General features: G+C 63.2%; 50 protein-coding genes and 1 pseudogene. 25 read left to right on the forward strand and 26 right to left on the reverse strand.

Translation table 11 applies throughout. From position 1 onward, the window contains the following. The 4 genes and pseudogenes from JHD59_RS13800 to JHD59_RS13815 all read right to left on the reverse strand — a co-directional run. Positions 1-360: pseudogene (locus tag JHD59_RS13800) on the reverse strand (Tim44 domain-containing protein); the annotation flags it as partial. A 52-nt stretch (positions 361-412) separates the two neighbouring features. Then, the gene (gene tsaA / locus JHD59_RS13805; protein ID WP_199154666.1) at positions 413-1111 is read right to left on the reverse strand and encodes a tRNA (N6-threonylcarbamoyladenosine(37)-N6)-methyltransferase TrmO; all 699 of its coding nucleotides are present in this window, start codon (positions 1109-1111) and stop codon (positions 413-415) included. A gap of 53 nt (positions 1112-1164) precedes the next feature. Next, positions 1165-1473 carry a hypothetical protein gene (locus JHD59_RS13810; protein ID WP_199154667.1) on the reverse strand — a complete coding sequence of 103 codons (309 nt, stop codon included), beginning with the start codon at positions 1471-1473 and terminating at the stop codon, positions 1165-1167. Positions 1474-1620: 147 nt separating this feature from the next. Then, the gene (locus tag JHD59_RS13815) at positions 1621-2370 is read right to left on the reverse strand and encodes a GNAT family N-acetyltransferase (RefSeq protein WP_199154668.1); all 750 of its coding nucleotides are present in this window, start codon (positions 2368-2370) and stop codon (positions 1621-1623) included. Positions 2371-2561: 191 nt separating this feature from the next. Between JHD59_RS13815 and mnmG the strand changes: the two genes are divergently transcribed. The 14 genes from mnmG to glmU all read left to right on the forward strand — a co-directional run bounded on the left by mnmG (position 2562) and on the right by glmU (position 15373). Then, on the forward strand, positions 2562-4460 hold the full coding sequence (gene mnmG, locus JHD59_RS13820; RefSeq protein WP_199154669.1) for a tRNA uridine-5-carboxymethylaminomethyl(34) synthesis enzyme MnmG: 1899 nt from the start codon (positions 2562-2564) through the stop codon (positions 4458-4460). Beyond that, positions 4457-5086 (forward strand): 16S rRNA (guanine(527)-N(7))-methyltransferase RsmG, encoded by a 630-nt coding sequence (gene rsmG, locus JHD59_RS13825; RefSeq protein WP_043620377.1) that lies wholly within the window; start codon positions 4457-4459, stop codon positions 5084-5086. Before mnmG ends, rsmG begins: the two co-directional genes overlap by 4 nt. Beyond that, on the forward strand, positions 5083-5874 hold the full coding sequence (locus JHD59_RS13830; protein WP_103321292.1) for a ParA family protein: 792 nt from the start codon (positions 5083-5085) through the stop codon (positions 5872-5874). Before rsmG ends, JHD59_RS13830 begins: the two co-directional genes overlap by 4 nt. Before the next feature lie 4 nt (positions 5875-5878). Then, a complete protein-coding gene (locus JHD59_RS13835; protein ID WP_199154670.1) occupies positions 5879-6736 on the forward strand; it encodes a ParB/RepB/Spo0J family partition protein in 858 nt (285 codons plus the stop codon). Positions 6737-6827: 91 nt separating this feature from the next. Beyond that, positions 6828-7190, forward strand: coding sequence for an ATP synthase subunit I (locus JHD59_RS13840; RefSeq protein WP_103321290.1), 363 nt, complete (start codon positions 6828-6830; stop codon positions 7188-7190). A 10-nt stretch (positions 7191-7200) separates the two neighbouring features. Continuing rightward, positions 7201-8013 carry a F0F1 ATP synthase subunit A gene (gene atpB, locus JHD59_RS13845; protein ID WP_103321289.1) on the forward strand — a complete coding sequence of 271 codons (813 nt, stop codon included), beginning with the start codon at positions 7201-7203 and terminating at the stop codon, positions 8011-8013. Positions 8014-8078: 65 nt separating this feature from the next. After that, entirely contained in the window at positions 8079-8366 is a 288-nt protein-coding gene (gene atpE / locus JHD59_RS13850) for a F0F1 ATP synthase subunit C (protein WP_021474885.1), read from the forward strand. Between the two features lie 58 nt (positions 8367-8424). After that, complete coding sequence (locus JHD59_RS13855) at positions 8425-8895, forward strand: F0F1 ATP synthase subunit B (protein WP_043620360.1); 471 nt, start codon at positions 8425-8427, stop codon at positions 8893-8895. 7 nt (positions 8896-8902) lie between these two features. Beyond that, positions 8903-9439 carry a F0F1 ATP synthase subunit delta gene (locus tag JHD59_RS13860; RefSeq protein WP_103321288.1) on the forward strand — a complete coding sequence of 179 codons (537 nt, stop codon included), beginning with the start codon at positions 8903-8905 and terminating at the stop codon, positions 9437-9439. A gap of 8 nt (positions 9440-9447) precedes the next feature. Next, the gene (gene atpA / locus JHD59_RS13865) at positions 9448-10992 is read left to right on the forward strand and encodes a F0F1 ATP synthase subunit alpha (protein WP_043620354.1); all 1545 of its coding nucleotides are present in this window, start codon (positions 9448-9450) and stop codon (positions 10990-10992) included. Positions 10993-11031: 39 nt separating this feature from the next. Next, complete coding sequence (gene atpG / locus JHD59_RS13870; protein WP_103321287.1) at positions 11032-11898, forward strand: F0F1 ATP synthase subunit gamma; 867 nt, start codon at positions 11032-11034, stop codon at positions 11896-11898. 41 nt (positions 11899-11939) lie between these two features. Continuing rightward, on the forward strand, positions 11940-13337 hold the full coding sequence (gene atpD / locus JHD59_RS13875; protein ID WP_103321286.1) for a F0F1 ATP synthase subunit beta: 1398 nt from the start codon (positions 11940-11942) through the stop codon (positions 13335-13337). Between the two features lie 11 nt (positions 13338-13348). Continuing rightward, positions 13349-13771, forward strand: coding sequence for a F0F1 ATP synthase subunit epsilon (locus JHD59_RS13880; protein WP_043620348.1), 423 nt, complete (start codon positions 13349-13351; stop codon positions 13769-13771). 237 nt (positions 13772-14008) lie between these two features. Next, positions 14009-15373 (forward strand): bifunctional UDP-N-acetylglucosamine diphosphorylase/glucosamine-1-phosphate N-acetyltransferase GlmU, encoded by a 1365-nt coding sequence (glmU, locus tag JHD59_RS13885; protein ID WP_199154671.1) that lies wholly within the window; start codon positions 14009-14011, stop codon positions 15371-15373. Between the two features lie 45 nt (positions 15374-15418). Here the strand turns inward: glmU and JHD59_RS13890 are convergent, their stop codons facing one another. Next, on the reverse strand, positions 15419-16288 hold the full coding sequence (locus JHD59_RS13890; RefSeq protein ID WP_199154672.1) for a DMT family transporter: 870 nt from the start codon (positions 16286-16288) through the stop codon (positions 15419-15421). Continuing rightward, positions 16285-17310, reverse strand: a complete 1026-nt coding sequence (gntB, locus tag JHD59_RS13895; RefSeq protein ID WP_199154673.1) for a guanitoxin biosynthesis L-arginine gamma (S) hydroxylase — start codon at positions 17308-17310, stop codon at positions 16285-16287. The genes JHD59_RS13890 and gntB overlap by 4 nt, the downstream gene beginning before the upstream one ends. 337 nt (positions 17311-17647) lie before the next feature. Between gntB and JHD59_RS13900 the strand changes: the two genes are divergently transcribed. Then, the gene (locus tag JHD59_RS13900) at positions 17648-18439 is read left to right on the forward strand and encodes a DeoR/GlpR family DNA-binding transcription regulator (protein WP_103321283.1); all 792 of its coding nucleotides are present in this window, start codon (positions 17648-17650) and stop codon (positions 18437-18439) included. Next, a complete protein-coding gene (gene glmS, locus JHD59_RS13905; protein WP_199154674.1) occupies positions 18440-20269 on the forward strand; it encodes a glutamine--fructose-6-phosphate transaminase (isomerizing) in 1830 nt (609 codons plus the stop codon). Positions 20270-20386: 117 nt separating this feature from the next. Here the strand turns inward: glmS and JHD59_RS13910 are convergent, their stop codons facing one another. Further along, positions 20387-20812: a hypothetical protein gene (locus JHD59_RS13910; RefSeq protein WP_199154675.1), complete on the reverse strand. Its 426-nt coding sequence runs from the start codon at positions 20810-20812 to the stop codon at positions 20387-20389. A 542-nt stretch (positions 20813-21354) separates the two neighbouring features. Between JHD59_RS13910 and JHD59_RS13915 the strand changes: the two genes are divergently transcribed. Next, on the forward strand, positions 21355-22062 hold the full coding sequence (locus JHD59_RS13915) for a pirin family protein (protein WP_103321279.1): 708 nt from the start codon (positions 21355-21357) through the stop codon (positions 22060-22062). 19 nt (positions 22063-22081) lie between these two features. Further along, positions 22082-22465 (forward strand): OsmC family protein, encoded by a 384-nt coding sequence (locus JHD59_RS13920; protein ID WP_199154676.1) that lies wholly within the window; start codon positions 22082-22084, stop codon positions 22463-22465. Positions 22466-22471: 6 nt separating this feature from the next. Here JHD59_RS13920 and JHD59_RS13925 read toward each other — a convergent pair whose 3' ends face one another. The 5 genes from JHD59_RS13925 to JHD59_RS13945 all read right to left on the reverse strand — a co-directional run bounded on the left by JHD59_RS13925 (position 22472) and on the right by JHD59_RS13945 (position 27418). After that, positions 22472-23386: a LysR family transcriptional regulator gene (locus JHD59_RS13925; RefSeq protein ID WP_103321277.1), complete on the reverse strand. Its 915-nt coding sequence runs from the start codon at positions 23384-23386 to the stop codon at positions 22472-22474. 142 nt (positions 23387-23528) lie between these two features. Then, complete coding sequence (locus JHD59_RS13930; protein ID WP_199154677.1) at positions 23529-24218, reverse strand: ABC transporter substrate-binding protein; 690 nt, start codon at positions 24216-24218, stop codon at positions 23529-23531. A 154-nt stretch (positions 24219-24372) separates the two neighbouring features. Next, positions 24373-25566: a patatin-like phospholipase family protein gene (locus tag JHD59_RS13935; protein ID WP_199154678.1), complete on the reverse strand. Its 1194-nt coding sequence runs from the start codon at positions 25564-25566 to the stop codon at positions 24373-24375. Positions 25567-25575: 9 nt separating this feature from the next. Then, on the reverse strand, positions 25576-26358 hold the full coding sequence (locus JHD59_RS13940) for a 3-hydroxybutyrate dehydrogenase (RefSeq protein WP_199154679.1): 783 nt from the start codon (positions 26356-26358) through the stop codon (positions 25576-25578). Between the two features lie 187 nt (positions 26359-26545). Continuing rightward, entirely contained in the window at positions 26546-27418 is an 873-nt protein-coding gene (locus JHD59_RS13945) for a LysR substrate-binding domain-containing protein (RefSeq protein ID WP_103321273.1), read from the reverse strand. 224 nt (positions 27419-27642) lie between these two features. Between JHD59_RS13945 and JHD59_RS13950 the strand changes: the two genes are divergently transcribed. The 3 genes from JHD59_RS13950 (at position 27643) to JHD59_RS13960 (ending at position 30099) form a co-directional block, all read left to right on the forward strand. Continuing rightward, entirely contained in the window at positions 27643-28836 is a 1194-nt protein-coding gene (locus JHD59_RS13950; RefSeq protein ID WP_199154680.1) for an MFS transporter, read from the forward strand. 51 nt (positions 28837-28887) lie between these two features. After that, positions 28888-29691, forward strand: coding sequence for a 2,5-didehydrogluconate reductase DkgB (gene dkgB / locus JHD59_RS13955; protein WP_199154681.1), 804 nt, complete (start codon positions 28888-28890; stop codon positions 29689-29691). Between the two features lie 66 nt (positions 29692-29757). Next, a complete protein-coding gene (locus JHD59_RS13960) occupies positions 29758-30099 on the forward strand; it encodes an FKBP-type peptidyl-prolyl cis-trans isomerase (protein WP_043624571.1) in 342 nt (113 codons plus the stop codon). Between the two features lie 60 nt (positions 30100-30159). Here the strand turns inward: JHD59_RS13960 and JHD59_RS13965 are convergent, their stop codons facing one another. The 4 genes from JHD59_RS13965 to JHD59_RS13980 form a co-directional block, all read right to left on the reverse strand. Beyond that, entirely contained in the window at positions 30160-31794 is a 1635-nt protein-coding gene (locus JHD59_RS13965; RefSeq protein WP_199154682.1) for a hypothetical protein, read from the reverse strand. 207 nt (positions 31795-32001) lie between these two features. Beyond that, positions 32002-33546, reverse strand: a complete 1545-nt coding sequence (locus JHD59_RS13970) for a DHA2 family efflux MFS transporter permease subunit (protein WP_199154683.1) — start codon at positions 33544-33546, stop codon at positions 32002-32004. Positions 33547-33553: 7 nt separating this feature from the next. Then, positions 33554-34696 (reverse strand): HlyD family secretion protein, encoded by a 1143-nt coding sequence (locus JHD59_RS13975; RefSeq protein WP_304491748.1) that lies wholly within the window; start codon positions 34694-34696, stop codon positions 33554-33556. A gap of 34 nt (positions 34697-34730) precedes the next feature. Further along, complete coding sequence (locus tag JHD59_RS13980; RefSeq protein ID WP_199154684.1) at positions 34731-36176, reverse strand: efflux transporter outer membrane subunit; 1446 nt, start codon at positions 36174-36176, stop codon at positions 34731-34733. A gap of 112 nt (positions 36177-36288) precedes the next feature. Between JHD59_RS13980 and JHD59_RS13985 the strand changes: the two genes are divergently transcribed. After that, positions 36289-36897, forward strand: a complete 609-nt coding sequence (locus tag JHD59_RS13985) for a TetR/AcrR family transcriptional regulator (RefSeq protein ID WP_199154685.1) — start codon at positions 36289-36291, stop codon at positions 36895-36897. A 31-nt stretch (positions 36898-36928) separates the two neighbouring features. On the opposite strand, the gene JHD59_RS13990 is transcribed toward JHD59_RS13985, so the two are convergent. The 10 genes from JHD59_RS13990 to JHD59_RS14035 all read right to left on the reverse strand — a co-directional run bounded on the left by JHD59_RS13990 (position 36929) and on the right by JHD59_RS14035 (position 44138). Further along, positions 36929-37108, reverse strand: coding sequence for a TIGR02450 family Trp-rich protein (locus JHD59_RS13990; RefSeq protein WP_199154686.1), 180 nt, complete (start codon positions 37106-37108; stop codon positions 36929-36931). Then, positions 37095-37631 carry a lipocalin family protein gene (locus JHD59_RS13995; protein WP_199154687.1) on the reverse strand — a complete coding sequence of 179 codons (537 nt, stop codon included), beginning with the start codon at positions 37629-37631 and terminating at the stop codon, positions 37095-37097. Before JHD59_RS13995 ends, JHD59_RS13990 begins: the two co-directional genes overlap by 14 nt. 61 nt (positions 37632-37692) lie before the next feature. Next, positions 37693-38985 carry a DASH family cryptochrome gene (locus JHD59_RS14000; protein WP_199154688.1) on the reverse strand — a complete coding sequence of 431 codons (1293 nt, stop codon included), beginning with the start codon at positions 38983-38985 and terminating at the stop codon, positions 37693-37695. Next, positions 38982-39140 carry a DUF2256 domain-containing protein gene (locus JHD59_RS23330; RefSeq protein WP_103321263.1) on the reverse strand — a complete coding sequence of 53 codons (159 nt, stop codon included), beginning with the start codon at positions 39138-39140 and terminating at the stop codon, positions 38982-38984. The genes JHD59_RS14000 and JHD59_RS23330 overlap by 4 nt, the downstream gene beginning before the upstream one ends. Beyond that, positions 39137-39574 (reverse strand): nuclear transport factor 2 family protein, encoded by a 438-nt coding sequence (locus tag JHD59_RS14010; RefSeq protein ID WP_103321262.1) that lies wholly within the window; start codon positions 39572-39574, stop codon positions 39137-39139. Before JHD59_RS14010 ends, JHD59_RS23330 begins: the two co-directional genes overlap by 4 nt. Beyond that, positions 39574-40350, reverse strand: a complete 777-nt coding sequence (locus JHD59_RS14015) for an SDR family NAD(P)-dependent oxidoreductase (RefSeq protein WP_199154689.1) — start codon at positions 40348-40350, stop codon at positions 39574-39576. Before JHD59_RS14015 ends, JHD59_RS14010 begins: the two co-directional genes overlap by 1 nt. Further along, positions 40347-40880: a DUF3833 domain-containing protein gene (locus tag JHD59_RS14020; protein WP_199154690.1), complete on the reverse strand. Its 534-nt coding sequence runs from the start codon at positions 40878-40880 to the stop codon at positions 40347-40349. Before JHD59_RS14020 ends, JHD59_RS14015 begins: the two co-directional genes overlap by 4 nt. A gap of 3 nt (positions 40881-40883) precedes the next feature. Next, the gene (locus JHD59_RS14025) at positions 40884-42086 is read right to left on the reverse strand and encodes a cyclopropane-fatty-acyl-phospholipid synthase family protein (protein WP_199154691.1); all 1203 of its coding nucleotides are present in this window, start codon (positions 42084-42086) and stop codon (positions 40884-40886) included. Continuing rightward, on the reverse strand, positions 42083-42859 hold the full coding sequence (locus JHD59_RS14030; RefSeq protein WP_199154692.1) for a DUF1365 domain-containing protein: 777 nt from the start codon (positions 42857-42859) through the stop codon (positions 42083-42085). Before JHD59_RS14030 ends, JHD59_RS14025 begins: the two co-directional genes overlap by 4 nt. A 1-nt stretch (position 42860) precedes the next feature. Beyond that, positions 42861-44138: an FAD-dependent oxidoreductase gene (locus tag JHD59_RS14035; RefSeq protein WP_199154693.1), complete on the reverse strand. Its 1278-nt coding sequence runs from the start codon at positions 44136-44138 to the stop codon at positions 42861-42863. Positions 44139-44258: 120 nt separating this feature from the next. On the opposite strand from JHD59_RS14035, the gene JHD59_RS14040 reads away from it, so the two are divergent. The 3 genes from JHD59_RS14040 to JHD59_RS14050 form a co-directional block, all read left to right on the forward strand. Continuing rightward, positions 44259-44879, forward strand: coding sequence for a TetR/AcrR family transcriptional regulator (locus JHD59_RS14040; protein ID WP_199154694.1), 621 nt, complete (start codon positions 44259-44261; stop codon positions 44877-44879). Positions 44880-44932: 53 nt separating this feature from the next. Next, positions 44933-45439: a DinB family protein gene (locus tag JHD59_RS14045; RefSeq protein ID WP_199154695.1), complete on the forward strand. Its 507-nt coding sequence runs from the start codon at positions 44933-44935 to the stop codon at positions 45437-45439. Between the two features lie 213 nt (positions 45440-45652). Next, a partial coding sequence (locus JHD59_RS14050) for a methyl-accepting chemotaxis protein (RefSeq protein ID WP_199154696.1) occupies positions 45653-47440 on the forward strand: 1788 nt, incomplete at its 3' end.

Genomic DNA, 47440 nt, shown 5'->3' on the forward strand with positions numbered 1-47440 from the left:
CGGCGCGGCGTTGCCTGCCGCGTCCTGAGGCGCCGCTTGCTGATTGGCGTGCTGCTTGTCGCTGCCGGCGGAGCCCAGCATGTAGCCGGCGGCCGCGCCTGCCGCGCCTGCGGCCAGCGCGGTGCCGATGCCCGGGCCGCTCTTCTGCGGTTGAGCCTGTGCCGGGGCGGCAGCCGGAGCCGGCACGCCGGCGGACTGCGGCGCCTGGGCCGGCGTGCTCGGTTGATAGGTACGGGTGGGCGTGGAGCGCTGCATGCCTGCGCTCTTGCCCTTGCCCAGGCGCGCGGCCTCGGCAAACGGTGTAGCCAACACGGAAACCATGGTGAAGGCGAGTACGATCGTCTTCGCGCGAGTGGTCATTTTCTTTGTCCTGAGTGGTTTAGTTGCCCGAGTAAGACCGGGAAGATGCGATTTAGTTTTGGTTTTCTTGCAGAATTTCAAGCACCGTCGCCTTGTTGGCAACGATGCCGAAGCGGACATTGTAGCAATACAGCATCACGCCGTAGACGCGTTGCGGATCGTCCTGATAGGCCGGGCGCGGATCTTGGGCCAGCACTTGCTCCACCAGCGTCGCGAAGCCGGGCGGCGGCTCAAGCTCGGTCAATTGGCGCAGGGCGGCGTCGCTCCATTCTACCTGCAGCAGCGGCGGCGGGCCGTCGACAAAGCCGCCTGCCGCATCGGGGCGCGACTCGACGAAGGGAATGTACGGCTTGATGTCCAGCACCGGCGTGCCGTCCAGCAGGTCGGCCCCGGCCAGTTGCAGCGACGCGCCGCCTTCCGTCGAGACCGAAACCAGCTCCACCAGCGACAGCCCCAAGGGATTGGGGCGGTGGGTGGAGCGGCTGGCGAACACGCCCACCTTGGCGTTGCCGCCCAGCCGCGGCGGCCGCACCAGCGGCTGCCAGCCGCGTTCCAGCGTCTGGTGGAACACGAAGCTGATCCAGACATGGGAGAAGGCTTCCAGCCCGCGCACGCAGTCTGGATGGTTGTAAGGCGGCAGCAGCTGCAGTGTGACGCCGGCAGCCGTCGCCAGCGAGGGCTGGCGCGGGATGCCGAATTTTTCCCGATACGGCGAGTGGATCACGCCTATCGGTTCGAAAAGGTAAGCCATGGCGGGATTGTAGCATTGCGGGTTTGAGCGCTGTGCTGAATGCAGCGCATGCCTTAGCTGATGGCCAGGAGGAGCCTGACACCGATGTAAAGCGCGCCGAAGCCAATTGTTAGGATGGTTGCAATATGGACCCGAAAGCGAAAAGGGTGGTCCGCTCTCGATATGGCGGTTTTGAACCTCGCGCTGTGGAACACGCCTTCGCGAGTGGTGCGCGCGGCACCGTAAAACATCGTGCAGGCGATGGCCAGCATCAAAATGATAAGCGCATGCAAATGGAGTGCCCGGCTCCATATTTGGACGAGGCCGATCAAGGACAGGGCCAGGGTGGCCAGCAAGATCATGTCCGCGCGTGGCTTGCGCATGTTCTGGCTTTCGATTTTGAGGAAGTCGTTAATCTACCACGAGATCTATGCCGGTGATTAATAGCGCGACTTGCGTATCCGTTCTGCGGCGACCGCAAGGTAAACGGCTGCGTGGTGGGGCGCAGCCGTTTTGCTTGGCGGTGGTCATTAGCCGACAAAATGCTTGTTGTAGCGCGCATTCAGCCGGCTCATTGGCAGCAGCATGAAGAAGTCGGCGCAGTTGAAGTCCGGGTCCCAGGCCGGTTCGCCGCAGACATGGGCGCCGGCGCGCAGATAGCCCTTGATCAGCGGCGGCAGCGGCACCGGGGCGCTGTCGTCGACAACGCGGTCCAGCTGCAGCGGCAGGTGGGGGAAGACGCGCCATTCCGGCGGCGACAGGTACTGGCCTTCCAGCTGGCGATAGAGGCTGACCGCCTGATGGCCGCCGTCGGTCAGCGACACGCTGGCGCAGCCGGCCAGATAGGCGCCGTTCTGGCTGGCGACGTAATCGGCCAGGCCGGACCACAAGAGGGCGATCACCGCGCCGGAGCGGAAGTCGCGGTGCACGCAGGAGCGGCCCACTTCGATCAGGTTGTCGCGCAGGTGGGACAGGCGGGAGAGATCGAATTCATGTTCGGAATACAGGCTGGGCGCGCGGCGGGCCGCGGTAGGGGAGAGCATGCGGTAGGTGCCCACCACCATGCCGGTATTGTGGTCCTCTACGATCAGGTGGTCGCACAGCTCGTCGTATTCGTCGCAGTCTATGCCCAGATCGCGGGAGGCCAGTTCGGCGCCCATTTCGCCGGCAAACACTTCGAAGCGCAGTTTCTGCGCGCGGCGAATATCTTCGGCGCTCTGCGCCAGGCGGACCGCCAGTCGCGGTTTGCTTCTGCTTGCAAGTTGTTCATTTAGCAGCATGTTTTGCCCCTCGTCGTGATGAGCTTATGCTAGGTGTCGAGTTTGACAATGCGATGTCCAAAACATGACCTTGTGGTGACTGTGGCTTGACGATATGGTGACGGCCGCGGGTTTATTGAAATCAAGGACTTATCAGTCAAACGGATTTGGCGTAAAATAGGCCGTTTTTCCGCTTGATTTGCTCTTTCGCCATGATTTATCCGACAAGCTACGACGTGATAGTGGTGGGCGGCGGTCACGCCGGCACCGAGGCCGCGCTGGCCGCAGCGCGCATGGGCTGCAATACGCTCCTTCTGACGCACAACATCGAGACCCTGGGGCAGATGTCGTGCAATCCGTCGATCGGCGGCATCGGCAAGGGCCATCTGGTGAAAGAGGTGGACGCGCTGGGCGGCGCCATGGCGCTGGCCACCGACATCGGCGGCATCCAGTTCCGCACGCTGAACGCGTCCAAAGGCCCGGCGGTGCGCGCCACGCGCGCGCAGGCCGACCGCATCCTGTACAAGGCCGCCATCCGCGAGATGCTGGAAAACCAGCCCAATCTGACGCTGTTCCAGCAGCCGGTGGATGATCTGCTGATCGAAGGCGACCGCGTCGCCGGCGCCATCACCGCCATCGGCATCACTTTCCGCGCCAAGACCGTGGTGCTGACCGCCGGCACCTTCCTGTCCGGCAAAATTCACGTCGGCATGGAAAATTACACCGGCGGCCGCGCCGGCGACCAGGCCGCCAGCACGCTGGGCGCGCGTCTGCGCGAGCTGGACCTGCCGGTGGGCCGGCTCAAAACCGGCACGCCGCCGCGCATCGACGGCCGCAGCGTGGATTTCAGCGTGATGGAAGAGCAGCCGGGCGACACGCCTGAGCCGGTGTTCTCCTACCGCGGCAAGCGCGAGATGCATCCCAAGCAGCTGCCGTGCTGGATCACCCACACCAACGAGCGCACGCACGACATCATCCGCGGCGGCTTTGACCGCAGCCCGATGTTCACCGGGGTGATCGAAGGCGTGGGCCCGCGCTACTGCCCGTCCATCGAAGACAAGATCAACCGCTTCGCCGACAAAGACAGCCATCAGGTGTTCCTGGAACCGGAAGGCCTGACCACGCACGAGTTCTACCCCAACGGGATTTCCACCAGCCTGCCGTTCGACATCCAGCTGGCGGCCGTGCGCTCGATCCGCGGCATGGAAAACGCCCACATCCTGCGTCCCGGCTACGCCATCGAATACGACTACTTCGACCCGCGCGGCCTGAAGGCCTCGCTGGAGACCAAGGCCATCCACGGCCTGTTCTTCGCCGGGCAGATCAACGGCACCACCGGCTATGAAGAAGCCGCCGCCCAGGGCTTGCTGGCGGGGCTGAACGCTGGCCTGTTCGCCCGCGAGCAGGACGCCTGGTGCCCGCGCCGCGACGAGGCCTATCTGGGCGTGCTGGTGGACGATCTGATCACCAAGGGCGTGTCCGAGCCGTACCGCATGTTCACCAGCCGCGCCGAGTTCCGCCTCCAATTGCGGGAAGACAACGCCGACCTGCGCCTGACCGAAATGGGCCGCAAGCTGGGCGTGGTGGGCGACGCGCAGTGGGATGCCTTCTGCAGGAAGCGCGATGCGGTGGAGGCCGAGAAGGCGCGCCTCGCCGCCACCTGGGTGCATCCGGCCAAGCTGCAGGACCCGGCCGCCTTGGAAAAGGTGCTGGGCAAGCAGATCGAACGCGAATACACGCTGCAGGACCTGCTGAAGCGCCCGAATGTGCCGTACCGCGAGCTGATGACGGTGCCGGAAGCCGCCGCCGGCGCGCCGGAACTGGCCGACGAGGTTGCCGAGCAGGTGGAAATTCAGGTCAAATACCAGGGATACATCAATCGCCAGAACGAAGAGCTGGCGCGCCGCGATAATCTGGAAGACATCCGTCTGCCGGGCGACATCGATTATGGCCTGGTCAAGGGCCTGTCCAAGGAAGTGCAGCAGAAGCTGAACCAGCAGCGTCCGGAGACGCTGGGCCAGGCTTCGCGCATCCAGGGCATCACCCCGGCCGCCATCGCCCTGCTGATGGTGCACCTGAAGCGTGGCTTCACCGACGCGAAGACCGCATGACACAACATATTGCCGAATTGAAACAAGGGCTGGCGCAACTGGCGCTGGAGCTGACCGAACCGCAACTGGACCTGCTGGAGCGCTACCTGGCGCTGCTGGTCAAGTGGAACCAGACTTACAATCTCACCGCCATCCGCCAGGAAGAGCGCATGGTCAGCTATCATCTGTTGGACAGCCTGAGCCTGGTGCCGCATCTGCAAGGCGGCAGCCGCATGCTGGACGTGGGCTCCGGCGGCGGCATGCCGGGCATCCCCACCGCCATCGCGCGGCCTGACCTGCAAGTGGTGCTGCTGGATTCGAATCACAAGAAAACCACCTTCCTGCGCCAGGTGGTGCTGGAGCTGGGCCTGCCGAATGTGCAGGTGATGACTGACCGGGTGGAGGCGTACCAGCCGGAGCAAAAGTTCGATCGCATCACCAGCCGCGCGTTCTCGGAGCTGTCCGAGTTCGTCAAGCTGACCCGCCACTTGATGGCCGAAGGCGGCCAGTATGTGGCGATGAAGGGCGTGTATCCGTATGAGGAAATCGCCTTGCTGCCGCAAGGCGTGGCGGTTTCGGAGGTGCTGCCGGTAACGGTGCCGGGGCTGGACGCCGAACGCCATCTGGTGAGGATGGTGCTGCAATGAATCCACGCGTGATCGCGGTGGCCAACCAGAAGGGCGGGGTGGGCAAGACCACCACCGTCGTCAATCTGGCGGCCGGTTTGGCCGAGCTGGGCCGGCGGGTGCTGATCGTCGATCTGGACCCGCAGGGCAATGCCACGATGGGCAGCGGCATCGCCAAGCAGTCGCTGGAGAAATCCGGCTACGACGTGCTGCTGGGCGAGGCGACTGTCGAGGAGGCGCGGCAGGACGCCAAGGCCGGTGGTTTCCATGTGTTGCCGGCCAATCGCAATCTCGGCGGCGCCGAACTGGAGCTGGTCAACGAACTGGCCCGCGAAGCGCGGCTGAAGAACGCGTTGGCCGAGGTGGCCGGCCAGTACGATTACGTGCTGATCGACTGCCCGCCGTCGCTGAACCTGCTGACGCTGAACGGCCTGGTGGCCGCCGACAGCGTGCTGATCCCCATGGTTTGCGAGTACTACGCGCTGGAAGGCTTGTCCGATCTGGTGGCCACCCTGCGCAAGGTTCGCACCGCGGTCAATCCCAGGATCGAGATCATGGGTTTGCTGCGCACCATGTTCGACGCCCGCAACAACTTGTCGCAGCAGGTATCGGAACAGCTGGCGCGCCACTTCGGCGACAAGGTGTTCCAGACCGTCATCCCGCGCAATGTGCGCCTGGCCGAGGCGCCCAGCCACGGCCTGCCGGGTTTGTCGTATGACCGCAACTCCCGCGGCGCGCAGGCCTATCTGGCGCTGTCGCAGGAACTGGTTGAACGACTCGAACCCGCCACCGCAACTCCCACCGTCTGACACTATGGCCAAACTCAAAGGATTGGGGCGCGGACTCGACGCGCTCCTGTCCACCGTTGATGCGGTGGACGACAGACTTTCCACGCTTCCGATAGACAGCATCCGCCCCGGCAAGTACCAGCCCCGCAGTTTCATGGATGAAGCGGCGCTGGACGAGCTGGCGGCCTCCATTCGCGTGCAGGGCATCATCCAGCCGCTGATCGTGCGCGAGCTGGGCCTGGGCGACTACGAACTGATCGCCGGCGAGCGCCGCTGGCGCGCCTCGCGCAAGGCCGGCCTGGCCGAAGTGCCGGTGGTGATCAAGAGCGTGCCGGACGAGGCCGCGCTGGCGATGGCGCTGATCGAGAACATCCAGCGCCAGGAACTGGACCCGATCGAAGAGGCGCAGGGCATCAAGCGGCTGATCGACGAGTTCGGCCTGACCCACGAAGCTGCGGCCGACGCCGTTGGCCGCTCGCGCAGCGCGGTGTCGAATCTGCTGCGCCTGTTGGTGCTGCCGCAGCCGCTGCAGCAGATGATGCACGAGGGCAAGCTGGAGATGGGCCACGCCCGCGCGCTGTTGTCCCTGCCCACGGTTTCCCAGCTGGAACTGGCGAACGAGGTGGTGCGCAAGGGCATGTCGGTGCGCGAGGTGGAGCGCCGGGTGCAGCAGCGTGTTGCGCAAAAAGAGACAGTTTCTCCGCAGCAAAAGCACGCCGATCCAGACGTTTCCAGGCTGGAGGAGCAGGTTTCGGACGCCATCGGCGCCCGGGTCAGCATTCGTCATGCCAACGGCGGCAACGGCAAGCTGATCATAGAATATGCCAGCCTGGACGAACTCGATTCGCTATTGGCCAAGCTGCAAAAAAATCCTCAAAAATGAGCTTGTTGCAGCGCAAAAAACACTATTGCGCAAAGTTGACGCAACGCAAATGCGAAGCCTATAATCCAGCGGTTTTTTTGCACTGGCGATCATGGTCTATCAGGAAGTGAAGCGGGTGCTGCGACTACAAGCCAGCCTGGTCGGTCTGGCTGTAGTCGTTTCGCTACTCCTCAGTGGCGGCAATGTGGCCGTCGCCGTGTCCGCGGTGTTGGGCGGACTGGCGGTGCTCGGGCCGGCGCTGGTTTATGCCAGGATTGCTTATGCCAAACGTCATGTGCCGCCCGCGGCCTTGATCAAAGCGCATTTCCTGGCCGAGGCGGTGAAGTTTTGCCTGACCGTACTGATAAGTGCTGCGGTTTTGGCCAGTTTCAAGGATTTGTCCGTGGCCGGTTTTCTCGGTGGGTTCATTGCCGCCACCTCCGGCTACGGTTTCGGGCTTCTAATCAAAAATTGAGAAAAGAGCGATGGCAAGCAACGCAACCGATTACATCAAGCACCACCTTACCTTCTGGAACTCGGATCCGTCAGCCGGCTTCTGGAGCCTGCACGTTGACACCTTCTCCATCTCGCTGCTGCTGGGCTTCCTGTTCGTAGGCGTGTTCGCCATGGTGGCGCGCCGCGCCAGCATCGAAGCGCCGGGCCGTCTGCAGCTATTCGTCGAAATGATCATCGAGCTGGTGCAAACCCAGGTCAAGGAAGTGTTTCATGGCCAGAGCAAGGTTATCGCCCCGCTGGCGCTGACCATTTTCTGCTGGGTGTTCCTGATGAACTTCATGGACTTGTTCCCGGTGGATCTGTTCCCGATGGCCGCGCAGTGGATCGGTTACACCTTCTTCGGCCTGGAGCCGCATCATGTGTATTTCCGCGTGGTGCCGTCCGCTGACGTGAACGCCACTTTCGCCATGTCGCTGTCCGTGATGATCCTGATCATCGGCTTCTCCATCAAGGCCAAGGGTCTGGGCGGCTGGGGCAAGGAACTCTTGACCGCGCCGTTCCATAGTTCCAACCCAATCGGCGCCATCATCCTGGCTCCGCTGAACTTCGTGTTCCAGCTGGTGGAACTGGCGGCCAAGCCGATTTCGCTGTCTCTTCGTTTGTTCGGCAACCTGTACGCCGGCGAACTGATCTTCATCCTGATCGCGCTGCTGCCCTGGGGCCTGCAGTGGGTGCTGGGCGCGCCGTGGGCGATTTTCCACATCCTGATCATCACCCTGCAGGCTTTCGTGTTCATGATGCTGACCATCGTGTACCTGAGCCTGGCAGTGGAAGCGCACTGATTTACCTGTAGATTCACCATACTTTTTTACCAACCATCCTTGCTTTAAGTCTTAGGAGATACACAATGGAAGCACTCGTTTCTCAGATCCAGTCGATGACCGCTATCGCTGCAGCCCTGATCATTGGTCTGGGCGCTCTGGGCACCGCTATCGGTTTCGCCATTCTGGGTGGCAAGTTCCTCGAGTCCTCCGCTCGTCAGCCGGAAATGATCCCGGTTCTGCAAACCAAGCTGTTCATCATCGCCGGTCTGCTTGACGCGATCTCCATGATTGGTGTTGGTGTTGCCATGCTGTTCACCTTCAACAACCCGTTCCTGTCCGCTGCCCTGGCTATCGTTAAGGCTGCTCACTAATCCGTTTTCTACGGATCGGTAAACGGTTGTTGTAGTCATACTCTGGAGGAAAACAAGCGTGGAATTCAACGTAACACTACTGGGCCAGGCGATCACGTTCGCCATCCTGGTATGGTTCACCATGAAGTTTGTTTGGCCTCCGCTTACCAACATGATGGATGAGCGGGCCAAGCGTATCGCTGATGGCTTGGCCGCTGCGGAACGTGGCAAGCAGGATCTGGAAGCGGCTGAAAAGCGCGTAGCGGACGAAATCCGCAAGGCGAAGCAGCAGGCTACCGAGATCGTGGTTGCCGCCGAAAAGCGTGCCAGCCAGATCGTGGATGAAGCCAAAGACGCGGCACGCACTGAAAGTGCGCGCATCGTGGCTGACGCCAAGGCTGAAATCGACCAGGAAGTGCTGCGCGTGAAGGAAACTTTGCGCACTCAAGTAGCCGACCTGGCCGTTGCCGGCGCCGAGAAGATCCTGCGCAAGGAGATCGACGCCGCTAAGCACGCCGACCTGCTTGCCTCCATCAAAGCGGAGTTTTAATTAACTCATGGCAGAACTCATTACCGTCGCAAGGCCCTACGCCGAAGCGGTATACAGCCTCGCCACGGAACAGGGCACCCTCGGCCAATGGTCGGAAGCGCTGTCGTGGCTGGCTGCCATGGTGAATAACCCGGATCTGGTGCAAGTCATTACCAATCCGAAACATACCGCACAAGAGGTTGAGGCGCTGATGCTGGATGTGCTCGGCGGCCGTGGCAACGAAGACGTAAAACGCTTCATCGCCGCGCTGATCGAGAACGCCCGTTTGACGCTGCTGCCGGAAATCGCCGCGCAGTTTGAACTGCTGAAGGCGCAATCGGAAGACATCGTGGACGCCCTGGTGGAGTCCGCTTTTGTCATGTCCGATGACCAGAAAGCCGAACTGACCCGCACGCTTTCCAAGAAGTACGGCAAAACCGTGCGTCTTGATGTGCGTGAGAACGCCGACCTGATTGGCGGCGTTCGCGTGTCGGTGGGCGACGATGTCATCGACGCTTCCGTGCGCGGCAAACTGCAAGCCATGGCAGCAAGCCTCAAGAATTAGGAGAGATCATGCAGTTGAACCCCTCTGAAATCAGCGATCTGATCAAGGCCAAGATCCAGAATCTGGCTGAAGGCGCTGAAGTTCGCACCAAGGGCACGGTTATCTCCGTGACCGACGGTATCGTCCGCATCCACGGCCTGGCCGATGTGATGCAGGGCGAAATGCTCGAATTCCCGGGCAACACCTTTGGCCTCGCCATGAACCTGGAGCGCGACTCTGTCGGCGCTGTGGTGCTGGGCGAGTACGAGCACATCTCCGAAGGCGACGAAGTCAAGTGCACCGGTCGCATTCTGGAAGTGCCGGTTGGCCCGGAGCTGGTTGGCCGCGTGGTGAACGCGCTGGGTCAGCCGATCGACGGCAAGGGCCCGATCAACGCCAAGCTGTCCTCCCCGATCGAAAAGATCGCCCCGGGCGTAATCGCCCGTAAGTCGGTATCGCAACCGATGCAAACCGGCCTGAAGTCCATCGACTCCATGGTTCCGGTTGGCCGCGGCCAGCGTGAGCTGATCATTGGCGACCGTCAGACCGGCAAGACCGCCGTGGCGCTGGACGCCATCATCAACCAGAAGGGCAATGGCGTCATCTGCATCTACGTAGCCGTAGGTCAGAAGGCTTCCTCGATTGCCAACGTGGTGCGCAAGCTGGAAGAGCACGGCGCGATGGGTCACACCATCATCGTGGCCGCCACCGCTTCCGAAGCCGCCGCGCTGCAATTCATCGCCCCGTACGCTGGTTGCACCATGGGCGAATACTTCCGCGACATCGGCGAAGATGCCCTGATAGTATACGACGACCTGTCCAAGCAAGCCGTCGCTTACCGTCAGATCTCGCTGCTGCTGCGCCGTCCGCCGGGCCGCGAAGCTTACCCGGGCGACGTATTCTATCTGCACTCCCGTCTGTTGGAGCGCGCTGCGCGCATCAACGAAGAGGAAGTGGAAAAGCTGACTGGCGGCGCCGTAAAGGGCAAGACCGGTTCGCTGACCGCTCTGCCTATCATCGAAACCCAGGCCGGCGACGTTTCCGCGTTCGTGCCGACCAACGTGATTTCGATTACCGACGGCCAGATCTTCCTGGAAACCGACTTGTTCAACGCAGGTATCCGTCCGGCCATTAACGCCGGTATCTCGGTATCGCGCGTGGGCGGCGCCGCTCAGACCAAGGTTATCAAGAAGCTCGGCGGCGGTATCCGTCTGGCGCTGGCTCAGTACCGCGAGCTGGCTGCGTTCGCGCAGTTCGCTTCCGATCTGGACGAAGCCACCCGCAAGCAGCTGTCCCACGGTGAAGTCGTGACCGAACTGATGAAGCAGAAGCAGTTCGCCACCCTGTCCACCGCGGAAATGGCGCTGACCCTGTGGGCCGTGAACAAGGGCAGCTACGAAGACGTTCCGGTGAAGAAGGCTCTGGCTTTCGAAGCCGAATTCCTGGCCTACGTGCGTGCCAACCACGCCGAAGTGCTGCAGGCTGTGAACGCTTCCGGTGATCTGTCTGCCGACAACGAGAAGGTACTGGCCAAGGCGATGGAATCGTTCAAGGCTGGCTACAGCTTCAACTGAGCCTTCGACTCACGTCGTAGCTAGAGAAAGGTTCAGGATATGGCAGTCGGTAAAGAGATTCTCACCAAGATCCGCAGCGTGCAAAACACGCAGAAGATCACCCGCGCTATGCAGATGGTGTCGACCTCGAAGATGCGCAAGACGCAAGAGCGTATGCGCGCTGCCCGTCCTTACGCCGAGAAGGTGCGCACGGTTATGGCGCACCTCGCTCAGGCGAACGCGGAACTTGGTCACCCGCTGCTTGCCCGTCGCGAGACGATCAAGCGCGCCGGCATCATCCTGGTTTCCTCCGACAAGGGCCTGTGCGGCGGCCTGAACGTGAACACGTTCAAGCGCTTCTTCGGCAAGGTCAAGGAACTGCAGGATCAGGGCGTCGAAGTCGACGTCTGCTGCCTGGGCCAAAAAGGCCTGGCGGCTGCCCAGCGCGCCCGTCTCAAGGTGGTGGCCAGCGCGATCCATCTCGGCGACGTGCCGAAGATGGAAAAACTGATTGGCCCGCTTACAGTTCTGTTCAGGCAGTACGCCGAAGGCGAACTGGACGCGGTCTACATCGTTTACTCCAGCTTCGTGAACACCATGAAGCAGGAGCCGGCACTTGAACAGCTGCTTCCGCTGACGCCGCACCATATGGTGGTGGAGCATTCGCACTCGTGGGATTACCTGTACGAGCCGGATGCGCCGACGCTGATGGAATTCTTGGTGCGTCGTTACCTGGAGTCGGTGGTGTATCAGGCTCTGGCCGAGAACATGGCTTCCGAGCAGGCCGCGCGGATGGTGGCGATGAAAGCCGCCACCGACAACGCGGGCAACACCATCAAGCAGCTGCGCCTGGTATACAACAAGGCGCGTCAGGCGGCGATTACGACCGAGCTGTCGGAAATCGTGGCAGGTGCCGCGGCGGTGTAACCGTCAACGGAACTGTAAAAGTTTATTTTTAGGAAGCGATAATGAGCCAAGGCAAAATCGTACAAATCATTGGCGCGGTGATCGACGTGGAATTTCCGCGCGACGCCATGCCGAAGGTTTATGATGCCCTGAAGCTGGTAGACGCCGACCTGACGCTCGAAGTTCAGCAACAGCTGGGCGACGGCGTGGTCCGTACCATTGCTATGGGTAGCTCCGACGGTCTGAAGCGTGGCATGCTGGTTGCCAGCACCGGCGCACCGATCTCGGTGCCGGTGGGCACCGCCACCCTCGGCCGCATCATGGACGTGTTGGGCAACCCGGTGGATGAAGCCGGTCCGGTTGCCACCGACAAGCGTCGTGCCATTCACCAGTCGGCTCCGAAGTTTGACGAGCTGTCTGCCGCCACCGACCTGCTGGAAACCGGCATCAAGGTGATCGACCTGCTGTGCCCGTTCGCCAAGGGCGGCAAGGTGGGTCTGTTCGGCGGCGCCGGTGTGGGCAAGACCGTGAACATGATGGAACTGATCAACAACATCGCCAAGGCGCACTCCGGTCTGTCCGTGTTCGCCGGCGTGGGTGAGCGCACTCGTGAAGGTAACGACTTCTATCACGAGATGAAGGACTCCAACGTGCTGGACAAGGTGGCGATGGTGTACGGTCAGATGAACGAGCCGCCGGGCAACCGTCTGCGCGTGGCTCTGACCGGCCTGACCATGGCCGAGCACTTCCGCGACGAGAAGGACGAAAACGGCAAGGGCCGCGACGTTCTGCTGTTCGTGGACAACATCTACCGCTACACCCTGGCCGGTACCGAAGTGTCCGCTCTGCTGGGCCGTATGCCGTCCGCGGTGGGTTACCAGCCGACGCTGGCCGAGGAAATGGGCCGTCTGCAAGAACGTATTACTTCGACCAAGGATGGTTCCATTACCTCCATCCAGGCCGTATACGTCCCTGCGGATGACTTGACCGACCCGTCCCCGGCGACCACCTTCGCCCACTTGGACGCTACCGTGGTACTGTCGCGCGACATCGCCTCGCTGGGTATCTACCCGGCCGTGGACCCGCTCGACTCCACTTCGCGTCAGCTGGACCCGCTGGTGGTTGGCGACGAGCACTACTCCGTTGCCCGCGGCGTGCAGTCCACTCTGCAGCGCTACAAGGAACTGCGCGACATCATCGCGATTTTGGGTATGGACGAACTGTCCGAGGAAGACAAACTGGTCGTGGCTCGCGCCCGTAAGATCCAGCGCTTCCTGTCCCAGCCGTTCCACGTGGCAGAAGTGTTTACCGGTTCCCCGGGCAAATACGTTCCGCTGCGCGAAACCATCAAGGGCTTCAAGGCCATTCTCGCTGGCGAATACGACCACCTGCCGGAACAAGCGTTCTACATGGTGGGTTCGATCGAAGAAGCTGCCGAGAAAGCCAAGACCCTTAACTAAGGAGAGGGCGGATGTCCAAGATGCGTGTGGAAGTGGTTAGCACCGAGCAACTCATCTTCTCCGGCGAGGCGGAATTCGTCGTCGCGCCGGCAACGGAAGGCGAGATCGGCGTCTACCCGCAACACGTGCCGCTCCTGACCCGTATCAAGCCCGGCGTGCTTCGTTTGAAGGTGCCGGGCAGCAAGGAAGAAGTACTGGTGGCGGTGTCCGGCGGCATGATGGAAGTGCAGCCGACCCTGATCACCGTGCTTGCCGATACGGCGATTCGCGGCGAGGATCTCGATGAGGCCCGCGCCAATGAGGCGAAACGCGCTGCCGAGGATGCCCTCAAGCACGCGACCGACGACATGAGCACGGCCAAGGCCCACGCCGCCCTGGCGGTGGCCATTGCCGAGCTCAAGACGCTGGATTACCTCAAGAAGCGCGCTCACTGATTGCGTGATATGTAATCGTGTATAGTGCTAGGCTGCCACGCAAGTGGCAGCCTTTTTCATTTTTGCCGATCTGTAAAACGGTTTTTTAGCCACGAAATCCACAAAAAACACGAAATGGCAGTGCTCGGAGCATTGCGTTACGCTGGCCAGCGCGACGCGCGGCTCGGACGAATCGGCTGCGGCAAGCGTTGGTCTTCGTGTGTTTTCGTGGCCTGATATGGTTTTAGGATTTTTGATATGGATAGTTTGAGTATCGTCATCCTTGCCGCGGGCAAGGGCAAGCGCATGTATTCCTGCATGCCCAAAGTGCTGCACCCGATAGGCGGCGAACCGATGCTGGCGCGCGTGATTCGCACCGCGCGCGGCTTGAATCCTTCCCGCCTGGTGGTGGTGTACGGCCACGGCGGCGACCAGGTGCGCGCCCACATTAGCGATGCCGACCTGGTCTGGGCTGAGCAGGCCGAGCAACTGGGCACCGGCCATGCGCTGAAAATGGCGCTGCCGCACTTGCCGGCAGACGGCAAGACCCTGGTGCTATACGGCGATGTGCCCTTGACCAAGGCATCGACGCTGCAAAAGCTGGTGGATGCCGCAGGCCAAGGCATGGCGGTGCTGACCGACGTGCTGGCCGACGCCACCGGCTATGGCCGCATGCTGCGCGGCGCCGACGGCAAGCTGAAGGCCATCGTCGAACACAAGGATTGCACGCCGGAACAGCTGGCCATCCGCGAGATCAACACCGGCATGATGGTGCTGCCGAATGCGCAACTGGCCGGCTGGCTTAGTGCGCTGAAAAACGGCAACGCCCAGGGCGAATACTATCTGACCGATGTGCTGGAGCTGGCGGTGAAGGCCGGCGTGGCGGTGGAAAGCGCCAGCGTGGACGCCAGCTGGGAGGCGTCCGGTGTCAACAACAAGCTGCAATTGGCCGAACTGGAACGCATTCTGCAGGCCAACCAGGCGCGCGCGTTGCTGGAAGCCGGCGTGACGCTGGCCGACCCGGCGCGCATCGATATCCGCGGCGAACTCAAGCATGGCATGGACGTCAGCATCGACGTTGGCTGCGTATTCGAAGGCGCGGTGGAGCTGGGCGATAACGTTGAAATCGGCGCGCACTGCGTGCTGAAGAATGTGCGCATCGCCGCAGGCACCAAGATCGCGCCGTTCTCGCACCTGGAAGACGCCGTGGTCGGCGAGGCATGCAAGATCGGCCCGTATGCCCGCCTGCGTCCGGGGGCCGACCTGGCCGCTCATGTTCACATCGGCAACTTTGTCGAAGTGAAGAAGAGCAAGATCGGCGAAGGCTCCAAGGTCAATCACCTGACTTATATCGGCGACGCCGAGATCGGCCGCAAGGTCAATGTCGGCGCCGGGTCCGTCACCTGCAACTACGACGGCGTCAACAAGTTCAAGACCATCATCGGCGACAACGTCTTCGTCGGCTCCGGCACACTGATGGTGGCGCCGGTGGTGCTGGAGAAGGACTCGACCATAGGCGCCGGTTCCGTGATCAGCAAGAACACGCCGGCCGGAGAGCTGACCGTGGCGCGCGCGCGCCAGGTGACGGTGCCGGGCTGGAAGCGTCCGGAAAAGAAGGGTTGAGGGTGAATCAGGCGGCTAGGCGACAGCCCGGCCGCCTGATGATGGCTATGAAGCCAGCGCTACCGATTTTTCTTTTTTAAAGATATCGAAGTTGGCGCAAGCGATGCCGAAGAGAATGATCGCTGAGCCCAGTAGATTTTTTTCCGCAGGTAGTTCGCCTAGTATCAAGAACGACAGGGCAAGCACAAAGATAGGCTCGCACAACTCGCAGATCTGGACGCGAGTTGGCGTGGTGAGTTCCACGGCTTTGGTTGTGCAATAAAATCCCAAGATGGATGGCAGAGCGGCCAGCGCCAGCAGCAATGCTAGGGCATGCCAGGTCGGAATTTTAAAACCCGTCACCGCAGCGGGTACAATCAGATAAACTGCGCCTGCAGTCAATAGCGCGCGCGTCACAACCAAGCCGCTTCCTAGTTTTTTAGCTTTTGCCACGACGGAAAAAGCGCCATACCCCACCCCGGCCAGCGCGGCCAGCAAAACCCCAATCATTGAGGCCGGCTTCTCTATGTTTAAGAGTAGCGCCATCCCACCCAGGCAGAGCAGTAATCCAAGCGATTTTCCTAAGCTGGCGGTTTCTCTTTTGGTGATAAGGTCGCATGCAAACGCTGTGACCGTGGCGGATGCCATCATCGCAAAAACGACATTGGATGCTTTTTCATGTTGATACGCAGAGGTCTCGAAGAAGAATAGGCAAAAAATTCCAAGGAAAGCGCAAGCCAGCACGACGGGAAGCTTTAATGGCGTTTTTTGACGAACAAATATCCACAACAAGAGAGCGCCCAGAGCGGATTTGTATAGGGCAATCAAGGCGGGTGCTAATTCTGGCAGAAGAGATTTGCTAATAATAGCAATGCTGGAGTTGAGCAGCGCTGCTGTCAGAGCAAAAAGAATGCCTTTGTTGGATGTGTGGGTCATTGTGTAATGCCTAAGAAGTTGCGAGATTGCCAAAGCGGCTTTGCTGCCGTTGTGGTCGTAAATATTCCGCCAAAGTTGATATTGACTTGCCTATAAGTCGAATCTTGCATAAGAATTTCGTGGGCTTTTTTTATATTCCAGTACGGGATGCGCGGAAAGAGGTGGTGGATGAGATGGTAGCGCTCTCCATGCATGCCCGTTAGCAGGTTCTCAAGCAGTCCGCCAAATCTGTTTCTGGATGAAAAAATATCAAGCTCGGACTTCCCAAGCAATGGGTAGTGTTCGGCTAGTTCAATAAACCAGCTAATGGCTTGGAATGATGTCAAGTATGGCAGTATCCAGTAGAGAAGAATAAACTCTGGCCCGGCGATGCTGCTTCCTATTATGGTATAGCCTATCAGGCTGATGAGCATGAATAGTAGCTCCTGCCGCGATGAGCTTTCTAATAATCTATGGCGGAGTAGGTACTTGATATTTGAAAATGTGTTGAGAGATAGAATGGGTCGCCAAAAATATTTCCAGATGAATTGTTTTTTGCTCTGATGGTTATATACGCCAGATGAAATATAGTAACTGTAATCAGGATCTTTATGTTGGTTGCCAAGGAAATGATGGTGATTGAGAACGTGAGATTGCTTGTATGAGTCCCAGGATTGGAATATTAGGTACCCTGAAAGAAAGGTTCCTAGTATCTTTCCCAGATTTCTGTTTTCAGATAGGCTGAGATGTGAAGCCTCATGCAGAATGGTTGCTAATGCTCTTTGTCTTGATCCAATGACTATGATGGAGATGGGTATAAGTAATGGAAATTTATGAGCCAGCCATGCAAATAGCAATATTGTACCGTGATCAGAAATAACTGCAAGCGGTGCGCGCCAGTTGTTAAGCTGATACAGTGTCTTGATACTTTTTGTTATCTCTGGTGAGAATTTATGTTTTGCGAGGGTGGTATTTTTTGATTTTTCTGAATAATTAAGTATTTCTGTATTCGCTTCAAAAATACTTTCTCCTACTTTTTCCACGCAAGCTCTCCTGATTATTTTTACTTATCAGATTTTTATAAGGTGATGTTCAAATTTTTACGGAAGGTAATCAGTAACTGACTTGAGTAACATCTTTTTTTGTATGGTTTTTGACCTCCCATAATGAAGAGGACGCATAATATACGCATTGGATAGTCAATTTGCAAAAAATTTATATGTCATTAAATAAAAATTAATATATGCTTATGGATTTGGCATGCGCGCCAACTGGGGTGGCAATCGCCATGGTTAATCGCTTGCAAGTCGCCTGCTCGATCGGCTTGTGTTCCGGGATCGATCAATGTAGTATGCAAAAACTTTCGAATCGAAACTTGTGATGACTAAACGAAACACTCAGCAGCGCCGCCATGCCATCGCCACGCTGGTGCAGGAGCGGGGCGAAGTCAGCGTGGAAGAACTGACCCAACGTTTCTCCACATCTGAAGTGACTATCCGCAAAGACCTGGCATTGCTGGAGACCGGCGGTTTGCTGCTGCGCCGTTACGGCGGCGCGGTGTCGCTGCCCAGCGAGATGGTGGCGGAGCCGGATGTCGAACAAGTTTCGAAGCGAAAGCAAGCGATCGCCCGCGCCGCCGCCGAGCGGCTGCGCGACCACAACCGCGTGATCATAGACAGCGGCACCACCACCAGCGCGATGATTCCGTTGTTGGGCAACAAGCGCGGCCTGGTGGTGATGACCAACTCGCTGAACGTCGCCGGCGCTCTGCGCGAGCTGGAAAACGAGCCGATTCTGCTGATGACCGGCGGCACCTGGGACCCGCATTCGGAATCGTTCCAAGGCCAGGTGGCGGAGCAGGTGCTGCGTTCCTACGACTTCGACCAATTGTTCATCGGCGCTGACGGCATCGACCTGGAACGCGGCACCACCACCTTCAACGAGCTGGTGGGCCTGTCGCGCGTGATGGCGGAAGTGGCGCGCGAGGTGATCGTGATGGTGGAGTCGGAAAAGATCGGCCGGCGCATCCCCAATCTGGAACTGCCCTGGGCAAGCGTGCATACGCTGGTGACCGACGACGGTCTGCCGCAGGCGGCCAGAGACCTCATTCAAGCGAAGGGCGTGACGCTGATTTGCGCGCCCACCGTTCAAGACAGTCCAAGGAGAAAGTAAATGTGTGGCATTGTTGGCGCCATCGCCCAGCGTAATATCGTTCCCATTCTGGTAGAAGGCCTGAAGCGCCTGGAATACCGCGGCTATGACTCGGCCGGCGTGGCCGTGCTGGCCGGCGATGAGATCCGCCGCGTGCGCCGCGTCGGCCGTGTGGCGGAAATGGAAAGCGCCGCCGCCGAAGACGGCCTGCAAGGCCAATTGGGCATCGGCCACACCCGCTGGGCCACCCATGGCGGCGTCACCGAATACAACGCCCACCCGCATATCTCCTTCGGCAAGATCGCCGTGGTGCACAACGGCATCATCGAGAACCACGAACAGCAGCGCCAGCGCCTGAAGGACCTGGGGTACGCCTTCGAATCCCAAACCGATACCGAAGTGATCGCCCACCTGGTGCATCACTATTACCAGTCGGGCAGCAGCCTGTTCGACGCAGTGAAGCAAGCCACCCGCGAGCTGACTGGCGCTTACGCCATTGGCGTGATCGCGCTGGACCGCCCGGACGAGCTGGTGTGCGCCCGCATGGGCTGCCCGCTGCTGGTGGGCCTGGGCGAGGGTGAAAACTTCATCGCTTCCGACGTTTCCGCCATCCTGTCCGCCACCCGCCGCGTGATCTTCCTGGAAGAAGGCGACATCGGCCACCTGACCCGCGACGGCGTCAAGCTGATAGACAAGAATGATCAGCCCATCGAACGCCCGGTGCATCTGTCCGACGTGTCGCTGGCGTCCCTGGAACTGGGGCCGTACAGCCACTTCATGCAGAAGGAAATCCACGAGCAGCCGAAGGCGCTGTCCGACACCATCGAAGCGGTGCAGGACTACGGTTTCAACCCCGAGCTGTTCGGCGACGCCGCGGCCGGCATCCTGCCGCAACTGGAAGGCGTGAAGATCCTGGCCTGCGGCACCAGCTACTACGCCGGCATGACTGCCAAGTACTGGATCGAAAGCATCGCCGGCCTGCCGTGCGACGTGGAAATCGCCAGCGAATACCGCTACCGCGACGCCTTCGCCAATCCCAAGCACCTGATCGTCACCATCTCGCAGTCCGGCGAAACGCTGGACACCATGGAGGCGCTGAAGTACGCCAAGGAGCTGGGCCACCAGTACGCGCTGTCCATCTGCAATGTGCGCGAATCCGCCATCCCGCGCGCCAGCGACCTGGTGTTCTACACCCGAGCCGGCGCCGAGATCGGCGTGGCCTCCACCAAGGCCTTCACCACCCAGCTGGTGGGCCTGTTCGCGCTGGCTGTGACGCTGGGCAAGGCGCGCGGCCGCGTGTCGGCTGAAGCCGAAGCGCAATACTTGGACGAACTGCGCCATCTGCCGGGCAGCGTGCAGCACGCGCTGAACCTGGAGCCGCAGATCAAGGCCTGGTCCGAGCGCTTCGCCGCCAAGGACGACGCCCTGTTCCTCGGCCGCGGCCTGCATTACCCCATCGCCCTGGAAGGCGCGCTGAAGCTAAAGGAAATCTCCTACATCCACGCCGAAGCCTACCCGGCAGGCGAGCTAAAGCACGGCCCGCTGGCGCTGGTGGACGAGAACATGCCGGTGGTGGTGATCGCCCCCAATGACGCGCTGCTGGAAAAAGTGAAGTCGAACATGCAGGAAGTCCGCGCCCGCGGCGGCGAGCTGTTCGTATTCGCCGACGCCGACAGCCACTTCAGCGAATCTGACGGCGTGCACGTCATCCGCACTCCGCGCCATGTAGGCGTGCTCAGCCCCATCGTCCACACCATCCCGGTGCAGATGCTGGCCTACCATGTGGCGCTGTCGCGCGGCACGGATGTGGATAAGCCGCGTAATCTGGCTAAGTCGGTGACTGTGGAGTAATTGGTGTTAGTTGGGGTGTTGACTAGAGCGAATAAAGTCCGTCGGCTCCGAATAAAGTTCGTCGGAGTCTGACAAGAGAGAAGGGGCCGCAGGCCCCTTCTTTTTTTTGAGATATCGTCACAGGATTGTTTCGCCAAGTTTTCTCAGCTTGGCGAAATACACGACAAAGGCTGCCACAAAGAATGCGTCACCTACGATCACCAGTATGGCGAAGTTTGAGGTCCAGCCATGTTGAAGCATGTATAGGAGGTTCAGTGCAAACAGAGCCTTGCCAATGCCACCCATAAGCACGATGCCAGTGTGGCGTATAGGGTTGTATGCGACCATCAAGAAGCCGAAACCATATAAAAAGGCAGTGCCCCACGCGCCTCTATAGACAGCGATCAAAACAGGATCAATCAATTGACGTCCAAATTCATGGGCGAACATGCCTGCGCTATCGAACAGTCCGGGAATGGCCCCTGCGAAGTTCCACAGTGCCGAAATGATGAATAGCCATCGAAATGCTTGCAACTCAGATCGTGCCGATTTCATTTTGTTCATCGTTTTTCCAGTGGTTATTAAGGTGCGGCGGTCGATATGTGCGGATAACGGCTTAGAGCCAGCATGGCTGGAGGCCAATATGGCCTGGCGTGAAAGGGCCAGTGTGCGGATGTATCTTTGTTTTAACCATTCCCAATTCCATCATCATACTTTTGTTCGATTGAACTTCTCAAGAGCTTGGGGGCGAAGAGCGTCGGAAAGTACACCGTCTAACTGAACCACCGCGCTCGCGGCATGGCTACCTGTGTACCGGCGAGCAGTACATCAACCGGTTCGATCATCATGGCAACGCTGCCGCTCCCGCGCAGAATGAAAAGGTTACGGACGGATTGGATGCCGCCATTGAAGTATCTAGAAATGCGGGGAGGGATGCCGTTGCAAGAAGGCAGATCGCTAGGACATGGAACGGCCGCGGCTGCTGCATGGAGTGAAACTGAATGATTAATAATTTCGATTGATATCTACTGTTTTTTGCGTTTTTCATTCAATTAATTAGGGTTCAAACTACAGCCATCAACCCCTTGCCTGAAAGGAAAACGACCATGCTGCAAGTCCTCAAAGCCAATCAACGCGGCCACGCCAACCATGGCTGGCTCAACAGCTGGCATACCTTTTCCTTTGCCCACTACTACAACCCTGAGCAGATGGGCTTCAGCGTTCTGCGGGTGATCAATGACGATACGGTGGCGCGCGGCGCGGGTTTCACCACCCATTCGCATAGCGATATGGAGATCATTTCTTATGTGTTGGACGGCGCGCTGGAGCATAAGGACACCTTAGGCACCGGCTCGGTGATCCGCCCCGGCGACGTGCAGATGATGGAAGCCGGGCATGGCATTTCCCATAGCGAGTTCAATCACTCCCACGCCGAACCGGTGCACTTCCTGCAAATCTGGATTTTGCCGGACCGTAAGGGCCTGACGCCGAGTTATCAGCAACGCCACTTCAGCAGCGAAGAGAAGCGCGGCAAGTTACGCCTGGTGGTTTCGCCGGATGGGCGGGATGATTCCTTGCGCATTCACCAAGATGCCAGCCTGTATGCGGCGCTGGTGGACGGCGAGGAAGAGATCGAATGGTCGCAACAGAACGGGCGCAATGGCTATTTGCACGTGGCGCGCGGCAGCGTGCTGCTGAATGGTTATCCGCTGGAGGCCGGCGACGGCGTCAAAGTGTTCGGCGGCGCCGATTTGAAGCTGAGCGATGGCGCACAGGCCGAGGTGTTGTGGTTCGACCTGCCGCCGAGCAAATGACAGCCCCCAGGAGCGTGCAATGGAAGTGAAAGTGACTCGCGGCAGCGGAAAACTGCAACAAGTGGTGATGGCAGGAAACCATACCCTGCTGGCGGACGAGCCGCCGGCGATCGGCGGCGAAGACACCGGCTTTACTCCGCACCAGTTGTTGGCGGCTTCGCTGGGTGCCTGTACGGCGCTGACCCTGGCCTTGTACGCCAAGCGCAAGGCATGGGATTTGGCGGACGTCGACGTGCGGGTAGCATATGCCGAGCGCGATGGCGCTTTCGTGTTGGAGAGGCATATGCGCTATATCGGTCAGCTCGACGCAGAGCAGAAGGCGAGGCTGACCGAGATCGCCAATCAATGCCCGATTCACAAGGTATTGTCCGGTCAGATCCGCATTGTCAGCACGGCCGAATAGCGCGGCCTAGGCTTCGGTATGGCAGCGTTCGCGCCATGCCGCGGTCGTTTCTTGCAATAGCTGGCCAAATGCCCGCGTGGCCGGCCCGGTGGCGGCCGGGTCCGCGTAAATCAGGTACAGCGAGGCGAAGCGGCGCTGTCCTGCCGCCAGCGGCAGCGGCCGCAGCGCGCCCGTCTCCAGCTCCTGAGCGATGCGATGTTTGGGCAGCCAGGCATAGGCGAGCCCGGCGCGCACGGTTTCAATCGAAGTTTCAACCCGGCTCACGGTCCAGCGCTGCTTGGCGCCGAGCCAGCCGGCGTCGCGCGGCTCGCGCGAACCGGAGTCCCGCACCACGACTTGGGTATGTTCCGCCAGCTCGTCCATATGCAGTTCGCGCCCGAGTTGGTGCAAAGGATGCTGAGGCGCGGCCACGGCGATGAATTCGGCATCCAACAACCAGTCCCCCAGAAAGCCGGGCGGCGCCATGCCGCCAATGGCCAAGTCGACCTTGCCGTTGAATAGGGCGTCATCGGTGCCGGACATGACGGTTTCGTGCAGCTGCAGCCGCGTTCCGGTATGCAGAAGCGCAAATTGCTCTAGCGTCTTGAGCAGCGGTTCGGTTGGGTACAGCGAATCGACGGCCAGGCGTATCTCGGCCTCCCATCCTTGACGGAGCGTCTGCGCGCGTTCTTCCAGCTTGACCAGGCTATCGGCAATCGGAATGGCATCGCGCAACAGCGCGGCGCCGGCTTCCGTCAGCCGCATGCGGCGTCCCTCTTGCTCCAGCAAGGCGACGCCGATTTGTTCTTGCAGGCGCGCAATGGTGTAGCTGATGGCGGATTGGCTGCGATACAGCTGCTGCGCGGCCTGGGCGAAGCCGCCATAGTCCACCACGGCCTGGAGGATTCGCCATTGCTCGATGCTGGTTCTCGGTAGTTTCATCGTATCGGCATCTTCGTTTGTCGCCGGTTAAATGTCTAGCGGCGGTTGACGTTTGACGAGCGCTTGCGCTGAGGTGCGTTTCACGACGAATCATAGAGTGGCGCATGCCGCATAATATTCTCTGCCCGTGCGAAACACGGCTTTACTGCGAGGTCAGGTAGCGTTTCTTCAGCGCGTCGATGAAGCCATCATGCCGCATGGCGTCCAGCGCGGCATTCAGCCGCGCCAGGATGGCGGGCGGCGTTTGCGGGTGGCAGGCCAGATACAGGTAACTGGAAGAGAAGGTCGCCACTTGGCGCAGAGGGCCCAAGCGCTCACGTTCGGCCAGGAAGTGGGCGTGATAGATGCCGGAGGCCCAGAAGTCGATATGGCCGGCCATCAGCTTGCGCAGGTTCAGCACATCATCCGAGGTGTATTCGATTTTATACCCGCGGTTTTGCAGATACTGCGCCACCGCGTCGCCGCGATAGCCGCCTATGCTGAAGGATTTGAGGGCGGCCATGTCCTGCACGCTGGCCGGGCTGTGCGGTCCGGCAAACACGGCCCAGTCGTTTTTCAGCAATGGGCCTACCCACAGGAACAGTTTTTCGCGTTCATCGTTGCGGGTGGTGGAGTAGAGGCAGGTTTTCGAGTCGACCTGGGCCAGGTTATAGGCTCTGAGCCAGGGCATGATCTCAATCGAGTAGGGAATGCCGGCGCGGCGAAAGGTTTCCGTCACCATCTCGGTGGAAATGCCGGTGACGCCGCCATGTTCGTTCGGGTAGTTGAACGGCGGATCGTCCTCGGTGAGCAAGCGTACGGCTGGTTCGGCTGCCGCGATTTGCAGACACAAGCTCATCCCCAGCAAGCACCATTTCATCCATCCCGTCACACCGCTATCCATTCCATCGTGACTACCCGCCCTGTCGCACTGCTCAAGCATAGCAAATCGCCTGGGTACGGCAGCAAAAAGGCTCCCGGGCGGGAGCCTGCAAGCGCTTGCAAGATCAGGCGTGGCGATGCACGTCGTGGGTGATGAAGGGTTGCTCAGGCGGCGGCATGCGCAGCCATTCCGGATGCGACAGGCTGGAGCGGATGTCGTCGAGGCCGCTGCTCCAGTGGTCGCGCATGGTGCTGGCGCTGAACTGGTAGTCCTTGTAATGGCCTTCGAAGGGTTTGTCCTGATAAATCAGGTGCACCACGTTGAACAAGCGGCTGCAAGCCTGTTCGGCGGCGCGTCGGTAGGCCGGCGCCTGCCGCTGTTCCTCCGGCACCAGCTCCATCACGGCGCGCAGCATCTGGCGGAACTGCTGCGTTTCCTTCATATAGCCGGTGATCATCCGGGTGCGGCTGGAGAACTGGATGTCTTTCTGCCGGATCGCCACTTTGGACAAGTCCTCCGGCAGCGCGCCGCGCGCATTCCACAGGTCCACCTGGAAAACCAGCGAATGCTTGCGCGGCTTGGCCGCCAGCACTTGCTGCAGCGGGGTGTTGGACACCATGCCGCCGTCCCAGTAGTACTCGCCGTCTATCTCCACCGCCGGGAAGCCCGGCGGCAAGGCGCCGGAGGCCATGAAGTGTTCGGCGCGCAGCTTGTCGCGGGTGTTGTCGAAATAGACGAAGTTGCCGCTTTTCACATTGACCGCGCCCACCGATACCCGCATCTCTCCGCTGTCGTTCAGCCGGTCGAAATCCACCAGGCTCTCCAGCGTGCTCTTCAGCGGCGAGGTGTCGTAGAAGCTGGCGGTGCCGCCGGCGTGGTGCCGCAACGGCGAGCGCGGCACGAAGAAGCCGTTCTGGCCCTCGGTCAACGCGCGCCAGGCTTCCAGGCCATTCAGCCAGCCCTGGACGACCGGAGGCAGCGGATGGCTCGGCTCCAGCAGATTGTGCGGGCTGGGCGGCAGCAGCGGCTGGCGGCTGATGGTGGTCCAAAACTGTTCCAGCCGCTCGGCGCGTTTCTCCGGCGGATTGCCGGCGATGATGGCGGCGTTCAGCGCGCCGATGGAAATGCCGGCCACCCAGTTCGGGTGCAGCTTGGCCTCGGCCAGCCCCTGGTAGACGCCAGCCTGATAGGCACCCAGCGCCCCGCCGCCCTGCAGCACCAGCGCCACCACTTGATAGCGGTGGTCGGGCGGCAGCGCCGGGCTGTGGTAGATCCCGGCGTCGGCGTGGCAGGCCGGATTGAGTTTATCCAGCGCCATGATGGCTCCTTATTGCATGAACCAGCCGTGGCTGACCACGAACGATTGGCCGGTGAGGGCGGCGCTGGGGAAGGCGGCCAGGAACAGCGCGGTCTGCGCCACGTCGTCCACCGTGGTGAACACGCCGTCCACGGTGTTGCCCAGCATCACGCGCTTGATCACTTGGTCCTCGCTGATGCCCAGCTCCTTGGCCTGTTCCGGAATCTGCTTGTCCACCAGCGGGGTGCGCACGAAGCCGGGGCAGATCACATGCGAGCGCACATTATGCGGCGCGCCTTCCTTGGCCAGCACGCGGGCCAGACCCAAGAGGGCGTGCTTGGCGGCGACGTAGGCGGACTTCAGCGGCGAGGCCTCGTGCGAGTGCACCGAACCCATGTAGATCACCACGCCGCCGCGATCATCCTTGTACATGTGCGGCAGCGCGGCCTTGGTGGTGAGGAAGGCGCCGTCCACATGGATGGCCTGCATTTTCTTCCAGTCGGCGAAGCTGTAATTGACGATGGGATTGACGATCTGGATGCCGGCATTCGACACCAGGATGTCCAGCTGGCCGAAGGCGTCCACCACTTGCTGGGTGCCCTGGTTGACCGCGTCCTCATTGGTGACGTCCATCGCCACTCCGATGGCTTTGCCGCCGGCGGTGACGATCTCGTCGGCCGTCTTGCGGGCGGCGTCCAGATTGATGTCGGCAATGGCCACCGCCGCGCCGGCGCGGGCGTAGACCAGGGCGATCTCCTTGCCGATGCCGCTGGCGGCGCCGGTAATCAGTGCGACTTTTCCGTTCAATTGCATGGCGCTTCTCCTGTCATTTCTGGAAAGGGGAACAACTGCAAACTGCGGTAGCCGACGGGCGAATGTCGCGCCTGCCGGGCAAAACGGTACGCTGGGTATGAGACCGGCGGGGCAGGGGAGTTCCCCGGTCCTGGCTTATTCTAATGGCATTGCGTGTCGGTGGTTTGAAAATCTCCGCAGGCTGGATTCAAGCCAGCGCCGCCGCCAGATAGTCCACCAGACAGGCAATGCGCGGCAGCGGGCGGCCTTGTTTGTAGAACACTGCCCAGATCGGCTGTTTCCAAGCTTGGCGCTCGGGCAGCAGGATGGCTTCCAGCCTTCCGGCCGCGATGTCCGGCCCCACCAGGAAGTCCGCCAGACAGGCGATGCCGCAGCCCTGCAGCGCCAGCGCGCGCAAGGTGGCGCCGCTGGATGCGGCCGGCGACGGCGTCACGCGCAGGCCGTTTGGCCCCAGGGGCCACAGGTTCAGCGTGGCCGGGCTGGTGAAGCCGAGCAGCCTGTGGCTGGCCAGGTCCGCCGCCGTTTGCGGCCGGCCGCGCATCTGCAGATAGCCAGGCGCGGCGACCAGGCGCAGCGGGCTTTCGCACAGCAGGCGCGCGTTCAGGGTGGAGTCGGCCAGCGGGCCGACGCGTATCGCCAGATCCGCGCCTTCGGCGATCAGATCCACCACCGCCTCCGCGCCGGTCAGCTCCAGCCGGATATCCGGATAGCGCGCCTGGAAACCGGCCAGATGAGGCGCCAGCAGATGATCCAGCACCGGGATGGCGGCGTTGACGCGCACCAGGCCGGAAGGGCGGGCGGCGGCGGCTTGCAGCTGCTGCTCGGTGTCGCTCAGGTTCTCCACAATGGCGCGGGCGCGTTCCAGCAGCCAGGCGCCTTCCGCTGTCAGGTCCAGCCGCCGCGTGGTGCGGGTCAGCAGCCGCACGCCCAGCTGCTTTTCCAGCTGCGCCAAGCTGCGGCTGACATTGGAGGCCGTGACGCCAAGCTTGTCGGCGGCGGCGGTGAACGAGCCGCAATCCATGATTGCAATAAACGTAATCAGGCTTTCCGTGCTGAGCATTATCAATTTCCACGCAAAAGACCTTCTCACTACACCCCATTTTTCCGTACCGGGCAAGCGCGGACAATCGGTGTCCTGATTTCAAACCCACCCATTCCAGTTGGAGCCGAGGACGCGAAGGCAAGCGAGCAGGGCCGCAGACAGTACATCCAGTACGGCAAGGCCCGCGCAGCGCAGCCGACAAAGTCATCGGCTCTAAATGGGATGGGAAACAGGAGCACAGCATGCCTCTCGCACTATGGGCGCTCACCCTCAGCGCCTTCGCCATCGGCACGACGGAATTCGTCATCGTCGGCCTGATTCCCACCATTTCCGCCAGCCTCCAGGTGTCGCTGCCGTCGGCCGGCCTCTTGGTCAGCCTGTACGCGCTGGGCGTGGCCGTCGGCGCGCCGCTGCTGACGGCGCTGACTGGCCGCCTGCCGCGCAAGTGGCTGTTGAGCGGTCTGATGGCGCTGTTCACCGTCGGGAACCTAGTGGCCTGGCAGGCGCCGGGCTATGAGGCGCTGATCGCCGCCCGCGTGCTGACCGGCCTGGCGCACGGCGTGTTCTTCTCGATAGGCTCGACGCTGGCCACCAGCCTGGTGCCCAAGGACAAGGGCGCCAGCGCCATCGCGCTGATGTTCTCCGGACTGACCGTGGCGCTGGTGACCGGCGTGCCGCTGGGCACCTTCATCGGCCAGCATTTCGGTTGGCAGGCCACTTTCCTGGCCGTCGCGCTGCTCGGCGTGCTGGCTTTGCTGGGCAGCCTGATCCTGGTGCCGGCCAATCTGCCCAAGCCGGCGCCCACCTCTTTCGCCAGCCAGATGGCCGTGCTGGCCCAGCCGCGTCTGTTGCTGGTGTATGCGATGACCGCGCTGGGTTATGGCGGCTCGTTCACCGCCTTCACTTTTCTGGCGCCGATGCTGGAGCATCAGGCTGGCTACGCGCCGGGCGCGGTGGCGCTGATCATGCTGTTGTACGGCGTGTCGGTGGCCGTGGGCAATATCTGGGGCGGCCGCCTGGCCGACCGCAAGGGGCCGGTGGCCGCCTTGAAGATCATATTCGCCGGCTTGGCGCTGGTGCTGCTGGCCCTGACCTTCACCGCCGGCTCCAAATGGCTGGTGGCGCTGACGGCGCTGGCCTGGGGCGCGGTGGCCTTCGGCAATGTGGCCGGCTTGCAGCTCTACGTGGTATCGCAGGCCAAGGCGCGCGTGCCGCATGCGGTGGATGTGGCGTCCGGCCTGAACATCGCGGCCTTCAATGTCGGCATCGCCGGCGGGGCCGGCTTGGGCGGGCTGGTTGTCGAGCGGCTGGGGCTGATGGCCACGCCGTGGGTGGGCGCCTTGATCGTGTTGGCGGCTTGGCTGTTGACGGCTTGGTCCGGTAGGCTGGACGCTGTCGATGATGAAAGCATGCCGATCGCGGCTGACCGTATCTGATTCTTGCGCCGGGCGCTCCCCGCCCGGCCTCACACAATAAGGAAACGCATCATGCAAATGCCAAAACTGGGAGCGGGGACTTTCCGCCTCAAGGAACAACAGGCCGAAGACGCCGTCGCCATGGCGCTGGAGCTGGGCTACCGCCATATCGACACCGCGCAGATCTACCGCAACGAGGCGGATGTGGGGCGCGCCATCGCCAAGAGCGGCCTGCCGCGCGGCGAGCTGTATGTCACCACCAAGATCTGGACCGACCAGTTTGCCCAGGGCAAGCTGATTCCCAGCCTGCGCGCAAGCCTGGACAAGCTGGGGCTGGAGCAGGTGGACATGACGCTGATCCACTGGCCGTCGCCTAAGGACGAAGTGCCTATGGCGGTGTATATGGAGCAGCTGGCCGAGGCCAAACAATTGGGGTTGACCCGCGAGATCGGCGTATCCAACTTCACCATCAAGCATCTGGAGCAGGCCATCGCCGTCGTCGGCGCGGGCGCCATCGCCACCCACCAGCTGGAAGTGCATCCGTATCTGCAAAACCTGAAGGTGCGCGCCTTCTGCCGCCAGCACGGCATCGCGCTGACCGGCTACATGCCCTTGGCTTACGGCCGGGTGGTGAATGATCCGCTGCTGCAGGCCATCGGCCAGAAACACGGCGCGACGGCGGCGCAAGTGGCGCTGGCCTGGCAGCTGCAACAGGACATCGCGGTGATTCCGTCGTCCACCAAGCGCGCCAATCTGGCGGCCAACCTGGCGGCGTTGACGCTGCGGCTGGATGATGCGGACATGGCGCGCATCGCCGGCCTGGAAGACGGCGGCCGCATCGCCGATCCGGACTTCGCTCCGGCCTGGGACGCCTGATCCAGAGTGCGCGGCGCGGGTTACAATACGCTTTTGTCGCCCGCGCGGCGTTTGTGGATGAAAGCAATGAGCGAAGAGTTGAAGATGGAAGACCTGGTGGTGGGCGAGGGCAAGGAAGCCGTGCGCGGCGCGCTGATCACCACTCATTACACCGGCTGGCTGGAGGATGGGACCAAGTTCGACTCCTCCGTGGACAAGGGCCGCCCGTTCCAGTGCGTGATCGGCACCGGCCGAGTGATCAAGGGCTGGGACCAAGGCATGATGGGCATGAAGGTGGGTGGCAAGCGCAAGCTGTGGGTGCCGGCGCATCTGGCCTATGGCGAACGCCAGATCGGCGACCGCATTCCTCCCAATTCCAATCTGGTGTTCGAGATCGAACTCTTGGAAGTGCTGACGCGGGACGATTGATCCTTGCCGGGATCAAAATGAAAGAGGCCCATCCGGGCCTCTTGTCGTTTCACCCGGCTATCAGTAGCCGATGTTCTTCACCGCCTGCGGCCCCAGCCGCTGGCACAGCTGCATCAGATACAAGCTGTCCGGCCCGACGCGCACGCCCGGCGAGTCCACCGCGCCGAGTTTGGGCGCCGGGTCCAGTTGCTTGGCGTCCGGCAGATACGGCGTCAGCTGGCCGCTGCTGCCTATCGCCCAGTTGGTGCCGCCGGGCGGCGCGGCGATGGCCAGCTGATCGGCCTTGGCGTTCCACGCCACGCCCCAGCCCATGCTCCAGCCGTGGCCGCTGCCGTCGGTGCCGCGGTTGCCCAGGCCGATCGCGCCGCTGACGTCGGCGTTGTCCACCAGCAGGCCGGTGGCCCAGCGTTGGTGCGGTTCGATATTGCCGCAGGCTTCCGCCCGGCCGGTGAAATGCAGCAGCACATTGGGGCCGACGGCCTGGGACTGGGTGGCGTAGTAGAACGATTTCTTGCTGCCGGTGGACGAGCTGCGGTCCACCAGCACCTGGCTGCCGGCGATGCTGAATTCAAACTCCTTGGCGCCCTTGCAATCGACGTTGTTGTGGTCGTGATTCAGCGCGATGCTTTCCAAGGTGAGGCGGCGCGCCTGCTTGCCCACCACCACGCCGGTGGTGAAGTTGTGGGCCTGGATGTCGTTGAGCCAGCCATCGGCCAGGTTGTCCAGCGTGGCCACGCCGTAGTCGGCGCCCGCGCCGCGCGGCAGGCCTTCCAGCGCCAGATGCTCGACGCCGATCTGGCCGGCAAGGCCGCTGGCCTGGTATTTCTGCACGCTGCCGCCGTTCGGGCCCAGATAGCCGCTGTCGAAGGAGTCGGACAGCGGGATGTCCAGCGTCAGTTGCTTGCCGTTGACCGCGGTGACGGTGCGCAGCCAGTACTCGTTGTTGTTGCCGGCATTGATCCAGGTTTGCGGCTTGCCGTCGCGCACCAGGGTGTCCATGTTCATGAAGTGTATCCACTCGGCGCTGGCGCGGCGGCGCACCATCACCGCGTCGCCGGGCTGGAAGCCGGAGGCGTCGGAGACATGCAGGACTTGGCCGCCGGAGGGCAGATAGCTGTCGGTGATGGCGGCCGCGGCGCTGCTGGGCGTCAGGCTGCCATTGGCGCCGCCCAGGCTCAGCATGAAGTGGCCGTCGCCTGCGGCCTTCAGCACGGTGCCGCCCGCTCCGGAACCGCTGCCGCGCAGCACCACGCCGTCCTGGTTGAGTGGGATCGGCTCATTCAGCAGAAACGTGCCGGGCGCCAGCAGCACCGCGCCGCGCACGCCTTTGATTGCGGGCAAGGCGGCCACCTTGGCGAGGGCGGCCTGGATGTTGGCGAGGTCGCTGGCCGCGTTGCCGCTGGGTTTCACCGTCGCCTTCACCGGCGCGGCGGGCAGCGCCACGCCGCCGCCCATATAGCCGGCGCTGGAGAAGTCCATGATGCGGTCGCCGTTGCCGTTCAGCGGCGCATAGGCCAGGCCGCCGCGGCCATCGTCCTTGACCCACTGGCTGCGCGCGCTTTCGCCGCCCCATTGCGCTTGGCAGGCCTGGGCGAAGGTGTGCTGGCGGATGGGCAGGAGGGGGTCGGCCTGGACGGCTTGGCCGGCGAGGGCGGCGGCGAGCGTCAGCGCCAGCCGCGTCATAGCGTGTTTCATGTGTAAGGGGTGTCCTGTCTGTAGGTGTTGGGGGACGAAGGCGCCGGCCGGTCATGGCGATCGTTTGTCATATTGATACCACGCACTATATGTAAAGGTCTGTTACAGGAAGGTGTCGATATGTAAGGGCTGGTCTTGTAGACAGGATGAAAAAAGCCCCGGCCACAAGGGCGCGGGGCAAGCTGGTGAAATCGGCAGCCAGGCGTCTTAGTGCGCCTGGCTGGTGTCGGCCACGCGCTTAGGCTTGGGCGCCAGCCAGATGGCGCAGGCGGCCACCACGAAGGACAGGCCGGCCAGCCAGAAGATCTGGTTGGTGGACAGCATGATGCTCTGCGTCTGCAGCGCATGCTCGATGGTGCCCCAGGCCGCGCCGTCGCTGATGCCGCCGCCGGTCAGCGCGCGCAGCGCGTCGCCGCTCGAATCCACCATGCCGGCTAGCTCGGCGTGGTTGTAGCTGGCCTTGTCGTCCCAGGCGGTGGTGACCAACGAGGTGGCGAAGGCGCCGGACAGCGTGCGCATGAAGCTCATCAGGCCGGCGGCGGACGCCATCTCCGCCGGTTCCACGCTGGCCATGGCCAGCCCGGTCAGCGGCACAAAGAAGAAGGGCATGCCCAGGCCCTGGAACAGCAGCGGCAGCGCCACTTGCCAGAAACCCATGTCGGTGGTGGAGAAGCTGCGGTACAGCGTGACGCAGCCCAGCCACATCACGCCGCAAAACACCAGCTTGCGCGGGTCCAGCCGGGTTGACAGCTTGGCCGCGATCGGCGCCACCGTCACCGCCAGGATGCCGCTCATCGCCGTGGCGTAGCCGGCCTGGGTGGCGGTGTAGCCCATATAGGTCTGCAGCCATTGCGGCGTCAGCACGGTGGCGCCGAAGAACGAGCCGAAGGCCAGGGAGATGGTCAGCACGCTGGCCCAGAAGCCGCGATGGCGGAACACCCTGAGGTTGACGATGGGCTGGGCCTCGGTCAGCTCCCAGATCAGGAAGGCGGCGAAGCCGACCAGCGCGGTAATGGCCAGCGCCACGATCAGCGGCGAACCGAACCAATCCAGCTCCTTGCCCTTGTCCAGCATCAGCTGCAGCGAGGCCACCCATACCATCAGCAGCGCCAGCCCCATCACATCCACGCGCAGCTTCACCACCTGGCTCTGGTAGCGCTTGAGCAGATTCCAGCCCAGCATGCCGCAGCCCAGGGCGATGGGGACGTTGATGTAGAAGATCCACGGCCAGCTGGCCTGATCGCACAAGGTGCCGCCCAGGATCGGCCCCATGATGGGAGCGATCAGCGTGGTCATGCTCCACAAGCCTATCGCCGCGCCGGCCTTATGCTTGGGAAAAATCTGCAGCAGCAGCGTCTGCGACATCGGCATCAGCGGGCCGCCGGCCAGGCCTTGCAGCACGCGGAACAGCACCAGCATCTCCAGCGAACCGGCCAGGCCGCACAGGATGGAGAACACGCCGAACAGCAGCATGGAGCCGACGAACAGCCGCACGGTGCCCAGCCGCGCCGCCAGCCAGCCGGTCAGCGGCACGGTGATGGCCTCGGCCACCGCGTACGAGGTGATGACATAGGTGCCCTGGCTGGACGACACCGCCAGGCCGCCGGCGATATTGGGCACCGACACATTGGCGATGGTGGTGTCCAGCACCACCATGAAATTGGCGGCGGCCAGCACCAGCGCCGCCAGCCACAGCATATTGCCGGTCAGCGGCTGTTGGATGCCGCCGGCCGCGGGATTCGCGCTAGACATGGCGGCCTCACTCGCTGACGTCGACGGTGGCTTCCATCGACAGCCCCACCTGCAGCGGATGGGCCTTCAGTTCGGCCGGGTCCAGCGCGATGCGCACCGGCAGCCGCTGCACCACCTTGATCCAGTTGCCGGTGGCGTTCTGCGCCGGAATCATGGCAAACGCCGCGCCGGAGCCGCCGGACAGGCCGGCCACTTTGCCGTGGTAGACCACCTTGCCGCCGTAGAGGTCGGCGGTCAGCTCCACCGGCTGGCCGACGCGTACCTTGCTCAATTGCACTTCCTTGAAGTTGGCGTCCACATGCGCGTCCTGCAGCGGCACCACCGACATCAACGGCGTGCCGGACTGCACGCGCTGCCCCACCTGCGCCTGGCGCTTGGCCACCACGCCGTCCACCTGGGCGCGGATCACTGTGCGTTGCAGGTCCAGTCTGGCCTGGTCGCGTTTGGCGCGCGCCAGCGCCACTTCCGGATTGCTGTCCACCGTGCTGTCGGCGGTCAGCGTCTGGTTGGCTTTCAGGCTGCCGACGGCGGCGCGGTAATTGGCCTCGCTCTGGCGGCTGGCGGCCTCGGCGGCTTTCAGATTGGCCTCGGCGGTGGCAAAGGCATTCTGCGCGTTGCTCAATTCCTCGCCGGACACCGATCCGCTTTTCGCCAGCGCCTGTCGGCGCTGCAGGTCGAGTTTGGCGCGTTGCAGATCGGCGCGGGCCGAGGCCAGCTGGGCGGCGGCGCGGGCCTGATCGGCGCTGTGCGCCTGGGCCTGGGCGCTTAGGCCCTCGTCGTTGGCGAAGTAGCCCTTCACCCGGCGCTCGGCGCGGGCGAGGTCGGCCTCGGCCTGGGCCAGCGCCAGTTTGGCGTCGCTGTCGTTCAACACCACTAGCACGTCGCCGGCCTTCACCGGCTGGGTATCGACGACTTTGACTTCCTTGATGGTGCCGGCCACTTCCGGCGTCACCTGGGCGATCTCCGCGGCGACATAGGCGTTGTCGGTGCTGACGTGGCGGGAGGCGATCAGCGTCCAGTAAGCGCCGTAGGCAACGGCGGCGGCGGCCACCGCGCCGAACAGCAGGGTGAACAGCTTCTTGCGTTGCATGGGGTTGCCGGCGGCGGCGGGCGCTTCGGAGGCCGGCAGGGCTTGTACGTTTTCGCTCATGGTGGGTAGTCCTTGTTTGGGTTTGCCGGCGGCCTCAGCGGGCGGCCTGTTGTTCGGATGGTTGATAGCCGCCGCCCAGCGCCTTGATCAGCGCGATGTCCAGCGAGAAGCGGCGGGCTTCCAGCGAAGCCAGGCTGCGGCGGCTGGCGATGACCGTGTCTTCGGTGTTCAGCACGTCCAGATAGTTGGCCAAGCCGCCCTGGTAGCGGTTCTGGCTGACGCGGTAGGCCTCATCGGCGGTTTGCAGCGCCAGGCGGCGTTGTTCCAGCTGCGGCGTCAGCGAAGCCTGGCTGCTGACGGCATCGGCCACTTCGCGCAGCGCCTGGCTCAAGGTGGCGTCATAGCTGGCGACGGCGGCGTCGTAATCGGCGCGGGCCACGCGGTACTGGCCCTGCAATTGGCCGCCGCGGAAAATAGGCAGATTGATCGCCGGGCCGATTCCGGCTATGCCGGAACCGCTCTTGGCGAACAGGTCCAGCCCCAGCGACTGGGCGCCGACGAAGGCGGTGAGATTGACGTTGGGGTAGAACTGGGCCTGGGCGACGTCGATGCGTTTGGCCGCGGCTTCGGCGCGGAGGCGGGCGGCTGCCAGATCCGGTCGGCGGCCCAGCAGCTCGGCCGCCAGCGCAGCCGGGAGCTGCTGGCCTCGAAACAGGCCGGATGCCGGCCGGGCGATGGCCAGGCCGCGGTCCGGCCCGGCGCCGATCAAGGCCGCCAGACTGTGGCGTTGCAGCGCGATGCTCTCGTCGGCGGCTTCCAGGTCGGCGCGGGCGGCGGCTTCTCGCGATTCGGCCTGGCGCACGCTGCCCAGCGTTTCCATGCCTTGCCGTTGCCGCTCGCGCAGCAGCTGCGCGGTGTGGCTGCGCACGTCCAACGCCTGCGCGGCGGCGTCGCGTTCGGCGAACAGCCGCGCCAGCTCGGCATAGCCGGCGGCCAGCGAGGTGGTCAGCATCAGCCGGGCCTCGGCCGCGTCGGCCTGGGCGGCGGTCAGCTCCGAGGTGGCGGCGGCGACGGCCGCGCGGTTCTTGCCCCAGAAGTCCAGCTCGTAGCTGAAGTCCAGCGTGGCGCGGCCGCTGGTGTTGAAACCCGTCGGCGCCAGCATGCCGTTGTTGTAGCTTTGTTTGTCGCGGTTGATCGCCGCGTTCAGATCCACGCCGGGCAGCAGTGCGGCGCCGGCTTGCTGGGCCAAGCCTTCGGCGCGCTCGACGCGGGCGCGGGTGGCGGCAAGGTCCGGCGCCTGGCGCAGGGCCTCGTCCATCAGCTGGTGGAGCTGCGCGTCGTCGTATTTCAGCCACCATTGGCTGTTGGCCCATTGAGCCTGCCCGGAGGGCAGGCTTTGGGTATTCTGGTATTGTTGCAGCGGTTTGGGTTGCGGCGCCGGGCCCATGTCGGGCAGCACGGCGCAGCCGCTCAGCAGCGCCAGCGCGGCCAGCAGGCCGATGGCGGGCAGCGGATGCGGCGAAGGATTGGGGATTCTCATGGTCTCTATCCGGGTGTTATTGGTTTAAACCGTACGGTACGGTATAGTTATATTTCGAGCTAAATGCCCTGTCAAGAAAAATTGAACTGTACGGTTCAGTTTAAAGGTGGATATGCGTACAAAAAGCGAAAGCAAGCGTCAGGCGATCGTCGCCGCGGCGACCGAGGTGTTTCTGGAGCGCGGCTACGAGGCGGCGTCGATGTCGGAGATTTCCACCCGCGCCGGCGGCTCCAAGGCCACGCTTTACAACTACTTCTCGTCCAAAGAGGCGCTGTTTCTGGAAGTGATGGCCTGTCTGGCCTCAGAGATGTCCCAGGTTTACGTCAGGCTGGTGCCGGGCGGCGACTTGGCGGCGGTGCTGCAGGATTTCGGCGAGGCGTATCTGGACAATCTGTTCAGCCCGGAGCTGCGGGCCTTGCGCGCCATCGTGATGGGCAGCGGCAGCCGTTCCGAAGTGGGGCTGCTGTTCTACGAACATGGTCCCAAGGTCGGTTGGGGCAAGCTGGCGGAATTCATGACGGCGGAGATGCAGGCCGGACGCCTGCGCGAAACCTCGCCGTGGACGGCGGCCATGCATTTCCATGGCCTGCTGCATGCGGAATGCCAGGTGGCGATGATCACCGGCCTGGTGGATGAGCTGGCTCCAAAGGCGGCTCGGCCTGCCTGGGTGGCGTCGGCGGTGGAGGTGTTTCTGCTCGCCTACGGCAAGCCGGCCGCCTGAGGCTATCGGTTTCGCCAGACTCGGCGCGAAGCTATTTCCAGCCTTGCAGCCATTGCGCGGCGTCGGTCAGCGCGCGCCACGGCAGTTCGGATTGGCGGCGGGTGTAGACGGCCTCCAGCGTAACCGTCTGCACCGGTCCGCCCGGCGCGGCGGCGGTCCATTTGCTGTTCAGCAGCTTGTCCGGATTCAGGCGCGTCTTAGTTGTCGGCACGGTTCTGCTCTACCCAGATCAGCTGGTCGGCCGGCACCTTCAGCTTTGCCGCCACCGCCAGCAAGGCCGTTTTGGCGGCCGCCGGCGGATGCTTGTCGCGCGCGAGCAGCCATAGATAGTCCTTGTCCGGCCCCACCACCACCGACCAGCGGTAGTCCGGGTCCAGCGCCGCCACATGGTAGCCGCCGTAGAACGGCCCGAAGAACGATACCCGCAGCGAGGCGACATCGGACAGGCCATTGAACCAGGCCTTGCCCACCGCTTCGCGCCAGCCGGCGATGGCGGGGTCGTAGCCGCGGTTGACCACGCGGATGCTGCCGTCCGGGTTCAGGCTGTAGTCGGCGCTGACGGCGGTCAGGCCGCGCTCGAAGCGGTGGTCCAGCCGGGCGATCTCGTACCAGCGGCCCTCATAGCGCGTCAGTTGGAAGGGCCGCACCGGAGCGATGCCGGGCGGCGGCGCGGTGTCGCAACCGGCGAGCAGTGCCGTGGCCAGGGCGAGCAGCGTGATGCGTCGTTTCCACATATTGGTTCCCATCATCGGTCTGGAGGTTGGCGCGGGCGCGGATCGTGCCGCCTGCGCGCGCTCATGCGGTGCTCCACAGCGCACGGTAGCGGCCTTGGGCATCGTGCTCCGCCGCCTGGCGCTCGGGATTGAAGCGGCGGCCGCCGCGCGGATCGGTGCCGCGGCCGGCGATATACAGCCAGTTCCCTTGGTTGCTGCATGCGTCGTAATCGATCAGCTGCGATTCAAACCAGGCCGCGCCGGCGCGCCAGTCGCCGCCGCACTCGTAAATCAGATAGCTGGCCGCCACCTGGCGCAAGCGATTGGACAGATAGCCGCTGGCGCTCAGCTCGCGCATGGCCGCGTCCACCAGGGGCTGGCCGGTTTCGCCTTTTCGCCAGCGCTGGAACGCCGCCACATCATGCGCGGGCGGCGGCAGGGCTGACAAGCCGGCGGCGTGATAGAGCCGCGCTCCATGCTGCAGGTGCAGGAAGCGGAAGTAATCGCGCCACAGCAGTTCGAAGCCTATCCAGCCGCTGCCTTCGCTTGCGCCGTGCCTGGCTTCGAACGCTTTCAGCATTTGCCAGACCCGGCGCGGCGACAGCGCGCCGCTGGCTAGCCATGGAGACAACTTGCTGGAAAAGTCGACGCCGTACAGCCGATCGCGCGTCGCCTTGTAGCGATGCGGCAGTCCGCGCGCCAGGTATTGCTGGAAATGGGCGCGCGCCGCGGCTTCGCCGCCATGGCATGCCGGCAGATGGTAGGGAAAGGACGAGCGCGGTTCGATGGCCACCGGCGTGCGGGCAGGCGGTTCGCGCGGCGTCCAGCCGGCCGGCAAGGGCGGCAAGGCGGCCGGCAAGGGCGGCAAGGCGGCTGGGGCGTCTTGCGGCGGCAAGGGCTGTGGTCCGGCTTGCTCCAGCGAGCGGCGGAAGGCGGTGAACACTGCGGGCAGCCGTTCGATGGCAAATGGCAGCTGTTCCGGCAGGAACAGGCTGGATTGCCAGATTTCGCACACCTGCAGGCCGGCTTGGCGCAGCGCCAACGCTTCGGCCTCTTCCTCCGGCGCGGCGATGCGCTCGCATACCACGCGATCGGCGCCGACCTCGCGCGCCAGCGCCGGCAAGACGATTTCCGGCAGGCCTTGCAACTCGCACAGCGCGCTGCCGCGGCTGCTCAAGGCGGCGCGCAAGCTATCCAGGGCCTGGCCGATGAAGGCGGCGCGGTGGCGGCCCAGACGCGGGAAGTCCCAGCCGCTGTCGCGGGCGGGCCGGTGGCAATACACCGGCAGCAAGGCTGCGGAACCGCAGGCGGCCAGCAAAGCCGGGTTGTCGTCCAGCCGCAAGTCCTGGCGCAGCCAGTACAGCGTCGCGCTCATGGCTGGCCTGCCCGCTGGCGGCGGCAGCGTTCGGAACAGTATTTGACTGCGTTCCAGTCTCGCTGCCATTTTTTGCGCCAAACCATGGTTTTGCCGCAGGCGGCGCAGGGCTTGGCCGGCAGCGCGGCCTTATTGCCGCGGAAAGCCGGCTTCATGCCGGCACGCGCAGCTTCCTGCGCATCCAGGCGATAGGCAGTCCCAATAGCGGAATCTTTTCGAACAGCTCTTCCGCCGCGTCCCAGTAGTCGCGGTGCAGCATCACCTTGCCATCGGCGTCGAAGCGCAGATGGCTGCCGCCATGGATGTTGACGCGGCGGCCGGAATAGGCAAAGTCGAAATCCCAGGTGATGAAGGCCTGATCGCCATCGCGCAGCGCGTGCAGCACGGTGAAGCGCGGCTCGTCCACGGTCTTGAACATGTGGCGGAACACCGCTTCGATGGCGGCGACGCCGCGCACATCGTTGAACGGGTCTTTGAAGCGGGCTTCGTCCGCGTAATAGCGGCTTATCTCGCCAAGGCTGTCCGGCGTCAAGGTCTGGAACCAGTCCAGCAACGCCTGCCAGGCGTCGGGAGAAGGGATGCGTTTCATCAGCGTGCCAACCTCGTCAACAAGGGTAGCCGCAGCCAGTACGGCAGCAGCTGCAACAGCTTCAGCCACAGGGTGAAGCGCCAGGGAAAATGGATTTCGAAACGGCCGCGGGCCAGGCCGCGCATGATGTTGCCGGCGGCGGCGCGCGGCGATAGCAGGCCGGGCATGGCGAAGTCGTTCTTGGCGGTCAGCGGCGTGGCGACGAAGCCCGGATTGACCAGATACACCGCCAAGCCCAGCGGTTTGAGTTCGGCGTACAGGATTTCCGCCAGGTTGATCAGGGCCGCCTTGCCCGGCCCGTACACGACTGCGCCCGGCAAGCCGACATAGCCGGCGACGCTGGCGATCAGCGCCACGCCGCCGCGACCCTGGCGCGCCATCGTCGGCAGCACCACCTCCAAGCCAAGGTAGACGCCGAGCAGATTGGTGTCGAGCAAGCGGCGGGTTTCCTCGGCATGCAGGTCCAGGCTGGTCTGCGGCCGGTAGTCGGCGGCGCAGAACACCACCAGGTCCGGCAGCGCGGCGGCATCCTCCAGCCGCGCCCAGGCCGAGCGCCACGAAGTGGGATCGGTCACGTCCAGCGTTTCCACCCGCGCGCCGGGGCGGCCGTCGGCCAAGGCATGCATCGGCTCTGCGCGGCGCGCCGACAGGATCACTTCCGCGCCGGCATCCAGCAGTTCGGCGGCCAGGGCGGCGCCGATGCCGCTGGACGCGCCTATCACCCAGACCCGGCGCGCTCGCCAGTCCGGTATCGCCGGGTTCAGGCGCAGTTTCATCGCGCAGACTCCGGCTTGCGGAAAAACAGGGTGACTTCGCCGAGCGGGAAGCCGAATTTGCTCATGGTGGCGCGGTTGAGCAGGCTGTTGTCGTCCTGCAGGAACATCCAGTCGTCAAACTGGACGTCGTATTCCTTGCCGTCCACCGGTAGCCGCAAGGTATAGCGCCAGCGCAGCGCATTGCCGGCCGCTTCGCCCTGAGCCTCGCCCACCACGTCGGCGGCTTGGCCGCGCCAACGGCCGCCGCCTAGCGGCTGCAAGCGCCAGACGCGTTGTTGCCGCGTGCCGTCGCTGTACTGGAAGCGCTCGTTCAGCACCACTTCGTCGCCGCGGCGTTCGCCGTCCATCGCCACGGTAAAGCGCTTCACCAGACGGCCCTGTCGGTCCTGAAACATGCCCCAGGCCTCGGTCTTGCCGAGGAAAAACCGGCCCGGGTCCAGCAGCGGGCGGTTGGCGGCGTAATCGCTGACCGCCGGGCCGGCGCAACCGGCCAGCAAGGCGATGATGGCGAGCAGGGCCGGGCGGCGCATGATTCAGTTCCTTTGCAGCAAGAATTGCGATACGCCGATGCGGTTTTCGTCGAAACCGGCCTCGCAATAGCACAGATAGAGCCGCCACAGGCGGATGAAGGGCTCGTCGAAGCCCTGGGCGCGCACCTCCTGCAGCCGCGCTTCGAAGGCGCACCGCCAGCGGCGCAGCGTCTCGGCGTAATCGGGGCCGAAGTCCAGACGGTTGCGGCAGGCCAGGCCGCGCTGTTCCGCCGCGCGCTGGAAGCGTTCTCGGCTGGGCAGCATGCCGCCGGGGAAGATATAGGCCTGGATGAAATCGGCTTCGGCGCGGTAACGCTCAAAGCGCGCTTCTTCGATGGTGATGCTTTGCACCAAGGCGCGGCCGCCGGGCTTCAGGCAGCGGCGCAGCGTGTCGAAATAGCCGCCCCAGTAACGCTCGCCCACCGCCTCGAACATCTCGATCGATACGATGGCGTCGTACTGGCCGCGGAGATCCCGGTAGTCCCGCCACTCCAGCCTCGCCAGCGGCTCATGGGCCAGCCGGCCTTGGGCGAAGTCCAGCTGCGCCTGGGAGATGGTGATGCCATGCACGGCCACGCCGCGCCGGGTCGCATGCTCGGCGAAACCACCCCAGCCGCAGCCGATTTCCAGCACGCGCATGCCGGGCTTCAGTTGCAGTTCGTCGCAGATGCGTTGGTATTTGGCGGCCTGGGCGTCGGCCAGCGAGCGGCGGTAATCGCCGTCGAACCAGGCGCTGGAGTAGGTCCAGCTCGGGTCCAGCCACAGCCGGTAGAAGTTATTGCCGATATCGTAGTGGGCATGGATGTTGCGGCGGCTGCCGCGCCGGCTGTTGCCGCGCAGCGCGTGGCGCAGCCGGTGCCACAGCCGGCTGGCCAGCCGCCCCAGCGCGCCCAGCTGCAGCGCGTCCTCGTTGCGCAGCGCCAGCCGCAGCAGGGCGGTCAGGTCCGGGCTGTCCAGCCAGCCGTCTCGGTAGGCCTCGGCGAAGCCGATATCGTCGCCCTGCAGGATGCGGGCGCAGGCGCGCCAGTCAACCAGGATCAGGCTGGCATCGGCTGGCTGCTTTGGCTGGCCGAACCATAATTCCTCTCCATCCGGCGTGGTCAGTCGCAGGCTGCCGTGGCGCAGCTTGGCCAGCAGCGACAGCAGCATGCGGCCGGCGGCGGGGAGGTCGGGACGGGGTTGAGCGAGGGGTTGGCTGGCGCTCATGGTGCGGTCTCCTGGCCGCGGCTGAGCGTCGCGGCGGGGGGATGGGGTTTGCGGAAAAACGGCACGCGCTTGAACCACAGCCGCAGCGCCTGCCAATGAATGCGGGCGACCACCCCCAGCGTGAGCAGCGGCTGCCGCAGCAGCGCGCGCAGGGCGCGGCCGGAGGTCAGCGCGGCCAGGCTGCCGGATACCGCGGTGTGGAGCAGCGCGCCGGCCTCGTCGTGATAATCGATGCGCACCAGGGCATGGCCGGCTTGCTCGACGAAACGGAAGCGGTAATGGCCCTCGACGCGGCAAAACGGCGAGACGTGCAGCAGTTTGCGGCAGACCAGCTGGCTGGCGGGCTGGATGGCCCCGCCGCGCTCGGCGCTGAGCAAATAAGCATGATGTTCGCCGAAGGTATTGTTCACTTCGGCCAGCACCGCGCGCAGCTCGCCTGCCGCGTCGTGGCAGTACCAGAAGCTGACCGGGTTGAATACGTGGCCGAATACGCGTGGGAAAGTCTGCAGCCACACTTCGCCGTCGGCCGGCAGGCCGGCCTCTGCCAGCCGTGCCCGTATCCACGGCAGCAGCGGGCTGCCGTCGCGCGGGCCGTAGTCGGCGGTGCGCAGCATCAAGGGCCGCCAGCGGTCGACGCCGAAACAGAGGCTGGACAGCCGCTCCAGCGCCGACAGCTTCAGCCGCAGGCAGAACACCGGGTAGACGAATCGGTTGCGCGCTGGGCGCAGCCGGTGATGCATGACCTGTCCGGTGATCAGATAGGCGTCGGCCATGTCAGATCCTTGCCCAGTCCGGCGCCAGGCCAAAGTCCGCCGCCACCCGCAGCCCCGACTTCAGCCCGTCCTCGTGAAAACCGTAGCCGGTCCAGGCGCCGGCGAACCAGCAGGCATGGCGGCCCTGGATGCCGCGCAACGCGCGCTGCGCGGCGATGGCGTTGTCGTCCAGCAGGGGGTGCTGATAGGCGAAACGGCCCAGCACCTTGTCCGCCGCCGGTGGCCGCGGCGGGTTCAGGGTGACGATGACCGGCGTGTCCAGCGGCAGCGGCTGCAGCCGGTTCAGCAGATAGCTGACGCCGACGGCCTGGCCGTCGTCGTGGCTGTCGCCGATGAAGTTCCAGGCGGCCCAGGCGCGGTGGCGGCGCGGCAGCAGGGTGTCGTCGCAATGCAGCACGGCCTCGTTGGGCTGGTAGCGCACGGCCTGCAGCACCGCGCGCTCGCGTTCGTCGGCGTCCACCAGCAAGCGCATCGTCTGCGGGGCATGGGTGGCGAACACCACCGCGTCAAAGGTTTCCTCGCTGGCCTGCGTCAAGACACGGGCTTGGCCGTCCACCCGGCTGACGCGCAGCACCGGGGTGCCCAGACGGATGTCGTCGAGGCCGGCGGCGATCTTGTCCACATATTGCCGCGCGCCGCCCGGCACCGTGCGCCATGGCGGGCGGTTGCGGATCTGCAGCAGGCCGTGGTTCAGGCAAAAGCGCAAAAAGGTTTCCGCCGGAAAGGCCAGGATGTCGCGGCAGGGGCTGGACCAGATGGCGGCCGCCATCGGCAGCAGGTAGTGATCTCGGAAGCGGCGCCCGTAGCCGCCGGCGTCCAACAGCTCGCCCAGCGTCAACGGGGACTGCACCGCGCGGGCCAGATTGCGCTCGGCTTCCCGATTGAAGCGCAGGATGTCGCCCAGCATGCCCCAGAAGCCGGCGGACAGCAGATTGCCGCGCTGCGCGAACACAGTGTCCAGATTGCTGCCGGCCCATTCCAGCCTGCCGTGGTCCAGCGACACGCTGAACGACATCTCGGTGGGATGGCTGGGGATGTCCAGCTCCCGGAACAGCGCGATCAGATTGGGATAGGTGCGTTCGTTGTACACCAGGAAGCCGGTATCGACGGCGAAGCGCAGGCCGTCCACCGCCACATCGACGGTATGGGTGTGGCCGCCGAGATAGTCGTTGGCTTCAAACAGGGTCACCAGATGGCGGCGCGCCAGAAAATGCGCGGAGGCCAAGCCCGAGATGCCGCTGCCGATGACGGCGATGCGTTGTCGCTGCTGTGTGTTCACCGTGAATCCTGTATGGAAAAAGCGGGTGCAAGCCTTGCTTGGCAGCCTGGGTCGGCTGCTTTATATTCAGAATATAACTGGTAAGAAAAAAATGCTACTACTTAGTAAAAGGTGTTACTGATGGGTATTCTCGGCAGGCTCAGCTTTAAGGATCAGGCATTCAAGCTGAGGGAACAGGCGGTGCTGGATGCCACCACCCGCATGCTGGCCAGCAAGGGCTTCGACTTGATGACCATGGACGACGTGGCGGGCGAAGCCGGCATCTCCAAGCCCAGCCTGTACAAGCATTTCAAGTCCAAGGACGAGCTGGCCACCGAGGTGATGATCCGCCTGCTGGACGATGCCCAGGCTTACCTGGCCGCGCAGGACGCTGCGCTGAGCCCGCTGGGCCGGCTGCGCGATTTGCTGGCCTGGGCGCTGCGGGTGCGTTTGTCCGGCGGCCTGCCCTTTTTGCCATCCACCAGCCCCCAGGTGCGCGGCATGCTGACGCGCAGCCTGCGTTACGTCAGCCGCGCCATCAAGCTGCACAAGGCTTTGCAGGGCATCGTGGAGCAGGCGAAAGAGGCCGGCGAGCTGCGCGCCGAACTGCCAGCCGACGTGATCCTGTACAGCTACTACGCCCGCACCTGCGATCCGGCGGTGGAATACCTGCGTGTCTACGGCAAATACGCGGACGAGGAGATTATTCGGCACATGCTAGGGGTTTGTTTTGAAGGGATGGCCGATAGGGCAGGGGGATGATCTTGAAATGACATGTGAGAGAATGGCGTTTTCATCTCGACCGGACACTTTCGATGAACACCGCGCTGTTTCACTCGCTGTTTCGATGCAAATCCTGGGCCGATGAAGAGCTGTACGCGATGGTGGCGACGCTTGACGCGGCGGCTCACCCAGAGAAGCGCCATGCCGCCATCCGCATCCTCAACCATATCCACGTGGTGGACCGCATCTTCCGCGGCAATCTGACCGGCCAGCCGCATGGCTACGCCGCCACCAATACGTCGGACACGCCGGAACTGGCCGAGCTGCTGGAAACCGCGCGCGACACCGATGCCTGGTATCTCGACCATGTGGCCGGTCTTACCGCCGAGAGGCTGTCGGAAACCATCCATTTCGCCTTCACCGATGGCGGGCACGGCCGGATGAGCCGGGCCGAGATGCTGCTGCAGGTGATCACCCACGGCGGCTACCACCGCGGCGCGGTGGGGCGCATCCTGGTCGATTGCGGCATTCAGCCGCCGCGCGACATCTACACCCGTTACCTGCACGACAGCGAGCCGGCGCGCCGTCAGCCGAGCTGAATCCGCCGTGGGTGTGGTAATTACTCCACATCAAGATATCTCTCGCAAAATATTCATCTTGCGCTTGTACAGCCTTGTTACAATTGCCGCCAATATTCCGCCGGTATGGGTTCAAGGTGGATTCCGTGAGTGAATCCGCTGCGGTATCGTCGTTTCGCCCGGCAAGTGGGTTGGCCGGGCTTTCCCTTTTTTTCATGTCAGGAAGCCAGCAAGATGTTCAAGAACTGGTCGGTCAAACAGAAAATCCTGGTCAGCGTGGCGCTGATCCTGCTTGTTTCGCTGGCGATCGCCGGCGTGGTGTCCACCCGCATGTTCAAGACCGCGTTGACCGAGCGGCTGGAGCAGCACGAACTGAAGGCGACGGTGGAAGCCATCCGCAACGAACTGGACGCGTCCATCTCGCTGCCCTTGAGCCAGACCCGGCAGATGGCGGCCAACACCTATCTCTTGGACTGGACCGCCGCCGGCGAGCCCGAATCCGGCGTGGCCGCCTGGCAGCATTACGCCAAGGCGCTGATGCAGACCTCCGGCGCCTCCATCATCTCCTGGACCTCCGAGGCGACGCTGAACATCTACATCGATCACGGCACGGTCAAGGCGGACCCGAAGGGCAACGACAAGTGGCTGGCCGACTTTCTGGCTTCCGGCCGCGAGAGCCAGTTCACGCTGGGCTCGGAAACCGGCAAGCAGCAGGTGATGATGTTCGTCAACGTGCTGGCCAACAAGGACAAGCCGGGCCATCGCGCCGTGGCCGCCCTGGGCTTCGACGTGACCCAGATGGCCGAGCGCGTGCGCAAGATGGCCGTGGGCGAGCATGGCCAGGTCTATGTGGTGGACGCCAGCGGCCAGGTGCGCCTGCACCGCGATCCGGCGCTGATGCAGAATAAAACCCTGCTGCCCGGCCTGCCGGGCATGGCCGAGGTGGCGCCGCAATTGCTGAACAAATCCGGCTTCAATCTGGCCCATTTCAATGGCCCGGGCGGTCCCACCATCGTCGCTTCCAGCTATATGCCCAGCGCCGACTGGTTCGTTGTGGTGGAAATGGACGCGGATGAAGTCTACGGCGCGGTGACGCGCACCATCGCCTGGGTGGTGGCGGTCGACGCGGTGGTGATGGTGTTGTCGCTGCTGTTGATCTGGTGGGTGTCCGGCTTCATCAGCCGTCCGCTGGTGGAACTGCGCAACGCGATGCGCTCGCTGAGTTCCGGCCACGGCGATCTGACCCTGCGCCTGCCGGTGCAGAGCGGCGATGAAACCGGCCAGGTGGCCGAAGCCTTCAACCGCTTCATGGAGCAGCTACGCGCCATGTTCCTGCAAGTGCGCGAGCAAAGCGCGCAGCTGCACCGCAGCGCCGGCGAGTTGACGCGCATGACGCAAAGCCTGTCCGAGGGCTCGCGCTACAACGCGGACCTCAGCGAAACCACCGCCGCCACCATCGAACAGCTGTCGGTCAGCGTCAGCCATATCGCCGGCAACTGCCATGGCACGGCCGAGGCGGTGGAGCAGGCTGGCGCGCTGTCCTCGCAGAGCGCGGAAGCGGTGGGCAAGGTCAGCGTGGAGATCGGCTCCGTCGCCGCCTCGATGGATGAAGTGAAAACCGTGATGGAGCAGCTGGAGCGCCGCTCTGCCCAGGTGGGCAGCATTGCCGGCGTGATCAAGGATATCGCCGACCAGACCAATCTGTTGGCGCTGAACGCGGCGATCGAGGCAGCCCGCGCCGGCGAGCAGGGCCGCGGCTTCGCCGTGGTGGCCGATGAAGTGCGCAAGCTGGCCGAACGCACCAGCCAGGCCACGGTGGAAATCGACGAGATGGTGGACGGCATGCAGCAAGGCTCCGGCCAAGCCCGCGAGCGCGTGGCCAAGACCTATGGCGCGGTGCAGGGCGGCGTGCAATTGGCCGAGGAAGCGCAGCGCCAGATCGCCGAGATCCAGTCCAGCATGCAACTTGTGGTGCGGCAGGCGGCGGAAATCCGCGACGCGGCCAGCGAACAGTCCAAGGCC

This window comes from Chromobacterium sp. ASV23, from assembly GCF_016428945.1.
Taxonomy (GTDB): Bacteria; Pseudomonadota; Gammaproteobacteria; order Burkholderiales; family Chromobacteriaceae; genus Chromobacterium; species Chromobacterium sinusclupearum.

Excerpts from the sequence above, each read along its gene's own strand:
- JHD59_RS13925 (WP_103321277.1), bottom strand. The coding sequence starts at position 23,386 with ATGAAACTACCGAGAACCAGCATCGAGCAATGGCGAATCCTCCAGGCC.
- mnmG (WP_199154669.1), top strand. The coding sequence starts at position 2,562 with ATGATTTATCCGACAAGCTACGACGTGATAGTGGTGGGCGGCGGTCAC.
- glmU (WP_199154671.1), top strand. The coding sequence starts at position 14,009 with ATGGATAGTTTGAGTATCGTCATCCTTGCCGCGGGCAAGGGCAAGCGC.
- JHD59_RS13960 (WP_043624571.1), top strand. The coding sequence starts at position 29,758 with ATGAGCGAAGAGTTGAAGATGGAAGACCTGGTGGTGGGCGAGGGCAAG.
- JHD59_RS13915 (WP_103321279.1), top strand. The coding sequence starts at position 21,355 with ATGCTGCAAGTCCTCAAAGCCAATCAACGCGGCCACGCCAACCATGGC.
- JHD59_RS13860 (WP_103321288.1), top strand. The coding sequence starts at position 8,903 with ATGGCAGAACTCATTACCGTCGCAAGGCCCTACGCCGAAGCGGTATAC.
- JHD59_RS13945 (WP_103321273.1), bottom strand. The coding sequence starts at position 27,418 with ATGCTCAGCACGGAAAGCCTGATTACGTTTATTGCAATCATGGATTGC.
- JHD59_RS14025 (WP_199154691.1), bottom strand. The coding sequence starts at position 42,086 with ATGAGCGCCAGCCAACCCCTCGCTCAACCCCGTCCCGACCTCCCCGCC.
- JHD59_RS13940 (WP_199154679.1), bottom strand. The coding sequence starts at position 26,358 with ATGCAATTGAACGGAAAAGTCGCACTGATTACCGGCGCCGCCAGCGGC.
- JHD59_RS13840 (WP_103321290.1), top strand. The coding sequence starts at position 6,828 with ATGGTCTATCAGGAAGTGAAGCGGGTGCTGCGACTACAAGCCAGCCTG.
- JHD59_RS14045 (WP_199154695.1), top strand. The coding sequence starts at position 44,933 with ATGAACACCGCGCTGTTTCACTCGCTGTTTCGATGCAAATCCTGGGCC.
- JHD59_RS14000 (WP_199154688.1), bottom strand. The coding sequence starts at position 38,985 with ATGAGCGCGACGCTGTACTGGCTGCGCCAGGACTTGCGGCTGGACGAC.
- JHD59_RS13980 (WP_199154684.1), bottom strand. The coding sequence starts at position 36,176 with ATGAGAATCCCCAATCCTTCGCCGCATCCGCTGCCCGCCATCGGCCTG.
- JHD59_RS13830 (WP_103321292.1), top strand. The coding sequence starts at position 5,083 with ATGAATCCACGCGTGATCGCGGTGGCCAACCAGAAGGGCGGGGTGGGC.
- JHD59_RS13815 (WP_199154668.1), bottom strand. The coding sequence starts at position 2,370 with ATGCTGCTAAATGAACAACTTGCAAGCAGAAGCAAACCGCGACTGGCG.
- atpD (WP_103321286.1), top strand. The coding sequence starts at position 11,940 with ATGAGCCAAGGCAAAATCGTACAAATCATTGGCGCGGTGATCGACGTG.
- JHD59_RS13970 (WP_199154683.1), bottom strand. The coding sequence starts at position 33,546 with ATGTCTAGCGCGAATCCCGCGGCCGGCGGCATCCAACAGCCGCTGACC.
- JHD59_RS14010 (WP_103321262.1), bottom strand. The coding sequence starts at position 39,574 with ATGAAACGCATCCCTTCTCCCGACGCCTGGCAGGCGTTGCTGGACTGG.
- dkgB (WP_199154681.1), top strand. The coding sequence starts at position 28,888 with ATGCAAATGCCAAAACTGGGAGCGGGGACTTTCCGCCTCAAGGAACAA.
- JHD59_RS13985 (WP_199154685.1), top strand. The coding sequence starts at position 36,289 with ATGCGTACAAAAAGCGAAAGCAAGCGTCAGGCGATCGTCGCCGCGGCG.
- JHD59_RS13835 (WP_199154670.1), top strand. The coding sequence starts at position 5,879 with ATGGCCAAACTCAAAGGATTGGGGCGCGGACTCGACGCGCTCCTGTCC.
- atpB (WP_103321289.1), top strand. The coding sequence starts at position 7,201 with ATGGCAAGCAACGCAACCGATTACATCAAGCACCACCTTACCTTCTGG.
- JHD59_RS13890 (WP_199154672.1), bottom strand. The coding sequence starts at position 16,288 with ATGACCCACACATCCAACAAAGGCATTCTTTTTGCTCTGACAGCAGCG.
- atpG (WP_103321287.1), top strand. The coding sequence starts at position 11,032 with ATGGCAGTCGGTAAAGAGATTCTCACCAAGATCCGCAGCGTGCAAAAC.
- rsmG (WP_043620377.1), top strand. The coding sequence starts at position 4,457 with ATGACACAACATATTGCCGAATTGAAACAAGGGCTGGCGCAACTGGCG.
- atpE (WP_021474885.1), top strand. The coding sequence starts at position 8,079 with ATGGAAGCACTCGTTTCTCAGATCCAGTCGATGACCGCTATCGCTGCA.
- glmS (WP_199154674.1), top strand. The coding sequence starts at position 18,440 with ATGTGTGGCATTGTTGGCGCCATCGCCCAGCGTAATATCGTTCCCATT.
- JHD59_RS14020 (WP_199154690.1), bottom strand. The coding sequence starts at position 40,880 with ATGCGCCGCCCGGCCCTGCTCGCCATCATCGCCTTGCTGGCCGGTTGC.
- JHD59_RS14030 (WP_199154692.1), bottom strand. The coding sequence starts at position 42,859 with ATGGCCGACGCCTATCTGATCACCGGACAGGTCATGCATCACCGGCTG.
- JHD59_RS13995 (WP_199154687.1), bottom strand. The coding sequence starts at position 37,631 with ATGTGGAAACGACGCATCACGCTGCTCGCCCTGGCCACGGCACTGCTC.
- JHD59_RS13880 (WP_043620348.1), top strand. The coding sequence starts at position 13,349 with ATGTCCAAGATGCGTGTGGAAGTGGTTAGCACCGAGCAACTCATCTTC.
- JHD59_RS13950 (WP_199154680.1), top strand. The coding sequence starts at position 27,643 with ATGCCTCTCGCACTATGGGCGCTCACCCTCAGCGCCTTCGCCATCGGC.
- JHD59_RS23330 (WP_103321263.1), bottom strand. The coding sequence starts at position 39,140 with ATGAAGCCGGCTTTCCGCGGCAATAAGGCCGCGCTGCCGGCCAAGCCC.
- JHD59_RS13975 (WP_304491748.1), bottom strand. The coding sequence starts at position 34,696 with ATGAGCGAAAACGTACAAGCCCTGCCGGCCTCCGAAGCGCCCGCCGCC.
- JHD59_RS13920 (WP_199154676.1), top strand. The coding sequence starts at position 22,082 with ATGGAAGTGAAAGTGACTCGCGGCAGCGGAAAACTGCAACAAGTGGTG.
- tsaA (WP_199154666.1), bottom strand. The coding sequence starts at position 1,111 with ATGGCTTACCTTTTCGAACCGATAGGCGTGATCCACTCGCCGTATCGG.
- JHD59_RS13810 (WP_199154667.1), bottom strand. The coding sequence starts at position 1,473 with ATGCGCAAGCCACGCGCGGACATGATCTTGCTGGCCACCCTGGCCCTG.
- JHD59_RS13910 (WP_199154675.1), bottom strand. The coding sequence starts at position 20,812 with ATGAACAAAATGAAATCGGCACGATCTGAGTTGCAAGCATTTCGATGG.
- JHD59_RS13965 (WP_199154682.1), bottom strand. The coding sequence starts at position 31,794 with ATGAAACACGCTATGACGCGGCTGGCGCTGACGCTCGCCGCCGCCCTC.
- JHD59_RS14040 (WP_199154694.1), top strand. The coding sequence starts at position 44,259 with ATGGGTATTCTCGGCAGGCTCAGCTTTAAGGATCAGGCATTCAAGCTG.
- atpA (WP_043620354.1), top strand. The coding sequence starts at position 9,448 with ATGCAGTTGAACCCCTCTGAAATCAGCGATCTGATCAAGGCCAAGATC.
- JHD59_RS14015 (WP_199154689.1), bottom strand. The coding sequence starts at position 40,350 with ATGAAACTGCGCCTGAACCCGGCGATACCGGACTGGCGAGCGCGCCGG.
- JHD59_RS13900 (WP_103321283.1), top strand. The coding sequence starts at position 17,648 with ATGACTAAACGAAACACTCAGCAGCGCCGCCATGCCATCGCCACGCTG.
- JHD59_RS13935 (WP_199154678.1), bottom strand. The coding sequence starts at position 25,566 with ATGGCGCTGGATAAACTCAATCCGGCCTGCCACGCCGACGCCGGGATC.